The organism is Variovorax sp. LARHSF232 (assembly GCF_052871435.1).
The window spans coordinates 1,006,400-1,061,522 of record NZ_JBIXJS010000001.1 but is presented as its reverse complement, the minus strand read 5'-3'; the positions used below and the strand labels follow the sequence as shown (position 1 = coordinate 1,061,522).

Annotated in this window: 54 protein-coding genes, 1 tRNA gene and 2 pseudogenes (2 of these 57 cut by a window edge); 36 read left to right on the top strand and 21 right to left on the bottom strand. The window is 65.0% G+C overall.

Going from position 1 to position 55,123, the window contains the following annotated elements; translation table 11 throughout:
• On the top strand, positions 1-2,240 hold the 3' portion of the coding sequence (locus ACIPRI_RS05060) for a helicase-related protein (RefSeq protein WP_446620387.1). The gene continues 40 nt to the left of window position 1, outside the view; the window shows 2,240 of its 2,280 coding nt (coding positions 41-2,280); the start codon falls outside the window, past its left edge; the stop codon is at positions 2,238-2,240.
• 6 nt (positions 2,241-2,246) lie between these two features.
• Here the strand turns inward: ACIPRI_RS05060 and ACIPRI_RS05055 are convergent, their stop codons facing one another.
• Positions 2,247-3,011: a hypothetical protein gene (locus ACIPRI_RS05055; protein ID WP_446620282.1), complete on the bottom strand. Its 765-nt coding sequence runs from the start codon at positions 3,009-3,011 to the stop codon at positions 2,247-2,249.
• Between the two features lie 147 nt (positions 3,012-3,158).
• Here ACIPRI_RS05055 and pilL2 point away from each other — a divergent pair, with 147 nt between their 5' ends.
• Genes pilL2 through ACIPRI_RS05020 form a run of 7 tightly spaced genes read left to right on the top strand, consistent with a single transcriptional unit; the run spans position 3,159 to position 9,170 of the window.
• Positions 3,159-3,737 carry a PFGI-1 class ICE element type IV pilus protein PilL2 gene (gene pilL2 / locus ACIPRI_RS05050; RefSeq protein ID WP_446620281.1) on the top strand — a complete coding sequence of 193 codons (579 nt, stop codon included), beginning with the start codon at positions 3,159-3,161 and terminating at the stop codon, positions 3,735-3,737.
• Positions 3,734-4,378, top strand: a complete 645-nt coding sequence (locus tag ACIPRI_RS05045; RefSeq protein ID WP_446620280.1) for a hypothetical protein — start codon at positions 3,734-3,736, stop codon at positions 4,376-4,378. Before pilL2 ends, ACIPRI_RS05045 begins: the two co-directional genes overlap by 4 nt.
• A 10-nt stretch (positions 4,379-4,388) precedes the next feature.
• Positions 4,389-5,117 (top strand): TIGR03759 family integrating conjugative element protein, encoded by a 729-nt coding sequence (locus ACIPRI_RS05040; protein WP_446620279.1) that lies wholly within the window; start codon positions 4,389-4,391, stop codon positions 5,115-5,117.
• Entirely contained in the window at positions 5,102-5,686 is a 585-nt protein-coding gene (locus tag ACIPRI_RS05035; RefSeq protein WP_446620278.1) for a lytic transglycosylase domain-containing protein, read from the top strand. The genes ACIPRI_RS05040 and ACIPRI_RS05035 overlap by 16 nt, the downstream gene beginning before the upstream one ends.
• Entirely contained in the window at positions 5,683-6,216 is a 534-nt protein-coding gene (locus tag ACIPRI_RS05030; RefSeq protein WP_446620277.1) for an integrating conjugative element protein, read from the top strand. Before ACIPRI_RS05035 ends, ACIPRI_RS05030 begins: the two co-directional genes overlap by 4 nt.
• A gap of 27 nt (positions 6,217-6,243) precedes the next feature.
• A complete protein-coding gene (gene traD / locus ACIPRI_RS05025; protein WP_446620276.1) occupies positions 6,244-8,424 on the top strand; it encodes a type IV conjugative transfer system coupling protein TraD in 2,181 nt (726 codons plus the stop codon).
• On the top strand, positions 8,421-9,170 hold the full coding sequence (locus ACIPRI_RS05020; RefSeq protein WP_446620275.1) for a TIGR03747 family integrating conjugative element membrane protein: 750 nt from the start codon (positions 8,421-8,423) through the stop codon (positions 9,168-9,170). Before traD ends, ACIPRI_RS05020 begins: the two co-directional genes overlap by 4 nt.
• 534 nt (positions 9,171-9,704) lie before the next feature.
• Here ACIPRI_RS05020 and ACIPRI_RS05015 read toward each other — a convergent pair.
• From ACIPRI_RS05015 to ACIPRI_RS05005, 3 genes are all read right to left on the bottom strand, one after another.
• The gene (locus tag ACIPRI_RS05015) at positions 9,705-12,626 is read right to left on the bottom strand and encodes a class I SAM-dependent DNA methyltransferase (protein WP_446620274.1); all 2,922 of its coding nucleotides are present in this window, start codon (positions 12,624-12,626) and stop codon (positions 9,705-9,707) included.
• A 513-nt stretch (positions 12,627-13,139) separates the two neighbouring features.
• Positions 13,140-13,409 (bottom strand): hypothetical protein, encoded by a 270-nt coding sequence (locus tag ACIPRI_RS05010; RefSeq protein WP_446620273.1) that lies wholly within the window; start codon positions 13,407-13,409, stop codon positions 13,140-13,142.
• 12 nt (positions 13,410-13,421) lie between these two features.
• Positions 13,422-14,222, bottom strand: coding sequence for a hypothetical protein (locus ACIPRI_RS05005; RefSeq protein WP_446620272.1), 801 nt, complete (start codon positions 14,220-14,222; stop codon positions 13,422-13,424).
• A gap of 34 nt (positions 14,223-14,256) precedes the next feature.
• Here ACIPRI_RS05005 and ACIPRI_RS05000 point away from each other — a divergent pair, with 34 nt between their 5' ends.
• Positions 14,257-15,138 carry a competence protein CoiA family protein gene (locus ACIPRI_RS05000; protein WP_446620271.1) on the top strand — a complete coding sequence of 294 codons (882 nt, stop codon included), beginning with the start codon at positions 14,257-14,259 and terminating at the stop codon, positions 15,136-15,138.
• 345 nt (positions 15,139-15,483) lie between these two features.
• On the opposite strand, the gene ACIPRI_RS04995 is transcribed toward ACIPRI_RS05000, so the two are convergent.
• Genes ACIPRI_RS04995 through ACIPRI_RS04975 form a run of 5 tightly spaced genes read right to left on the bottom strand, consistent with a single transcriptional unit; the run spans position 15,484 to position 21,607 of the window.
• A complete protein-coding gene (locus tag ACIPRI_RS04995) occupies positions 15,484-16,338 on the bottom strand; it encodes an HNH endonuclease (protein ID WP_446620270.1) in 855 nt (284 codons plus the stop codon).
• Positions 16,339-16,349: 11 nt separating this feature from the next.
• The gene (locus tag ACIPRI_RS04990) at positions 16,350-17,939 is read right to left on the bottom strand and encodes an AAA family ATPase (protein ID WP_446620269.1); all 1,590 of its coding nucleotides are present in this window, start codon (positions 17,937-17,939) and stop codon (positions 16,350-16,352) included.
• A gap of 34 nt (positions 17,940-17,973) precedes the next feature.
• Positions 17,974-19,878 (bottom strand): hypothetical protein, encoded by a 1,905-nt coding sequence (locus ACIPRI_RS04985; RefSeq protein ID WP_446620268.1) that lies wholly within the window; start codon positions 19,876-19,878, stop codon positions 17,974-17,976.
• Between the two features lie 5 nt (positions 19,879-19,883).
• Entirely contained in the window at positions 19,884-20,372 is a 489-nt protein-coding gene (locus ACIPRI_RS04980) for an ABC-three component system middle component 2 (protein WP_446620267.1), read from the bottom strand.
• Entirely contained in the window at positions 20,360-21,607 is a 1,248-nt protein-coding gene (locus ACIPRI_RS04975) for an ABC-three component system protein (protein ID WP_446620266.1), read from the bottom strand. The genes ACIPRI_RS04980 and ACIPRI_RS04975 overlap by 13 nt, the downstream gene beginning before the upstream one ends.
• 424 nt (positions 21,608-22,031) lie before the next feature.
• Between ACIPRI_RS04975 and ACIPRI_RS04970 the strand changes: the two genes are divergently transcribed.
• The 10 genes from ACIPRI_RS04970 to ACIPRI_RS04925 are packed head-to-tail and all read left to right on the top strand — an operon-like array spanning position 22,032 to position 30,618.
• Positions 22,032-22,382 carry an integrative conjugative element protein, RAQPRD family gene (locus tag ACIPRI_RS04970; RefSeq protein WP_446620265.1) on the top strand — a complete coding sequence of 117 codons (351 nt, stop codon included), beginning with the start codon at positions 22,032-22,034 and terminating at the stop codon, positions 22,380-22,382.
• On the top strand, positions 22,379-22,618 hold the full coding sequence (locus ACIPRI_RS04965) for a TIGR03758 family integrating conjugative element protein (protein WP_446620264.1): 240 nt from the start codon (positions 22,379-22,381) through the stop codon (positions 22,616-22,618). The genes ACIPRI_RS04970 and ACIPRI_RS04965 overlap by 4 nt, the downstream gene beginning before the upstream one ends.
• A gap of 22 nt (positions 22,619-22,640) precedes the next feature.
• Positions 22,641-23,003, top strand: coding sequence for a TIGR03745 family integrating conjugative element membrane protein (locus ACIPRI_RS04960; RefSeq protein ID WP_446620263.1), 363 nt, complete (start codon positions 22,641-22,643; stop codon positions 23,001-23,003).
• 12 nt (positions 23,004-23,015) lie between these two features.
• Positions 23,016-23,444 carry a TIGR03750 family conjugal transfer protein gene (locus ACIPRI_RS04955; RefSeq protein ID WP_446620262.1) on the top strand — a complete coding sequence of 143 codons (429 nt, stop codon included), beginning with the start codon at positions 23,016-23,018 and terminating at the stop codon, positions 23,442-23,444.
• A complete protein-coding gene (locus tag ACIPRI_RS04950) occupies positions 23,441-24,118 on the top strand; it encodes a PFL_4703 family integrating conjugative element protein (RefSeq protein WP_446620261.1) in 678 nt (225 codons plus the stop codon). Before ACIPRI_RS04955 ends, ACIPRI_RS04950 begins: the two co-directional genes overlap by 4 nt.
• 41 nt (positions 24,119-24,159) lie before the next feature.
• A complete protein-coding gene (locus ACIPRI_RS04945; RefSeq protein ID WP_446620386.1) occupies positions 24,160-25,029 on the top strand; it encodes a TIGR03749 family integrating conjugative element protein in 870 nt (289 codons plus the stop codon).
• 38 nt (positions 25,030-25,067) lie between these two features.
• Complete coding sequence (locus ACIPRI_RS04940; protein ID WP_446620385.1) at positions 25,068-26,495, top strand: TIGR03752 family integrating conjugative element protein; 1,428 nt, start codon at positions 25,068-25,070, stop codon at positions 26,493-26,495.
• Positions 26,476-26,919 (top strand): TIGR03751 family conjugal transfer lipoprotein, encoded by a 444-nt coding sequence (locus tag ACIPRI_RS04935; RefSeq protein ID WP_446620260.1) that lies wholly within the window; start codon positions 26,476-26,478, stop codon positions 26,917-26,919. The genes ACIPRI_RS04940 and ACIPRI_RS04935 overlap by 20 nt, the downstream gene beginning before the upstream one ends.
• Positions 26,919-29,810, top strand: a complete 2,892-nt coding sequence (locus ACIPRI_RS04930; RefSeq protein ID WP_446620259.1) for a conjugative transfer ATPase — start codon at positions 26,919-26,921, stop codon at positions 29,808-29,810. The genes ACIPRI_RS04935 and ACIPRI_RS04930 overlap by 1 nt, the downstream gene beginning before the upstream one ends.
• A gap of 16 nt (positions 29,811-29,826) precedes the next feature.
• Positions 29,827-30,618 (top strand): DsbA family protein, encoded by a 792-nt coding sequence (locus ACIPRI_RS04925; RefSeq protein WP_446620258.1) that lies wholly within the window; start codon positions 29,827-29,829, stop codon positions 30,616-30,618.
• A 156-nt stretch (positions 30,619-30,774) separates the two neighbouring features.
• On the opposite strand, the gene ACIPRI_RS04920 is transcribed toward ACIPRI_RS04925, so the two are convergent.
• Complete coding sequence (locus ACIPRI_RS04920; RefSeq protein ID WP_446620257.1) at positions 30,775-31,125, bottom strand: HU family DNA-binding protein; 351 nt, start codon at positions 31,123-31,125, stop codon at positions 30,775-30,777.
• A gap of 248 nt (positions 31,126-31,373) precedes the next feature.
• Between ACIPRI_RS04920 and ACIPRI_RS04915 the strand changes: the two genes are divergently transcribed.
• From ACIPRI_RS04915 to ACIPRI_RS04895, 5 genes are all read left to right on the top strand, one after another.
• Positions 31,374-31,760 carry a TIGR03757 family integrating conjugative element protein gene (locus ACIPRI_RS04915; RefSeq protein WP_446620256.1) on the top strand — a complete coding sequence of 129 codons (387 nt, stop codon included), beginning with the start codon at positions 31,374-31,376 and terminating at the stop codon, positions 31,758-31,760.
• Positions 31,757-32,707, top strand: coding sequence for a TIGR03756 family integrating conjugative element protein (locus ACIPRI_RS04910; RefSeq protein WP_446620255.1), 951 nt, complete (start codon positions 31,757-31,759; stop codon positions 32,705-32,707). The genes ACIPRI_RS04915 and ACIPRI_RS04910 overlap by 4 nt, the downstream gene beginning before the upstream one ends.
• A gap of 82 nt (positions 32,708-32,789) precedes the next feature.
• Entirely contained in the window at positions 32,790-34,124 is a 1,335-nt protein-coding gene (locus ACIPRI_RS04905) for an integrating conjugative element protein (RefSeq protein WP_446620384.1), read from the top strand.
• Positions 34,121-34,474: a hypothetical protein gene (locus ACIPRI_RS04900; RefSeq protein ID WP_446620254.1), complete on the top strand. Its 354-nt coding sequence runs from the start codon at positions 34,121-34,123 to the stop codon at positions 34,472-34,474. The genes ACIPRI_RS04905 and ACIPRI_RS04900 overlap by 4 nt, the downstream gene beginning before the upstream one ends.
• Positions 34,475-34,488: 14 nt before the next feature.
• The gene (locus ACIPRI_RS04895) at positions 34,489-36,009 is read left to right on the top strand and encodes a conjugal transfer protein TraG N-terminal domain-containing protein (RefSeq protein WP_446620253.1); all 1,521 of its coding nucleotides are present in this window, start codon (positions 34,489-34,491) and stop codon (positions 36,007-36,009) included.
• Positions 36,010-36,023: 14 nt separating this feature from the next.
• Here ACIPRI_RS04895 and ACIPRI_RS04890 read toward each other — a convergent pair whose 3' ends face one another.
• From ACIPRI_RS04890 to ACIPRI_RS04880, 3 genes are all read right to left on the bottom strand, one after another.
• Complete coding sequence (locus ACIPRI_RS04890; protein ID WP_446620252.1) at positions 36,024-36,398, bottom strand: DUF3742 family protein; 375 nt, start codon at positions 36,396-36,398, stop codon at positions 36,024-36,026.
• Between the two features lie 85 nt (positions 36,399-36,483).
• The gene (locus tag ACIPRI_RS04885; protein WP_446620251.1) at positions 36,484-37,107 is read right to left on the bottom strand and encodes an RES family NAD+ phosphorylase; all 624 of its coding nucleotides are present in this window, start codon (positions 37,105-37,107) and stop codon (positions 36,484-36,486) included.
• Between the two features lie 18 nt (positions 37,108-37,125).
• Positions 37,126-37,746 (bottom strand): integrase, encoded by a 621-nt coding sequence (locus ACIPRI_RS04880; RefSeq protein WP_446620250.1) that lies wholly within the window; start codon positions 37,744-37,746, stop codon positions 37,126-37,128.
• Positions 37,747-38,092: 346 nt separating this feature from the next.
• Between ACIPRI_RS04880 and mobH the strand changes: the two genes are divergently transcribed.
• Positions 38,093-39,967, top strand: coding sequence for a MobH family relaxase (mobH, locus tag ACIPRI_RS04875; protein ID WP_446620249.1), 1,875 nt, complete (start codon positions 38,093-38,095; stop codon positions 39,965-39,967).
• Between the two features lie 25 nt (positions 39,968-39,992).
• Here mobH and ACIPRI_RS04870 read toward each other — a convergent pair.
• Positions 39,993-40,305: pseudogene (locus ACIPRI_RS04870) on the bottom strand (helix-turn-helix domain-containing protein).
• 112 nt (positions 40,306-40,417) lie between these two features.
• On the opposite strand from ACIPRI_RS04870, the pseudogene ACIPRI_RS04865 reads away from it, so the two are divergent.
• Positions 40,418-41,043 (top strand): annotated as a pseudogene (locus tag ACIPRI_RS04865) (LysR substrate-binding domain-containing protein).
• Between the two features lie 24 nt (positions 41,044-41,067).
• Here the strand turns inward: ACIPRI_RS04865 and ACIPRI_RS04860 are convergent.
• The 4 genes from ACIPRI_RS04860 to ACIPRI_RS04845 all read right to left on the bottom strand — a co-directional run bounded on the left by ACIPRI_RS04860 (position 41,068) and on the right by ACIPRI_RS04845 (position 44,265).
• The gene (locus ACIPRI_RS04860; protein WP_446620248.1) at positions 41,068-42,921 is read right to left on the bottom strand and encodes a tyrosine-type recombinase/integrase; all 1,854 of its coding nucleotides are present in this window, start codon (positions 42,919-42,921) and stop codon (positions 41,068-41,070) included.
• 234 nt (positions 42,922-43,155) lie between these two features.
• Positions 43,156-43,229, bottom strand: a tRNA-Gly gene (locus tag ACIPRI_RS04855).
• A 25-nt stretch (positions 43,230-43,254) separates the two neighbouring features.
• Entirely contained in the window at positions 43,255-43,854 is a 600-nt protein-coding gene (locus ACIPRI_RS04850; protein ID WP_446620247.1) for a murein L,D-transpeptidase catalytic domain family protein, read from the bottom strand.
• A 117-nt stretch (positions 43,855-43,971) separates the two neighbouring features.
• On the bottom strand, positions 43,972-44,265 hold the full coding sequence (locus ACIPRI_RS04845; RefSeq protein WP_446620246.1) for a hypothetical protein: 294 nt from the start codon (positions 44,263-44,265) through the stop codon (positions 43,972-43,974).
• A gap of 151 nt (positions 44,266-44,416) precedes the next feature.
• Between ACIPRI_RS04845 and ACIPRI_RS04840 the strand changes: the two genes are divergently transcribed.
• The 7 genes from ACIPRI_RS04840 (at position 44,417) to ACIPRI_RS04810 (ending at position 50,408) form a co-directional block, all read left to right on the top strand.
• Positions 44,417-45,019, top strand: a complete 603-nt coding sequence (locus ACIPRI_RS04840) for a response regulator (RefSeq protein WP_446620245.1) — start codon at positions 44,417-44,419, stop codon at positions 45,017-45,019.
• Positions 45,019-46,818, top strand: coding sequence for an ATP-binding response regulator (locus ACIPRI_RS04835; protein WP_446620244.1), 1,800 nt, complete (start codon positions 45,019-45,021; stop codon positions 46,816-46,818). The genes ACIPRI_RS04840 and ACIPRI_RS04835 overlap by 1 nt, the downstream gene beginning before the upstream one ends.
• A 135-nt stretch (positions 46,819-46,953) precedes the next feature.
• Positions 46,954-47,376, top strand: a complete 423-nt coding sequence (locus ACIPRI_RS04830; protein ID WP_446620243.1) for an Hsp20/alpha crystallin family protein — start codon at positions 46,954-46,956, stop codon at positions 47,374-47,376.
• Positions 47,377-47,395: 19 nt separating this feature from the next.
• Positions 47,396-47,536, top strand: a complete 141-nt coding sequence (locus ACIPRI_RS04825) for a hypothetical protein (protein WP_446620242.1) — start codon at positions 47,396-47,398, stop codon at positions 47,534-47,536.
• A gap of 137 nt (positions 47,537-47,673) precedes the next feature.
• On the top strand, positions 47,674-48,339 hold the full coding sequence (locus ACIPRI_RS04820) for a phosphoribosyltransferase (RefSeq protein ID WP_446620241.1): 666 nt from the start codon (positions 47,674-47,676) through the stop codon (positions 48,337-48,339).
• 33 nt (positions 48,340-48,372) lie between these two features.
• Positions 48,373-49,719 carry an erythromycin esterase family protein gene (locus ACIPRI_RS04815; RefSeq protein WP_446620240.1) on the top strand — a complete coding sequence of 449 codons (1,347 nt, stop codon included), beginning with the start codon at positions 48,373-48,375 and terminating at the stop codon, positions 49,717-49,719.
• A gap of 2 nt (positions 49,720-49,721) precedes the next feature.
• The gene (locus tag ACIPRI_RS04810; RefSeq protein ID WP_446620239.1) at positions 49,722-50,408 is read left to right on the top strand and encodes a dienelactone hydrolase family protein; all 687 of its coding nucleotides are present in this window, start codon (positions 49,722-49,724) and stop codon (positions 50,406-50,408) included.
• Here ACIPRI_RS04810 and ACIPRI_RS04805 read toward each other — a convergent pair.
• On the bottom strand, positions 50,405-50,755 hold the full coding sequence (locus ACIPRI_RS04805) for a hypothetical protein (protein ID WP_446620238.1): 351 nt from the start codon (positions 50,753-50,755) through the stop codon (positions 50,405-50,407). The two genes, ACIPRI_RS04810 and ACIPRI_RS04805, sit on opposite strands and share 4 nt — an antisense overlap.
• A gap of 260 nt (positions 50,756-51,015) precedes the next feature.
• Positions 51,016-51,954, bottom strand: coding sequence for a LysR family transcriptional regulator (locus ACIPRI_RS04800; protein WP_446620237.1), 939 nt, complete (start codon positions 51,952-51,954; stop codon positions 51,016-51,018).
• A gap of 122 nt (positions 51,955-52,076) precedes the next feature.
• On the opposite strand from ACIPRI_RS04800, the gene ACIPRI_RS04795 reads away from it, so the two are divergent.
• From ACIPRI_RS04795 to ACIPRI_RS04785, 3 genes are all read left to right on the top strand, one after another.
• Complete coding sequence (locus ACIPRI_RS04795) at positions 52,077-52,691, top strand: NAD(P)-dependent oxidoreductase (protein ID WP_446620236.1); 615 nt, start codon at positions 52,077-52,079, stop codon at positions 52,689-52,691.
• Between the two features lie 70 nt (positions 52,692-52,761).
• Positions 52,762-53,649 (top strand): alpha/beta fold hydrolase, encoded by an 888-nt coding sequence (locus ACIPRI_RS04790; RefSeq protein WP_446620235.1) that lies wholly within the window; start codon positions 52,762-52,764, stop codon positions 53,647-53,649.
• 14 nt (positions 53,650-53,663) lie between these two features.
• The gene (locus ACIPRI_RS04785; protein ID WP_446620234.1) at positions 53,664-54,722 is read left to right on the top strand and encodes an SGNH/GDSL hydrolase family protein; all 1,059 of its coding nucleotides are present in this window, start codon (positions 53,664-53,666) and stop codon (positions 54,720-54,722) included.
• Positions 54,723-54,735: 13 nt separating this feature from the next.
• Here ACIPRI_RS04785 and ACIPRI_RS04780 read toward each other — a convergent pair whose 3' ends face one another.
• A protein-coding gene (locus ACIPRI_RS04780; protein ID WP_446620383.1) for a hypothetical protein crosses the window boundary here: on the bottom strand, positions 54,736-55,123 show its 3' end. 539 nt of this gene lie beyond the right edge of the window; 388 of the gene's 927 nt are visible here — the last part of the coding sequence; its start codon lies off the right edge, out of view; its stop codon occupies positions 54,736-54,738.

The window sequence follows — 55,123 nt, the reverse complement described above, 5'->3', positions numbered from 1 at the left end:
CACCTGTGCAGGGTGATTTGCAGGATCCGGCCGCTTCTCCCCTGACGCTGAGCCTGCAGGCCTTCGTGTCCGAGTTCGGCGACGAACTGCTCGATTCGCTCAACCGTGCCAATCCCCCGGTCTACACCGGGCAGGCGCGTGCACATCGGCAGGTTGTTCTGGCCAGCCTCAAGCGCAAGCTGTTCCTTGCCCAGGCTGAGGTGGTCCATGCCGTCACCGAACTGCTGGCCGACAGCGGCGAGCGCGCCGCGATCGTCAATGGCGAGATGGGGTGTGGCAAGACGACTGTCGGCATCGCAACGGCTGCCGTGCTCAACGCCGAAGGCTACCGCCGCACCCTGGTGCTTTCGCCTCCCCACCTGGTCTACAAGTGGCGGCGAGAAATCCAGGAGACGGTGGCCGGCGCCAAGGTCTGGGTGCTCAACGGCCCCGACACCTTGCTCAAGCTCATCAAGCTGCGCGAGCAGCTGGGCGTGGCGGCAGCCGGCCAGGAGTTCTTCGTCCTGGGCCGCGTGCGGATGCGCATGGGTTTTCACTGGAAGCCCGTCTTCACCCGCCACCGCACCTGTCACGGCGACGTGGCGGCGTGCCCGGACTGCGGCCATGTCATCACCGACCTCGACGGTGAGCCGGTCAATCCGGTCGAGCTGGAGGCCGAGGAGTTCCGCCGCAAGTGCAGCCATTGCGCCGCACCGCTGTGGACGCTGATCCGCCCAAGGAGCCTGTCCTCTCACGACCAGTCCTCCGCTGTGCTCAGAGCCTTGAAGCGCATCCCGACCATCGGGGAAGTCACCGCGCAGAAGCTGATGCAGAAGTTCGGCGATGCCTTCCTGGCCTCGATGCTGGGCGACAACATCCACGAGTTCATCAACCTGATGGACGACCAGGGTGAACTGGTCTTTTCCGACCGCCAGGCACACCGCATGGAGCGGGCCATGGCGAACATGGAGTTCGGTTTCGGCGAGGGCGGCTACCAGCCGTCCGAGTACATCAAACGCTACCTGCCGCAAGGCACGTTCGACCTGCTCATCGCCGACGAAGCCCACGAGTACAAGAACGGCGGCAGCGCCCAGGGCCAGGCCATGGGCGTGCTGGCGGCGAAGTCGCGCAAGACCTTGCTGCTCACCGGCACGCTGATGGGCGGCTACGGCGACGACCTGTTCCACCTGCTGTTCCGAGCCCTGCCTGGGCGAATGATCGAAGACGGCTACCGTCCGACCAGGAGCGGCAGCATGACCTCGGCCGCGATGGCGTTCATGCGCGATCACGGTGTTCTCAAGGACATCTATTCGGAAAGCATCGGCACGGCGCACAAGACAGCCAAAGGCACCAAGGTATCGGTGCGCACGGTGAAGGCCCCGGGCTTCGGCCCCAAGGGCGTGCTGCGCTGCATCCTGCCGTTCACCATCTTCCTCAAGCTCAAGGACATCGGCGGCAACGTGCTGCCGCCCTACGATGAAGAGTTCCGCGAGGTGGCGATGGATGCGGGTCAAGCCGCGGCCTATCGCGATCTGTCAGGGCGTTTGACCTCGGAGCTGAAGCAAGCCCTGGCCAAGCGCGATACGACGCTGCTCGGGGTCGTTCTCAACGTGCTGCTGGCCTGGCCGGACACGTGCTTCCGGTCGGAGACGGTGGTGCACCCGCGCACGCACCAGACCTTGGCCTTCGTTCCGGCTCAGTTCAATGAGCTGGAGGTGATGCCCAAGGAACGCGAGCTCATCGAGATCTGCAAACAGGAGAAAGCGGACGGTCGCAAGACCCTGGTCTATTCGGTCTACACCGGTACGCGCGACACCACGTCGCGCCTGAAGGTGCTGCTGGAGCAGGAAGGCTTCAAGGTGGCGGTGCTGCGCGCCAGCGTGGATGCCTCCCGCCGTGAGGACTGGATCGCCGAGCAGCTGGACCGCGGCATCGACGTGCTCATCACCAACCCCGAGCTGGTCAAAACCGGCCTCGACCTGTTGGAGTTCCCGACGATTGTGTTCATGCAGTCGGGCTACAACGTGTATTCGCTGCAGCAGGCGGCTCGGCGCTCATGGCGCATCGGCCAGAAGCAGCCGGTGCGCGTGATCTACCTCGGCTACGCCGCTTCTTCGCAGATGACCTGCCTGGGGCTGATGGCCAAGAAGATCATGGTGTCGCAGTCCACCTCCGGCGACGTGCCTGAATCGGGGCTCGATGTCCTGAACCAGGACGGTGATTCGGTCGAGGTTGCACTGGCTCGGCAACTGGTGCACTGAGTTCTGTCATGCTGGATCGGCCCCCTCGGGGGCCGATTCCTTTTGCGGGCTGCCGTCGTTGTGTTCGGCGGCGATCATAAAAATAGGCGCCAGGCTGTCCAGCAGCGCCGTGAGCGCCTCGACCAGACGCGCAATGGTCAGCGCGATCTCTTTGCTTCCCTCGGCGAAGTGGTGCCGTAGCAGCTCATCCACGTCGATGTCACCCGTGTCCACGCCGAATTGCCGGATAGGCTGGAACAGCCCGAGTTCTCGGCTGCTGAAGGCGGCGGCATGGATCAACTCATTGCGCGGCCCCCGATAGCTCTCTACGGCCTGCGTGACGCCCTGCAGGGCCGCATGGATGTCGGGATGATCGGCCTTCACCTGCTTCTGGACGAATCTATTGCCGCCGATGCTCTCGAACTTGGCCTTGTCCTCCAGCAGCGCCGAGCCGACCAGACGGTGCGCCCGATCAACGAAGCCGATGACGCGCAGCACGAAGTTCTCGTAGTGGTAGCGGTAAATGTCCGGATCCGGGCTGGGCTGGTTCCCCTGGTCCAACACGAAGCCCATGGTCAGGCGCAGGGCCGCCAGCGCGTTGTCCAACTCCGATACCCGCTCGGCCACGCCCGTCGCATAGATCTCCGCAGTTGATCCTGGGAACTTCGTTCCACCTGACTGCAGTTCGGCCAACCCCTTGAGAGCGTAGCTCTGCAGATGCGGCAGCTGTACCCGAAGGCCTGGGTGGTCGATCAGTCCGCGTCGGTGTGCTTGGTCGTCATCTGGATTCATCGCAACAGTCTGCCGCAATGACGGCGGGGGCGACAACGAATCGGTGATACGGCGCCAATCCGGTGGTGGCGTGCTTCCCATTTGGTGCTGCCATCTGCGTTGCGGGAAGCGAAGGTAACGGCTCCATGTTTCGGGGAGCCTATTCCAATGAGACTGTCCGCCCGTTCCCTCCGTCCTCTTGTCTGCATCGCCAGTCTGGCGGGGGCAATCCTTGCCACAGGCTGCGCGACGACAGTGCTGCCATTCGAGCAGGCGCAAACACCTGCCACGCCGGAGCAGCAACCTGTACCGACCGTGGGTGCGGTCACGCCCGCAGGCGCCGTGCCTGTCTTCCGCCATGGCCGCTACACCCTGGTGGAACTGATGCCGGAAAGGGCGCAGCGCGACCTGATGCAACAGGTCGTGGAAGTCACCATCACGCCCGAGTTCAATTCCTCGGTCGGCGACGGCATGCGCCATGTCCTGCAGCGCACGGGCTACCGGCTGTGCGATGCGTCGGAGGCCGTGGCGTTGTATGCGTTGCCGCTCCCCGCCGCCCATCTGCGGCTCGGGCCACTGGTCTTGCGCGATGCGTTGCGGATTCTGGCCGGGCCGGCGTGGACGCTGTCGGTCGATGACGTTGGCAGGGAAGTGTGCTTTCGGCGCACGGCGGTATCTGGTTCGGCGGCCGCCACTGCTGATGTGAAGCAACCCCAGATCACGGAACCCGAGGAGGTGCAGCCGTGAATATCCCGCAGATGCCTTCCGGTCATGCCGTTCGTGCGCGCTGGCTCAAGATCGCCGTGGCCGTGTGGCTGCTGCTGGTCAGTGTGCTGGCCATCATCAACAGCGTCGGCTTGTCGCGACTGAGCGAGCAAAGCCAAACCAGCGCCCAAGATGCCCAGGTTCAGGCGTTGGCGAATCGCGTCGCCGAACTGGAGCAGCAGGCTGGGGCTGTCAAGCATCAACCCAAGCCTGTCGCCCAGGCCGATTTCGACACCGCGCGTCAAGCGCTGGACGAACGCCTGGTGCGCGTCGAGCAGGCGAGGAGCACCGATGACCATGTCAGCGAGGTGCAGACCCTGCAGGCGCGCGTTGGCGCGATCGAGGAGCGTTTGAACAAGACGGCTGCAGAGGCCATCGTGCCCCGGCGTACCGCCGAGACTCCCAAGCCCAAGGTGCCGGTTCCGCCGTTCAAGCTGGTCGGCCTGGAGCTGCGCGGTGGGGAGCGCTTCCTGTCCGTTCTGGCGCCCGGAGCGGCGACCGTGCGTGACGTGCGGCTGCTGCGCGAGGGCGACACCGTGGGCGCATGGCAGCTCCAGTCCATCGAGGCGCAGGCCGCCGTGTTCCGTGTCGACGGCCAGGCCGTGCGCGTTGCTGTGCCGTAGGAAAGCGGCCATGAAGCAAGGCTTGCTGCCAGCATCGGCGCTTGCCCTGTACCTCGTTGGCCTGCCCAGCGCGTTTGGGCAGTCGGCGCCGGTGGCAGCTTCTCGTTCGGCACCAAGCCAGGTGCTGAACAGCGCCGATGCCGCGCTCGACGAGCGTCAGGCCAAGGATTGGGGGTTGCGCTCGGAGGAATGGGCGCGCTATCGGCAACTGATGCAGGGGCCGCTGGGCGTCTATTCACCCAACCTGGATCCGCTCACGGCGCTGGGCATCGAAGCCCGGAGCGACGAGGAGCGTAGCCGCTATGCGGAGCTGCAGGTGCAGGCCGAATCGCGGCGCGTCGGTAAGACCTTGGCCTACCAGCGGGCCTATGACGCCGCGTGGCAGCGCCTCTACCCAGGCTTGCAGCGCGTGAACCTTCCGGGGGCGCAGGCGTCCAGTGTCGGCAACCAGGGTTCCGGGCGACTGGCGGTGTTCGTCAAGGCCGATTGCGCGCCATGCGAGCAGCGGGTACGCCAGATGCAGGGCGCGGGCACGGCCTTCGATGTCTACATGGTCGGTAGCCGCCAGGACGATCGGCGCATCCGCCAGTGGGCCACCCAGGCCAGCATCGATCCGGCTCGGGTGCGCGCCCGCACGATCACGCTCAACCACGATGGCGGGCGCTGGCTGTCGCTGGGCCTGCCCGGCGAACTGCCGGCCGTGGTGCGCGAGGTGAATGGGCAATGGCAGCGACAGTGAGTCTGTCCCCTGCGCTGCGGGCCACGCTGATCGTCACTGGCGCCTGGGCATCGGTGATCTATGCGCAGGAACTGCCGCCACCGGCGTACCAACTGGCCGCGCAACAGGCCGGCATACCGTCGCCGGTGTTGTACGCGGTGGCCCTGCAGGAGAGCGGCACCCGGCTGCGCGGTCGTCTAATCCCCTGGCCGTGGACGCTCAACGTCGCGGGCAAAGCCGAACGCTACGCCACGCGAGCCCAGGCCTGCACGGGCTTGGATCGAGCGCTGGCCCGGACTCCGGCCAATCGGATCGACGCCGGCCTTGGCCAAGTCAATCTCGGCTACCAGGCCCATCGCTACCGCCACCCTTGCGATCTGCTCGACCCGTACCGCAATCTCGCCATCGCTGCGGAAATCCTCCAGGAGCAGCACGCCCCCGGCGAGGACTGGCTGATCGCCATCGGGCGCTACCACCGCCCCGCCGGTGGCGAACCCGCCGCCCGCTACCGCCTTGGGGTTCACCGGCACCTGGTTCGCGTGCTGGGGCCAGACCTCCCTCCGATCACCATCCAGGCCACCACGCCATGAAGCGCATGATCCTTGCCGCGACCTTGGGACTGCTCACCGCAGCCAGTGCCGCAGCGCAACGCACCACCGAACCCTTGATCGTCGTCGAGGATCGCGGCGGTACCTCGGCGCTGCCGTACTACCGGGCGCTGAATCCCCAGAACGCGCCAGGCCAGCTGCCCGCACCGGTGCCGGCGCCCCGGATCGGCGGGCCGGCCGATGCCGAGGCGGCCATGCTGCCGGTTCGCTCGGCGCGGCTGTCTCCGGGTGATGAGCCGCGCCGCGTCATCCGAGCGCCAGGCCTCACGGCGCTGTTCCTGGTCGGTGACGACGCGCGCTCGCGCGCCTGGCTCCGGCAACGGCGCGCGGCGCTGCAGGATCTGCGCGCCGTGGGCCTGGTGGTCAATGTGGCGACACCCGAGGCCCTGGCCGCACTGCGCCGGCTCGCCCCCGGCCTGATCCTGTCGCCAGCTTCGGGCGACGACGTCGCCCAGCGGCTGGGCATCCGCTACTACCCGGTGCTGATCACCGCGACGGGCATCGAGCCCTGAGGCGGGGCCCGAGGTGAAGCACCCGTCATGGCCCAGTCCCAGACTGTCGAGGTACTGCTGCGGCCAGCGGTGGAGCTATACACCGTGGCGATCTGCGCCGGCGCAGGGCTGCTGTGTCTGGTGGCGCCATGGTCGCTTGCGTTGAGCCCCTTGCTGGGCCTGGGTAGCGCGCTCGCATTTCTGGCCTTTGGTGCCATCCGATTGCGAGATGCATGGGCCATCCTGCGCTACCGGCGCAATATCCGCCGGCTGCCGCGCTACGTGATGACCAGCCGGGACGTGCCGGTCAGCCAGCAGCGGCTGTTTGTGGGGCGGGGTTTCCGCTGGGACCAGCGCCACACGCACCGGCTGATGCAGACCTACCGGCCGGAATTCCGCCGCTACGTGGAGCCGACGGCAATCTACCGTGTGGCGCGACGACTGGAAGAGCGTCTGGAGTTCGCGCCGTACCCGTTGTCCCGGCTCTCCAAGGTCCTGGTCTGGGACAGCCCGCTGAACCCCGCGCGACCGCTGCCGCCGGTAGGCGGCCTGCCGCGCCTGCATGGCATCGAGCCGCACGAGATAGACGTCAGCCTGCCGCTGGGCGAGCGGGTCGGCCATACCCTGGTGCTGGGCACCACGCGCGTGGGCAAGACCCGCCTGGCGGAGCTGTTCATCACCCAGGACATCCGTCGCAGGAGCGCCGCTGGAGAGCACGAGGTGGTGATCGTCTTCGATCCCAAAGGCGACGCCGATCTGCTCAAGCGCATGTACGTGGAGGCCAGGCGGGCAGGGCGGGAAGGGGAGTTCTACGTCTTCCATCTCGGCTGGCCGGACATCAGCGCCCGCTACAACGCCGTGGGGCGCTTCGGTCGCATCTCGGAAGTCGCCACCCGCATCGCCAGGCAGCTCTCGGGCGAAGGCAACAGCGCCGCTTTCCGCGAGTTCGCCTGGCGCTTCGTCAACATCATCGCGCGCGCCCTGGTGGAACTGGGGCAGCGGCCCGACTACCTGTTGATCCAGCGTCACGTCGTGAACATCGACGCGCTGTTCATCGAGTATGCCCAGCATTTCTTCGCCGGGAACGAGCCCAAGGCCTGGGAGATCATCGTCCAGCTCGAAGGCCGTCTGAACGACAAGAACATCCCGCGCAACATGATCGGCCGCGAAAAGCGCGTTGTCGCGCTGGAGGAGTACCTCTCCCAGGTGCGCATCTACGACCCGGTGCTCGACGGCCTGCGTAGCGCAGTGCGCTATGACCGCACCTACTTCGACAAGATCGTTGCCAGTCTCTTGCCACTATTGGAGAAGCTGACCACCGGCAAGATTGCGCAGTTGCTGGCGCCGAACTATTCTGACCTGAACGACCCTCGGCCGATCTTCGACTGGATGCAGATCATCCGCAAGCGTGCGGTGGTCTATGTCGGGCTGGATGCGCTCTCGGATGCGGAGGTGGCTGCGGCAGTCGGTAACTCGATGTTCAGCGACCTGGTGTCGGTGGCCGGGCATATCTACAAGTTCGGCATCGACGATGGCTTGCCGGGCGCCACCACCCGCCAGAAGGTGCCGATCAACGTCCACGCGGACGAGTTCAACGAGCTGATGGGCGACGAGTTCATCCCGATGATCAACAAGGGCGGCGGTGCCGGAGTCCAGGTCACGGCCTACACGCAGACCCTCTCGGACATCGAGGCGCGCATCGGCAATCGGGCCAAGGCGGGCCAGGTGGTCGGCAATTTCAACAACCTGTTCATGCTGCGTGTGCGCGAGACGGCCACGGCCGAACTGCTGACTCGGCAATTGCCCAAGGTCGAGGTCTACGCGACCACGGTGATGAGTGGTGCGACCGACAGCTCCGACCCAACGGGTAACACGGCGTTCACTTCCAACACGCAGGACCGCATCAGCAGCACCAGCGTGCCGCTGATCGAGCCGGCGCATGTGGTCAGTCTGCCCAAGGGACAGTGCTTCGCGCTGATTGAGGGCGGGCACCTGTGGAAGGTGCGCATGCCCTTGCCGGCACCGGACCCCGACGAGGCCATGCCCAAGGATTTGCAGGAGCTGGCCGGCTACATGCGACAGCATTACGTCGAAGGCGGCGACTGGTGGGAGGGGCAGGGGATCACCGGCCTGCAGGAGCAGGCGCTGCCAGATGATCTGCTCACGAACTTCCAGCAGATGGCCGCCGAAGGATCTGGAGAGCAGGTCGGGGAAGGAGCATCGGCATGAGCGATCCGGCCGCCGCGGCTCAACGCCAGCAGGTTCGGCAGCAAGGGTTGATTGCCAGCGTCGTCACCTTGCCGTTCCGGTTCTTTGGCGTGCTGTGCGGTTCGCTGCTGCTGTGTATCGTGATCGAGTGCGTCGGGATGCACTTCTTCTGGCCGGAGGCGGGCTGGCATCACGCCCAGGTCATGCTGGGTCACGAGTTGGCCTTGGTGTCGGAGAACTTCACGCGCAGCGTGCTGGTGCAGGAGCCGGGACGCACCGCCCACAAGATCATCGAGACGACCTACGAATGGTTGTTCGTGAAGAGCGGGCTGATGGAGTGGATACGCGACGCCGCCGCGCGGTCACGCGCTGGAACCCAGAGCCAAGCTCACGACTTCCGGTACTACCTGGGTATGGTCTATGTGCATGTGGAGAGCTACCTGATCGCCTCGGCCTACATCGTGCTCGTGTTTCTGGTGCGGCTACTGGTGCTGACGCTGACCTTGCCGCTGTTTATGCTGGCCGCTTTCGTTGGCCTGGTGGACGGGCTGGTGCGGCGGGACGTGCGCAGCTTTGGCGCAGGGCGCGAATCGGGGTTTGTCTACCATCGGGCCAGAGCGAGCCTGATGCCGCTGGCGGTGCTGCCGTGGGTGATCTATCTGGCGCTGCCCGTCAGCGTGCATCCGTTGCTGATCCTGCTCCCCAGTGCGGCCGTGCTGGGAGCGGCGGTATGCATTGCGGCCGCGACGTTCAAGAAGTACCTGTGAGCCTCTGTTCGCATGTTGTCCTGATGACTGGTATTGGTCAGGAGCACAGCTCGCCTGGCCACGACCAGTGTCGGATGAAGACCGCAGAAGAAATTCAAGGTAGCGCGCCCAGTCGTCTTCCTAAGGTGGTACAGCGGTCCTCGCAAAGGTGCGCTGACTGCATTCCGCTCTCTATGCGACTTGGCGCCTGAGTGATTCCGGCCAAGTATCGACCATCACTATCACCGGCAAATTTCTCCGTCTCAACAGCATTGACGTAGAGGGGTGGAAGGAAAGCCGTGGGCGTGAGTGGGGTGAACTCAAATCCGACGATTCCGCAGTCGTCATGGAGTCGCTGCTGCGGTGTCTTACAGCGCGATGCCATACCAACGCGCCTCGCGGACGTGCCGGTTGCTCTGACGTTATCCCCTCGAACCTATGAACGCACGCGGAGATGGGCTTTGTCATGCGTGGCTCTGAAAAGCCTCCGAAAAGCCCGCGAAACTACGATGGATTCAGACGCGCCCAACATCCGGCGAAGGTCCCACGTGGCGGCTACTTTCCGCTGCGCTGCTGGTTCAGCGCCAGCAGGCGGCGCAGGATGTCCTCGTCCGTCCATTGCGGCGTGTAGTCGCTCCAGCCGTATGCCGCGGCCACAGCGTTGTCCAAGGTTTCGTGTGCCAAGATCAACCACGCTGGGCGCGCGTTATAGAGGTTGGTGAGCGTGCGCTTTTTCAGATCGGCTTCATGGCCGGGCTTGGCAACAGGACGCTTGGGAAACCCGGCTGCTTGTTCTTCGGGAGTGATGACCCAATCGGTCCACTGCGCTGGGTCGCGCCAGGTGGTGCGAAGCTGTTCGAGCTTCTGTGCCGCTTCAGCGATGGCTTTGGCGACTTCGGTGTCGGGCATGCCGGTCTTCGTTTCCTTTGGCGTTAAGCCTTCGGGGAAGGGGAAGGTCTCGAAGACGCGCGAGCTGTTGTAGCGGCGTGCGGTAGGGTGGTTGCCATATGGCGAACCTAGATTCCGAACCCAAATCGTGTGAAACCTGCTGCTCAAAATTCCAAAGGTGGCATGGTCGTCTCGCGCGATGACAACCAGATTTTTATCTGGTACTACGTTGTGCGGAACGAACGCAAAGACTGTGTGCGTTGGCGTTTCCGGCGTGACGATAAATCGTTGAAGGTTGGAGACCGCCTTGAACATACCCGGTGCCCGGCGTGCCAATTTCCACCAATTCGTTCGCTCGTTCTTGTCGTTTGACTTTTCGCGCTGAGGCTTAACGCGGTTTTCGACGACGGCGAAAGGTTCAACAAAAAGGCTTGCATCAACCTGTGATCTTTCACCGAAATGCACAATCCATTTGTCCGCATCGCGCGCGACAACGTCTTCGCCATTTCGCCACGGAAATACAACATCGTGGTTTGGGTAGCCGTTTGGGTTGCCACCTGCAGCGAGCAAGGCGCGTGCGCTTGAGCCATCAATGTCAAATGAGCCCTTCTTGGTAATCCCAGAAAAAGCTGTTCCCGCGTTTTCTTCCAGTGGCACAGCTTGAGTCAGGTTCACGCCTTCCCCGGCCGTCAAGTCAGCATGGATCGTTGCGACCTCGTTGCCGTTTAATGTTGTTCCTTCGCCCTTGCCAAAACCCGTCATCGAAACTCGTACTGCGGCGCCATCGTTTACCCATGGCTCGTCGCCCCACGCCAGAAAGATGCGCGAAGTATTAACAATGCGCTCCAGCACTTTGCGGTTCGCGCCGCCGGATATGGAGTTCGTTGAAACTAGCCCCGCCGCCTGCAAATGGCCCGCTTCTATCTGAGCTCGGGCCTTCTCGAACCAGTAGCAAACCAAGTCCGCCCCGCCAGGCACGCGGTCGGCGAAGGTCTTCCGCAGCGTTTCCACATAGTCATCGCCCAGCTCGCCGCGCATCCTTTTGTCACCAACGAAAGGCGGATTGCCGACGATCACATCAGCCTGCGGCCACGCGGCTTCGGCTCCGTCCCCGTCCAACAGCGCGTCTCGGTGTTCGATGCCGTCCAGCGGCTTCAGAATCGGATTCAGGCTGTGCTGCCATCCGTTTTGCCGGCACCATTGGATGTCGCCAATCCACACCGTGACCCGCGCCAGTTCCGCCGCGAACTCGTTGATTTCCAGACCCAAGATGTTGTGCGGGCCGGTTTGCAAACTGACCTCGGCTTGAAGGCCCAGTTCCTGCGCCTCAATCTGCGCCAGTTTTTCAACATCGCGCAACGCCTTGAGCGCCAGATAGAGAAAGTTGCCGCTGCCGCACGCGGGGTCGAGCACACGAAAGTCGGCGAGACGCAGTAGAAAGCCTTGATAAAGCGCTTGGCCCTGTTGCAGTGCGTCGTTTGCGCGGAATTTGTTGCCTCGCGCTTTCACCATGCCGAACTTCGGCGAGACCTTGGCAATTTTTTCGCGAACAGCCTCCCACTCAAGCAACAACGGCCCGCGTACCAGTGGCTCAACCAGCTTCGCTATCGTGCCCGTGTCGGTGTAGTGCGCGCCAAGGGCGGCGCGTCTGCTACCTAAGCCGCGCTCGAACAGCGTGCCGAAGATGGTGGGGTCAATCGCACGCCAGTCCATGTCGGCGGAGGCAGCGCGTAGCTTTTCGAGGTCGGCGGCGGTCAGCGTAGGAACGGCAATCTGCTTGAACAGGCCGCCGTTGAACCATTGGATGTCATCGTTGCCATACTCACCATTGCGATCCTGCATGGCCTTGAATAGCTTCCCGATGCGGTCGGCGGCTTTTGCTACGTCGTTCTTGGCGGCGGCGAGGAGGCTGGTAAAAATCTTCTCAGGCAACAGTCCTTCGTCTTCGGCGAACATGCAGAACAAGCACTGAACCAAGAAGTGCGCCACCTGATTGCTGTCTTGCCCTCGTTGGCGCATGGATTCGGCGAGCCCGGCATAGCGCTGGGCGGCTTCTTCGGTGACGGCTGCGGTGGACTTTTCCGGCCGCAGCTTGAGCGGCTCAGTGAAGACCCACCTGAGCATTTGCCGCTTGCCGTCATCCACCAGGTCTTCGATGCGGATTTCGCGCGGTTCGTCCGGGTAGCCGGTGAAGGCGGTGTGGATGATGATTCGCTCGCGGTCGCACACTACCAAGAGCGGTGGGCTTTCGAGTTGCAAGGCGTAGTCGGTCAGTTGCTTGAGAGCCTTGTCGAGGTCGCGGCCTGGCTTCTTGTTCTCCCACGCGAAGTGGCCGCGCTTCCACACATCGGCCCAGCCATCTCCGCCTCCGGACTTCTTGGCGCCACGTTCGAAGCAGTAGTCGTCGGCGTTGCGCGGCTTCTCGACGCCGAGCAGTTCGCACAAATCATCAAAATGGGCTTGAGCTCCGGCGCGTTCGGTGAGCTTGTTGGATTGCCAGAGGGTGATGAATTGGGCAGGGGTCATCGAGTCGTCGGTGCGTGGAACTGCGGCCCCAAGGATTGGGACAGTTGCGGTGCCGTGGATCATGCAACATTTCGTAGCAGGCACCGTCCACCTGCTGCCGCGACACGCTCAGCGTTCTTACTTTTGACCCACGGTGGCGACCACTTCGGGCCGAACGTGGGCGGGGGGTATCAGACGTCGTTCTCTCAAACCTATGACCTGTGACAGGAATGTGCCTTGCCGCACGTTGCTCCTCTCACGGCGACCAGGGGGCCAACCTCCGCCTCGGTCAGGTTTTCGACAGCCTCGCAGATGTCCTCGGCCGTGGCGTAAGCGCGCTCCGGTGGTTTACAACCTAAAGCGAGTGATCAGAGTGTTGGGCATTGACAGAACAATGAAAGCGGTGCGGCTGCTGGGGGCGTGAGCCCTTGTTCGCCTTCGTTCGCGCGCACAACGAGCGGCACAAGACATCGATCGCGCGTTCGGCACGATCGAGACATGGATAAACTCGGCCGGTTGGTTCGACTCAGCAGCCACGCCTGTGTTTCCACACGGCCTCGCTGCAAATCAGACATCGCCCGCCCTGGTGGCAGCGACCTACCGTGCCGCGGCCTTTCCCCGTCTAGTAACCCGGTCAAAGGTGAAAACGTGCTCCTGGGGCGCCTCGACGCAGCAGCCGAAGAGGCGGCGCCGCTCGTGACCCGCGCCGTAGCGTAGCTCCACCGCTGCCGCGCAAACGGGGCAGGTGGCGCTATAGCGCACCAGGCCGATGATGCGCGCGTCGCCCTGCTTGAAGCTCTCGAGCTGGGCTGGTGGCTCGTTCCAGCTCACCAGCACGTCAGCGGCGGGCACGATCCGATCGGCCAACAACCACCAGAGCTAGCGAACGAACTCCCACAGGACCCAACCAATCCCCGCCGCGACGACGAAAAATGCAAGGTCCGCCGTCGTCACGGACCGGTTCACGAACAGCATCAGCCACACGATCGCCGCTAGGAGCGCGATGCAGGCCATGGGCGCCACCACGGTGCCGGCGAACAGCAGGCCGCGCAGCGACTTGGTCTTGAACGAGCCGCTCCCGAACAGCGGGCGCGCAACCCAGGACGGCTTGACGGTGCCGGCGGCCGCATAGACGTATTCGATCTGCAGGCTGGCAGAGGCCGCATCCCCTGTCCCTACCGGTCCCACCGGCTCGAGCCAACCCAAGTGGCCAGCGTCGTCTGCGGGTTGCGGCTCGATCGCTTCCTCTGGGGGCGTCAGCGCGTAGGGCTCCAGTGACCACTGCGCGCGGTGGTGGCCCGTCGTCGAGCGCTTGCGCAGGCCGAGGGCGTGCTCGAAGCCGCGCTGCGCGAAGAACGCGTCCCGGTCCGCGGCCCGGCTGGAGAGGTACTGCTCGAGCCTGGCGTTCTTGACCTTCATCTTGGCGGAGTCGAAGTCGACGAGCTCCGGCCAGCAGACCTGCACCAAGTCCTCCGCATTGAATTCCAACTGCTCCCCATGGCCTGGCAGGCGCGCGACCTTGGCCGACTCGGCAGCCAGGGCGCGAAGCAGCGCCAGGGCGTTGGTCTCATCCCGCTGGCCGGCGAGCCACTCCTGGAAGCAGGGCAGCAGCTCCGGGACCGACGGCAACCGGTTTGCAACCGGTTCTGGACTGGTTGGCGCCGCTTCGTATCTCAACACTTGGGCTCTCCTCAACTCAACTCATGGAGTCCCTATGTTGGCATTGTTTGCAATTCATTCCTCCAACCGCTTCGTCCACGTGACGGAGGTCGAGCGCGGCCTGGCGTGCGACTGCCGCTGCGCCGTGTGCGGCGAGCCGGTGATCGCGCGCCAGGGCGACGTGCGGGAGCACCACTTCGCGCACAGTTCCAACGCCCAGCCCTGCACGTCGAGCTACGAATCCGACTTGCACCGCTTCGCCAAGCGAGTGATCGTCGAGGCGGGCGGCTTGGTGGTGCCAGTCAACGCGGCCGCGGCGCGCGCCCTCGGCCTTGGCGACGACTTGGGGCCGCGCATCCTCCTGACGTGCGCCGGCATCGAGGAGGAGGTGGTGGTTGGGGACCGGCGCCCGGACCTGCTGGCGACTACGACGGCCGGCGTCAGTGTGGCCATCGAGATCGCCTATTCCTCGTTCTGCGACTTCCAGAAGCGCCAGGACTATGAGAACTTGCGCCTGCCCGTCCTGGAAATCGACCTGCGGGTCTTCACGCCGACGGCCTTCGACGTCGCCTTAGTCAAGCATGTGCTGCTCAAGGACCTTGCCTGCAAGAGTTGGCTCTGGCCCGAGCGCCTTGAGGCTGCCGAGCTAAACCCTGAGCCGCCGGCGGACCCGCCATCCGTGCCCGCGCCGCAGCGCCAGTTCCTGCCCGAGGAGATCGTCAAGGTTCGCGGTCGCTGGATCTCGGTCAAGGAGTTGCCCAGCGGCGACATCGCGATCAAGGTGGTGCGCTACGACCCCGACGTGGTCTCGGTGGTGCGCACTGTCGCGCGCCAGCACTCCGGGCAGTACCGCGGCGCCTACTTCAGCTGGGTGATCCCGCGCTTTCGGGCGGAGGCGGCCCGCGCCCAACTGCGCGCGATCGCCGCGGGGGTGTGATCACGGGGCAGGCGTGAAGGATGGCACTGCCATGGGCTGCCGCCAAGCCCTTCGGGCTCCAATCTCTGGAATCTCAAAGGTCGACCACCGAACTCTTGCCCCGACTCGAAACGGCCGGGGCACTTCAGGCCCGTTGTGCTGGCAACAGGCCCGGTCATCGAATGGGGGCCATCGCGTCAAGACGCAGCGGCCAGAGCCAAGGCAGGATGCGGCCATGAGTGGGGTGTTCGGGCGGGCCGCCGCGAACTGGCGGTTTAGACTGGTCAGAGTCATTCGGCGGCAAAGCTCCGAGCGACCGGTACACCCGAAACCCGGCGTTCCCAGTGGCGGCTCGTATGGTTACTGTCAGGGCTTTGCCTCGATAAGCAGGTATCCGAACCGACAGAACCAATCTGAGTCTCTGAGCCCTTCGTAGAGCGCCGTCTTCCAAGAGTTCGCGTCCCGCACGTGGCGGCTCTTGAACTCGTCATGGAGATGCTCTCGAACGGCCTGGGCCCCAGCAGCCTTTCCAGTTTCTGTTAGACCATACGAAATGTCGGCCAGTTCGCTGGCGGCTTGCGCGGCATAGAGGACAGCGAGGCCCACGACGTTGAAGTGATGCTGGACGCGTTGCGCGAGTACGGCAGTCCACGTTGCCGGCGGACGGACCCAGAACACGATGGTCGGAGGCGAAGTCGGCTGGATCTGGACCATGAGCCACCGCTCCGTCCCGAGGTCATCGAAGTACGGATGGAAGGTCTGCTCCTCCGCCTTGGTCGCAACCTTTGCGAGTTTGGCCTTGTTGCAGTCCAGGCACGAAGGGACCAAGTTGGCCGGCGTCAGATTGAATGCTGGATGGAGTGCTTGAGGAAGATAGTGGTCCACACTTCCCACGATGCGTTGACCGCATAGCGGACAGATTTGATGGACAGGTGCCGAACGAATCGCGTCATACAGGGCGCGAGTAGCTGCGCCGCGTACGAAGTGGCTCTTGTAGATGACCCCCATGAGAGTGGTGGTCAGCAGCGGAGTTACTCCATCAGTCGATGGAATCTTGAAGAGCTCGCCGAGCGGCGCCAGGCCGAGATACTGCGACTCAGCGGCATTGATGACAGGCAACGCACCCGTCAGCGCTTGAGCGCGGTCAGGGATGGTGATACCGGCAGCGCAAGTCTGGACGGTGTAGTCGGCGTTGAACGCTGGAAGAGCGAGCTTCTTCAAAGGGCCAAACCTCAGTTTCCTCGCAGAGCGACCAAGCTCCGCGCCAGCGTTCTGGCTTCGGAGCCAAGCTGATGACCGAACTGTTGCGTGACTTGCTCGAAAGTCCGGCCTGGCTGATTGGCCGCCGAAGCGACCATTTGATGAAAGCCTGAGTGGCTCACCTCGAGGCCGAATACCTCTCGTGTCAGGACGCCTGCGCTCTCACCGAACGTTTCTGTCGTCGGCCGCTCGACGGTTGCGTTGGTCCTGGTGCGTTGAAGGACCCACACGCAGCTCATAGGCACCTCCTGAAGCACCACTGGCGAGTGTGTGGAGATGAGCGCGACGCCGTTCCTCGAGATCAATAGGTCGGACACTGCGCGAACGAACGCAGAGAGAAGCGGAGGATGGAGATGTCCTTCGGGCTCGTCTAGGACAACCAGCGTGTTCTGCTCGACCAGCTCGACGAGCCGGGTGATGGTCAAAAGGACAATTGAATGCCCGGAGCTGAGCTTTCCGTACGCATGAGCGACGGCATCTTCCCAGCCGTCCCCAGAGACCTGCAGGAATCGCTCCACATCCACCTCGGCAAACAGCGGGTCAGCCGAAAGTGTCCGGATAGCTCGTGTCCAACGAGTTAGACGCGGCTCCTCGCGACATTTGGAGAAGGACTTGACGAAGTCGTTCGCAAGACCGAGCTTCGTCATCAGGGTTTCCTGGACGTGCCCATCTCGCTCCTCCATCGTACGAAGGCCGATGAAGCCGGCGCGAATCTTCAGCGCTGCCGCTGATGGAGGTGGTTCAAACTCGTCGAACACGCTGAAAGAAACGGAGACCAAACCGGCAAAGTCCCATTGGTCGACGTTGTCCCCGAGCTTCTGCAAGAGACCTGGGGCGGTTTTTGCGTTCGGCTTGTGCAACACGGCATTAACGAGCGACTGGATGCAGCGGGTTTTACCAGCCCCGTTTCGTCCAACCAAGACGTGCACGTTCGTCGGCGGGAACGAGTTGGGCTCGACATGAAACGTTAGAGTTGGCGGCTGGGGCGGGAAGAACTGGCCTGGCTCAATTGGGGCCACGGGCAAGGTGTACTGGAATTGGAAGCGGGTGAGCTCTTCGTTTCCATGCGCGAGCTTATTGAGGCGATTGCGTACGTTCTCTGCTCGCACGTCCCGGAGTAACGAGGTGGTCATGACCGCTTCGTTGATATACCGGTCGAAAATTGAAATGTCGTAGGCGCAGTCGCAGAGCGCTATCAACATGCGTTCGCACAGCGCAGCCGGCAGAGTTCTAAGCGACGAGTAAAAGTCCTCGCTCTGACCCAGTGAGAAGAAGTTGTTTGGGTCTAGGTCGTTGAACAGCGGCGGCAGCTGCGGGACTCGATGTCCAGGAGCGACTGGCGTCGCCGCGTTCGCGGTTGCTGACGCTTTCTGCAAGCCAACCTGGCCCATCTTGAGCGAGCCGAAGGACCGCCTGTTGCCTCGATCATCGAAAAAGTGGAGGCTGTATTTGGTCTGAAAGCTGAACCAATCGTCCCAGTCGTCATGTGTTAGATATGCCTGTAGGCGGCCTTCCCGCGGCAGCTTGAGCCAAGAATCGACCACAAAGAATGTAATGTCCACGTGTGTCTCTCAAACTACATCAGAACGCGCTGCTTCAGGGTGGCGGCAGCAGGTCGCTGTCGTCGTCCTTCTGGTCGGACGAGTCTCCTGCCGGCTCGTTGAGCTTCATCTCTGGTTGTGCGTCGGTAGCAGGCTCTGGCAAGTCTCGATAAGGATAGAACCCAGCCCGACCGAGAGCTGGATTCTTGGTGAACACGATTGGCTTGACTGCATCCGTGAGCGAGTCAGGAACCTCTTCGTTCTCAAGCACGACGATTTGCCCGTACCCTGCCCAGTCGGACAACCAGCGGTAAAACTTCTCCCGAACGGTGCTGGGCTCCACGTCCGGGGATTCGGTGCGCTTGGGGTCCGCGTACGGTTTCAGCGGTGAGTCCAAGACAACGACGCCGAGGTGCGGGTGCTCATGCTCGACGGCGTACTCCATCAGAGCGATGACCAGCGACGCCAGATACAGAGACCGTAGCCCAGCGCCATAGCTGAGGCGTGCGCGGTCATTGATGAGGAGGTCGCATTCGCCAGCATCGAGCGAGATGTTTTTGATGTCGGTGAGGCCCCAGTCCTCTAAGAGAACCTTTGCACGGTCCGCCACTGCACGGCCGTGCGTCCCTCCATCGCGCGTGACGTTCACGCGCTTGCGCACCTTGGATTTTCCGAGGCGAGCAACTTCTGCCTCCAAGCGTTCAATCTCGTCGAAGATGCCGAGCTGTGCAGCGAGGTCGCTGCGCCTTAGCGCCAGAGTCTTTGGGTCCCCGGTGAACTCGATGCGCGCGCCGTTGACGACGGCCGCTTCGCGGTTCTGGAGCGCGTTCAGGTTGCCGCCAAGTCTTTCGGCTTCTGCTCGGAATTCAGAAAACCGGCCGCGTTCGCGCTCGAGCGCCACAAGCAGGCCGCGGCGAAGAGACTGAACCTTCTCTGCTTCAGCCTTGATGGCTAGCTGGTAGTCCTTCGGCTTGGGCTGCGGGTGGTCGTGGTGCCCGTGCTGGTCAGCGGTGCTGGTGCCACACAGGGGGCAGGCCACCTCCGGCAGGGCTTCGAAGAACGCGGCACCTTCGTTGCTGGCTCCTAGCCGCGACAGGTCATTCGTGTACTTCTCGTCGAGCAGTTGGAACCTGCTAATCATTGAATGAGCGTGGTTTCGCCGGTTTGCCGCAATCGCGTGCTCCTCGGCGGTATCAGCAAACTCCCTTCGAAGCTCCTTCAGCTTCGTTGCCCGCGCTTCGTACTGACTAGTCATGGCCGCCAGCGTCGCGTCAACGCGCTCGATTGCTTCGGCCACATCGTCGCGCTTCACATCGCTTGGAAGACCCGCCTTGACTCGTTCAAGTGCCGCTTCGGCCGACGTGAGCTGCCCCTTGATGCGCTCGACCTCCGCCTTGGACTTGGTGATCTGGATGGCCGCATCGTCGTTCCCTGTTAGGAACAGATTGAACGATGAAGTGCGCTTGGGCGTTGCGTACCCGACGCCACTGGTTGCGAAGTCGGCTGGGACCTCGGTCTGGGACCAAAGTGCCCAATGCCGGATGTCATCACCGGTGACCGGACCTCGTTCGCTCTGATTCCGAAGAAGCTGCTTCCCTGCGGCGCCGGAGAGTTCGACGATTAGCTCGCCCAGGTCTCGTTCCACGGCCTCGAACGCGAGGGGCTCTTCGTTCCCATCGGCCCGGGACCAGATTGCGGCCGAGCCGCCATTGATGCCTCGCCGGACTTCGTACTCGACGTCGCCAGCGAGTAGTCGAAGCCTGAGTTCCTGATAGCCCTGGGCCTGCGGGAAGGTGCTGTCAGGAGCATCCCCTCCAAGCAAGTACCAGAGGCATGCATGGATGTACGACTTACCCGTGTCGCTGGGGCCAACGACAACACGCCGCTTAGGATGGAAGTCGATTTCCACATCGGGCCTATCAGGCCCGTGGGAGGAAAGTTTGAGAAGAACGATGCCCATTGTGCTTAGCCGTGGTGTAAAACAGCTTCAATCTCGGCGCCCCAAAGATGACCACTGGCGGCGAACTCATCGGTCAACTCGCTGGAGTCCGAAGAACCAAAGTGTTCGGCCGCCCAATGGCAGCGAAGGTCTAGATCACGCAAATACTGCGAAGTGAGAGACGTGGTCAACATCCGAGCGGTCTCGCCAGCGTAGTAGGTGATACCGTCTGCAGCCCAGGCGGCAGTCACCAGTCCACGAGTGCTCATCAAATGCAGACCTCGCTCGATGAGTTCCCGTCGACTCAGCAGTTCCGCACCGCGGAATGGGATGGGAGTGTGAAGGCTCGAAGGACCATCGAGGTCCGCTGAATAGACAACGGCATAGTCCAGCAGCACGAGCTTCTGTAGGTCAGCCCCTTGCGGCGAAAGTGCCTGCAGCAGATATACCATCCTCAAGCCGAGCTCGAGCGGCGAGTTGAAGACGGGAAGAGGCGTGCGTTTCACTTGACCCATTTCAGCTTCTTCTGATTGGCAAGGTGGTGGCACGAACCTGGCAGGTCTCCCGGCCGGAGGCGAGGCGAGAGAACGCTGTCATTGACCTTCAATCCCTGCGCGCTGGCCAGGCCTGCTTCCAACCTATCCAGACCACTGGTGTGCCTGGGACTGTTGACGGATGAGCGAATGCCTATGTGGATCATTTCGAGCAGGTTGAAGAACTCATGTTCACCGTATAGGTCACGGCTGAATGTCTTCAAACCCTCGGCGCAGTAAAAGGTCGTGCGCTGGTCAAGGAAGTGTTCGCGGAACTCTGAAGAGGCCATCAACGAGTCGACCGTGAGCGTGTTCCCGCTCAGCTCCGAATAGACCTGCAGCAGAGCCAGGATATAGTTGGCCTCATCTGCGGTTGGCGTCGACGGCGTAGGTGGGTCGTCCATTCGTTCAGCGACGATGCCAAAGAGCTTGTGGTGGTTTGACCGGTCTAGCGCGTGCCAATCCAGGATGTCGCGAAGTTCGCATTCGCGGATGTCCTTAAAGTCAAAGTTCGAAACGACCGCTTGAACTGCCGGCGTCAGGTCGCCCTTCAGCTTCTGCAGACCCGTCTCGCCCGCCTTCCAGTCAGCGAGAAGGCGCTTCTTGAAGACGTCAGGCTGCGCGAGAAGATCGAACAGATCGCTACCCACACTGCGGGGGGCGCAGATGAGGTAGTGCCTGGGATGAACGTAGGTCCCCGCCGCCAGGTGCTTGAAGAACTTCGCCAACTCCGGAAATATGTTGCTCGGCGTCAGCGGGTTCTCATAGTGCTTCGCCTGGTACAGGTCCCACTTTCGGTGCTCTCGCTCGGGCACGAGCCGCGCCTCGACGTCGCGACCTTTGTCGTTCGCTGCACCGAGGCGCTTCACAAGAGCGTAGGTCTTACCTTGTCCCAACGGGCGCAAACGAACCGCGGCTTCGATGAGCCGCTCCCAGTGCGATGGTTCGAGATGCAGGACTTGCGCCGAGGCCGGCATGACGCCGCCCATTCCGACGAAGCGATTGGTCTTTTTTCGTGCAGCTACCATGCGTCCCCCGCCATCGCAGCCGTTGCCGCTGCTGTTAGCGCCTTTCTTTGCGCTGATCTGTGTGCTGTTGCCCGAGGAATTGTATCGGGGTTGTAACTCATCGAAGCCGTGTGATTGTTCAAGGCCGGAGACTGAGTGACGTCGCCGTAAGGTCGCATTGCGTGCGGCGACGTCGACCCCGTCAATCACCAATACTCACATTGGGTCGGGACTTCAAATTCACGCACGGAGGAAGGAGTCGCTCACGCGATGAGGGCCAGAACCTAGGCGTGCTACGGCCACATTACCTTGGGGAGCAGCCGTCAGAACAAGCGCCGAACGTCCGAACCCAATGACCGCTTGGTGCCAGCCAGCGGGAGTACGGTCGGCCGAGCTGAGCGACAGCAATCGCTGCAATGCAGCCGCTCGTTGGACTCGGTTGGATGACTCCTGGGTCGCGAGCGAGCAATGGTCATGGTCGACGACCCATGTGTATGGCCGGCATACCGTCATGATCGCTACCTTTTGGGCCGCACCATCATCAATCCGGTCATCCAACAGTTCCCATTCCCTGCGGCGCAAAATCTGAGGGCGGTACAGCATCTGCCCATTCGCATCACCGGGGAGTGGCACGATGGGATTGACCGAACACCGCGCATCAACATGGCTTTCGCTGGCCGCGTTCTTGGCCGTGCCGTGCTCGGCGCTTTCGCCTGCCGTTGCTGCCGATCTGGAGCGCGAGCATCTCGCGGTGCTGGCACGCCAGATCGATCTGGCCGACCGCCTGGCTGAACAGGCCACCCGCACGGCGCCACAGGAACGCGCCCGCTACCACTTCGACTACGCTCAGCTGCGTGCGGATCTCCAGCGCGTGCGCACCGGCCTGCAGGACTACCTCGTCCCTCAGCGCGCCCAGCCACGTGATCCCGTCCCGCTGACCGGCGACTATGTGCGCCGCGATGAACGGCGGGAGGCGTCGCCATGACGCCTTCAGCCGATCAGGTCGCAGCCTTCCAGGCCAACGGTGGCTTCTCGCCCGCGACCGTCTCCACTGTCGTCCTCGGCTTCGTCTTTGCCGTCCTGTTGCTGTGGGGCGTGTGGGCGATGCGCACTGCCTATGTCGGCTGGGCCGAGGAGCGCCTGACCCAGCGCCAGTTCCTCGGCGTGGTCGCGCGCTTTGCCGCGCTGTATCTGGTGCTGAGCTTCTTCCTCCTGTCCTGACCTCACCAAAGGCCGATCCGTCATGAACACTTCCTTCACTTTCCATCGCGCGCACATCACCGCTTTATTCCCGCTGCTGATCCTCGCGGCCACACCGATGGCTTCTCTCGCGGCTGGCCTGCCGACCATGGAAGACCCGTCGCGCGGCGCGGGCAGCGGCATCATGCAGACGCTGCAGAACTACGGCTACGACATCGTCCTGCTGATCGCGCTGCTCGTGGTCGCCTCGATGTTCATCGGGGTCTGCTACCACGCCTACAGCCGCTACGCGGAGATCCACAACGGCCGTGCCACCTGGGGCCAGTTCGGGCTCACCGTGGCGGTGGGCGCCATCTTGCTGGTCGTCGGCATCTGGCTGCTGACCAAGGCGACCGGCGTGCTGTAGGGCTTGGCAGCGATGGCCGGCTATCCGGAGAGCCCACGTGGACCGCACGATGGACTCGTCACTTTCCTGCCGCACCGCCTGAACCGCCATCCGGTGGTCGTGCGCGGACTCACCGCCGATGAACTGTGGTTCTGCGCCGGCCTCTCGGCTGTGGCGGGTTTCCTGGCCGGGATGCCGCTCGCCTGGCTGACCCGCAGCATCGCCATGGTGCCGACGCTGGTAGTCGTTGGCATCGGGATCGGTGTCTTCGTGGCGGGTGGCTTTTTGCGCCGCCAGAAGCGCGGCCGGCCCGACACCTGGCTGTACCGCCAGCTCCAGTGGCGGATCGCCGTCCGCTATCCCGTGCTGGCAGCCCATGTCGGCGGGCGGCAGCTCATTGCCCGCTCGGGCTGGTGGAGCACGCGGCGTCTGCGGCCATGTTCTCGGCGAGGTACGCCATGAGCCGATTCCGCAACGAAGTCGCCCGCCTCCAGGCGCACGTCAAGACCTTGCGCCTCGGTGGCGCCGCGCTCTTCGTCGTGGCGCTGCTGCTTGGCTTCGGCTGGTGGAGCGCACCCAAGAGCCTGACCATCCACGTGCCCCCGGACCTGCGCTCGGGCAGCACGCGCAAGTGGTGGGACGTGCCGCCGGAGAGCGTCTACGCCTTCACCTTCTACATCTGGCAGCAGGCCCAGCGCTGGCCGACCAACGGCGAGGACGACTATCCGCGCAACCTCAAGGCACTGTCCGCCTACTTCACGCCAAGCTGCCGGGCCTTTCTGCAACAGGACTACGAGGTTCGCCGCAACAACGGCGAGCTGAGGCAGCGCGTACGCGGCATCTACGAAATTCCGGGTCGCGGCTATGGCGATGACCCCACCGCGCGGGTCCACACCGTCTCATCGAGCCATTGGACCGTCACGCTGGACGTGAGCGCCGACGAGTACCTGGGCTCGGAACAGGTCAAGCGCGCCTTGGTGCGCTATGCCCTGAAGGTCGTTCGCATGGACATCGACCCGGAGCACAACCCCTTCGGCCTGGCCCTGGACTGCTACGCCAGCGCGCCGCAGCGCATCGAGCCCGCTCCGGCATCGGACACCAAGCCCGCGGCCAACCTGCAAGGAGGAACCCCATGAAGCGCCTCGTCCCGCCGGTCCTGACCGGCCTTCTGCTCAGCATGGGCCTCATTGCCACCGTCCATGCCGTGGAAATCCTGCGCTGGGAGCGCTTGCCCTTGGCCGTGCCGCTCGTGGTCGACGAGGAGCGCGTGGTCTTCATCGACCGCAACGTGCGTATCGGCGTGCCCGACAGCGTGGGACCACACCTGCGGGTGCAGAGCGCGGGCGGCGCGATCTACCTGCGCGCGAGCGAGCCCATTCCCCCGTCGCGGCTGCAACTGCAGGACGTGGAGTCTGGTGCGTTGATCCTGCTCGACATCGCTGCCGAACCGGCCAAGCCTGGTCAGCCAGCGCTGGAGCCTGTGCGTATCGTCGACGGGGATGGTGGGGCACTGCCCCGCGCCGCTGCTGCGGCAAACACCAGCGAGAACGAGAGCGAGCCTCGTGATGCCGCGCGTGCGTCCAGTCGGCGCGCCACTCCGGTGTCGGTGGTGTTAACGCGCTACGCGGCTCAGAACCTCTACGCGCCGCTGCGCACCGTGGAGCCTTTGGCCGGCATCGGCCGCGCGAACCTGCGCCGCCCTCTGGCCCTGGACACCTTGCTGCCCACGCTGCCGGTGCACGCGCAGGCCATGGCCGCGTGGCGTCTTGAAGACCACTGGGTGACGGCCGTGAAGCTCACCAACACCTCGGCGCGGCCCGTGGTGCTCGATCCGCGCGCCCTGCAGGGTGACTTCATCGCCGCGACCTTCCAGCACCCGACCCTGGGACCGGTCGGCCAGTCCGCTGACACCACCGTGGTCTATCTCGTGACCCGCGGCCACGGCCTGGCCCCGTCGCTTCTGCCTAAGGTGGCGCCGATCGATGCGGCCGTGAACCTGCCGCCAGCGGCTGCAGCCGGTCAGACCGAAGCAGGGGGGCCTCCGTGAATAGGACCAACCCCCTGCTGAAGTGGCTGCTGATCCCGATGGCGCTGCTGGTGGTCTTCTCCAGCATCAAGCTCTTCTCGGGCGATCGTGGCACCAGGCCCGCGCTGCCCGGTGCCGGCCAGCTGACTCCCGCGGAGATGAAGGCCCTCGGCATCGAGGGCGACACGCCGCGCGACACCGTCGCCACGCTGGTCGCCCAGGTCAAGCAGCTGCGCAATGAGCTGCAGACCGCGCTCAACGACAACAAGAACCAGAAGAGCGAGAACGAGCGCATGCGCTCCCGCGAGAGCGCGATCGACCAGCGCATCCAGTCGGCCCTGGACGGTGAGCGCGCCCGTCTGCAGCAGGATCGCGAGCAGGTCGTCAGCGACCGCCAGCAGACTCACGGCCTGCTGCAGGATCTGCAGAAGCGCCTCGACGGCCTTTCCGGTAAGGGCGCTGATCTGCCCGTCGGACTGGGCCTGGAGGAGGGCGACGGCAAGAACTTCGGCGGCAAGGGCAGCGGAGGCCTGCGCTGGATGGAGCCGGACGATGCCAAGCCGGCCAAGAACGGTACGGCCAGCGGTGGCCCGAACTTCCCCTCCAGTTTCGGCCCTGCACAGAAAACCCTTTCCACCACGGCCGATGACTCGACAGAGGTGGCTACCGACGCCGGCAGCCGTGCATCGAGTACAGCGGGCAGCTCCGCCGAGCCCGTCTACACGGTGCCATCCAACTCGACGCTGATCGGCTCGGTCGCGATGACCGCGCTGATCGGGCGTGTGCCGATCGACGGCACGGTCAACGACCCGTACCCCTTCAAGGTACTGATCGGCCCCGACAATCTCACGGCCAACGGCATCGACATCCCCGAGGTGGCCGGCGCCGTGGTCAGCGGCACGGCCTCGGGCGATTGGACGCTGTCGTGCGTGCGCGGCCAGATCCGCAGCGTCACCTTTGTGTTCCAGGACGGAACCATCCGCACGGTGCCGGAGAACAACGCGCGCAACCAGGGCGGCAATGGTGGCTCGGCCAACGGCTCGGGCGCCAACTCGACCAGCACCAACCAGGGCGGCCTGGGCTGGATCAGCGATCCCTATGGCATCCCCTGTGTCTCCGGCGAGCGCCGCAGCAACGCCCAGCAGTACCTCGGCTCGCAGGCGTTGATCACGGCGGCGGGGGCGGGGGTGGCCTCGCTCATCAAGTCCGACAACGGCAGCGTGGCCATGGTTGCCAACAGCAACGGTTCGATCGGCACGGTTGGTATCTCGGGAAACGAAGCCATGGGCCGCATCCTGGCCGGTGGCGTGCGCGACATGGCCGACTGGGTCAACAAGCTCTACGGGCAGGCGTTCGCCGCTATCTACGTGCAGCCCGGTGCCAAGGTCGCCGTGCATCTGGAGCAGCCCCTCAACATCGACTACGACGCCAAGGGGCGCCGGGTCAATCACCATCTTGGAGCCAGCCATGCGCCGGATCTCGACTGATATCACCGCCACCCTGTGCGCGCTCGCGCTGCTGAGCGGCTGTTCCACCAGCAAGGACCAGTTGCTGTCGCATGGCGATCACACCATGCTCGACGTCTGGAGCAAGGAGACCGGCGGCAGCGTCAGTGCCGGTTCGGGAGGGCAGGCGGCCCGGCAACTGATGGATGCCCGCCAGGAGCTGCGCCGGCCGTTGACTGCGGCCGACGTGCAGACCGCACCCCCAACCCAGGCCGCCTACACCCGCACCGCAGCCAACGAAATCCATCGCCAGTTCCACCGTCTGCCCAATCCGGACCTGGTGATGTACGTCTTCCCGCACCTGGCCGGCACCGATCCCGTGCCAGTGCCTGGCTACACCACGGTGTTCCCGCTGTACCGGCGCTTGCAGTACGCCATGCCAGGCGAGCGCCTGGAGGACTACTGATGGCATGGTCTGTTCCCTTCCTGCGGAGGCGCCGGACCGAAGCGGACACCGACGCAGGTGTCGACACACCGCCCGACGATGCCTGGACCCGGCATGTCGCCGGGCTGGCCGCGCAGGGCATCGCCGAGCCCGGCAGCGTGCTCGGCCGCAGCCGCAAGCCGGCTACCGAGGCGGATGCCCAAGCACTCTACGGCGTGGTGCCGTCCTTTGCCGATCTGCTGCCCTGGGTGGAATACCTGCCTGGCTCGAAAAGCGTGCTGCTGGAGGACGGCCAATCGGTCGCGGCCTTCTTCGAGTTGCTGCCGATCGGCACCGAGGGACGTGAGATGACTTGGCTGTGGCGGGCGCGCGATGCGCTCGAGAACGCCCTGCAGGATTCCTTCGACGAACTCGACGAGAACCCCTGGGTGGTCCAGCTCTACGCCCAGGACGAGCCGACCTGGGACAACTACCTGCGCAGCCTGGCCGAATACGTGCGGCCGCGCGCCCAGGGCAGCGCCTTCACCGAGTTCTATCTGCGCTTCTTCGCCCACCACCTGCGCGCGATCGCCAAACCCGGTGGCCTGTTCGAGGACAGCACGGTGACGCGCCTGCCGTGGCGCGGGCAGGTACGGCGCGTGCGCATGGTGGTCTACCGTCGTGCTCTCTCCACTGCGGCTTCGCGGCGCGGGCAGTCGCCCGAGCAGGCCCTGAACACGATCTGCGATCGGCTCGCGGGCGGGCTCGCCAATGCGGGCGTCAAAGCCCGTCGCATGGTGGCGGCCGACATCCACGACTGGCTGCTGCGCTGGTTCAACCCCCATCCCGCTTGCCTCGGTCCGAGCGTCGAAGACCGAGGGCGCTTTTACGCGCTGACCCGCTATCCCGACGAGACGGAGGAGGGCGAGATCGAGCTGGCCAGCGGCGACTTCGCCCAGCGCCTGTTCTTCGGGCTGCCGCGCTCCGACGTGGACAACGGCACTTGGGTGTTCGACGGTCTGCCGCACCGGGTCATCGTGATGGACCGTCTGCGCATGCCTCCGGCGACGGGGCACATCACCGGCGAGACGCGCAAGGGCGGTGATGCGGTCAACGCGCTGTTCGACCAGATGCCCGAGGACACGGTGATGTGCCTGACGCTGGTGGCCACACCCCAGGATGTGCTGGAGGCGCACCTGAATCACCTGAGCAAGAAGTCGGTGGGCGAGACACTGGCCTCGGAGCAAACGCGCCGCGACGTGCAGGAAGCACGTGGCCTGATCGGCAGCGCGCACAAGCTCTACCGTGGTGCGCTGGCTTTCTACCTGCGCGGGCGTGACTTGGCGCAACTCGACGCCCGCGGCCTGCAACTGGTCAACGTCATGCTCAACGCCGGCCTGCAGCCGGTGCGGGAGGAAGACGAGGTGGCGCCGCTGAACAGCTATCTGCGCTGGCTCCCTTGCGTGTTTGACCCGGCTCTGGACAAGCGTCAGTGGTACACCCAGCTCATGTTCGCGCAGCATGTGGCGAACCTGGCCCCGGTGTGGGGCCGCAGCCAGGGCACCGGGCATCCGGGCATCACCTTCTTCAACCGTGGCGGCGGGCTGATCACCTTCGATCTGCTCAACCGGCTGGACCGGCAGATGAATGCTCACCTGTTCCTGTTCGGCCCCACCGGTTCGGGCAAGAGCGCGACCCTGAACAACATCCTGAACCAGGTGACGGCGATCTACCGGCCACGCCTGTTCATCGTCGAGGCGGGCAACTCGTTCGGCCTGTTCGGCGACTTCGCCACGCGCCTGGACCTCGCGGTGCACCGGGTCAAGCTCGCACCGGGCGCCGGAGTGAGCCTGGCGCCGTTCGCCGATGCCTGGCGGCTGGTGGATACCCCCAGTCAGGTCCAAACACTCGACGCGGACGACCTGGATGAAGATAGGGATGAGGCGGTGCAGGCCGCCGATGTGGACGAGCAGCGCGACGTGCTGGGCGAACTGGAAATCACCGCGCGGCTGATGATCACCGGTGGCGAGGACAAGGAGGAGGCGCGCATGACGCGCGCCGACCGCAGCCTGATCCGCCAGTGCATCCTCGATGCGGCCCAGCGCTGTGTGGCTGCCAGGCGTACCGTGCTCACACGCGACGTGCGCGATGCGCTGCGCGAGCGCGCCCGAGACGCAACGCTGCCCGAGGTGCGCCGCGCCCGGCTGCTCGAGATGGCCGATGCGATGGACATGTTCTGCCAGGGCGTGGACGGCGAGATGTTCGACCGGCCGGGCACGCCCTGGCCCGAGGCTGACATCACCGTCGTCGATCTGGCGACCTTCGCCCGCGAAGGCTACAACGCCCAGCTCTCGATCGCCTACATCAGCCTGATCAACACGGTGAACAACATCGCCGAGCGCGACCAGTTCCTCGGCCGGCCGATCATCAACGTGACGGACGAAGGCCACATCATCACCAAGAACCCGCTGCTCGCGCCCTATGTGGTCAAGATCACGAAGATGTGGCGCAAGCTGGGTGCCTGGTACTGGCTGGCGACGCAGAACATCGACGATCTGCCGAGGGCTGCGGAGCCCATGCTCAACATGATCGAGTGGTGGATCTGCCTGTCGATGCCGCCCGACGAGGTGGAGAAGATCGCGCGCTTTCGCGAACTGAACCCGGCGCAGAAGGCGCTGATGCTGTCGGCGCGCAAGGAGGCGGGAAAGTTCAGCGAAGGCGTGATCCTGTCGAAATCGATGGAGGTGCTGTTCCGCGCGGTGCCGCCCAGCCTGTACCTGGCGTTGGCCCAGACCGAACCGGAGGAAAAGGCGGAGCGCTTCCAGTTGATGCAGCAGTACGGCATCGGCGAGCTGGATGCGGCCTTCAAGGTGGCGGAGATGATCGACCGCGCTCGTGGCATCGAGCCGCTGTCGCTGGTTCTGCCGTCATGAGAATCGGATTTTCTCAATGATCAGACGTCCACATCTTCCCTTTGAGATCGAGGCCCACCACAGGCGCCCTCGCAAATGGCGTCTGCGTCGCTCGTTGATCTGGTCGCTGGCGGCGTTGCTGTTGTTCGGCTTCGCCGTCTGGCTGGTGCTGCGCACGCAGGCGGGGCAGTCCCTCAGGCCGGTGGCGAGTACGGCGAAGGAACAGCCTGCAGGGCGTCCCTGGATCTACGGACGGCCCGATGCCCGGGTCACGGTGATCGAGTACGCCGATCTGGAGTGCCCGTTCTGCCGGGATTATTTCCCCGTGCTCAAGCGCTGGATCGACGAACACCCCGAGGTGAACTGGCAGTGGCACCATCTGCCGCTTGCGATGCACGAGCCGGCTGCTTCGGCGGGGGCGCGTCTGGTCGAATGCGTGGGGGAGGGCGGTGGGCAAGCCGCGTTCTGGCAGGCCGTGGAATGGGTGTACGCCCACACACGCGGCGATGGGCAGGGACTGCCCGAGGGACTGGCCTACCCCGGCCTCACGCCCGCCGTCCAGCAGTGCCTTGCTTCGGACCGGGCCGATGCGCCGATCCGTGCCCAGGCGGCGGAGGCCGCCAAGAATGGCATCTTGGCCACGCCGACCCTGCGGCTGCGCGAACGCGAGACGGGCAAGACGTTGATGCTGCCAGGTCCTGTGGAAGGCGATGCCTTGCTTTCTGCCGTGGATCTGCTGGTGTCGAGTGGCCAGGAGGCCGCTCGGCCATCGCCATCTTCCCCATCCCTCGACATGCCCTCGACAAGCACCGGCAACACGTCCAGGTAGCCCTCGACCTTCAAAGCAACCAACCGCGTAGTGGAACTGATCGGCGCCCGCTTGCCGATGCTGATGTGCTGTAGTCCTGCGGTGCGATCGCCGGAACCTAAAAACAGCAATGGCCCCGAGCGGGGCCATCCACGAATGCGCAGCAGGGCGCCGCGGCTACTTCTTCGCGCGCTTACTGGCCGCCTTCTTTGCCGGCTTGGCCGCGGCCTTCTCGGCCTTGCGCTTGGCGGCCTTGGGATCGACGGCCGCCTTGAAGGCTGCACCCGGCACGAACTTCGGCACCTTTTGCGCTGCGATCTTGATCTTCTCGCCTGCCTGCGGGTTGAAGCCGGTGCGTGCGGCGCGAGCCACTTGCTTGAAGGTGCCGAAGCCGACCAGCGACACGCTGTCACCCTTCTTCACGGCGCCGACGATGGTGCTGGTCACCGTCTCCAGGATGCGGCCGGCCTCGGCCTTGGACACGCCATGCGCGGCCACGATCTTTTCAATGAACTCGATGCGATTCAACTTGGGACTCCTTGATTGCCATTGCTTGTTCCGGTCGAGCGCCTGAAAGACTTCGCGGCTCAACCGGGCCTCAAGTGTAGGGGCGTGTGTTGCCATCGCTGCCCGAAGAATGAAGCAGGGCAAGCGCCGTTTCGTATTTTCGGTAGCCCCTCATGGCCGCATGCGCTGAACTCTCAGACTCATGAACTCCGGGGTGGCATGCCATGCGCCGTCTTCCTTCGATCATTTGCACCAGGCGGCTGTGGCGAATGGCTGCCGTCGCCATGGCGGTTCTCGCCGCGAGTGCGTCACACGCTGAAACCTGGGTAATCACAGATCAAGCTCACCCTATCTCCGGCAAGACGGATCGGCACGTCTTGCTGGACGACCCGGCCCGTTTGAATGCCGAGCTGGCCTCTGGCGTGCCGGCCAATCCGATGCAGGCAGCGGTCCTCGTCCAGCAGCGCCTGAACCAGGGCAGCGCCGACCTGCAGCGGCGGATCGGAGCCGCGTACCAGGGCGTGGCCGATGCCTGGGGCCTGGGCATCACCAAGATTCCCGCCGTGGTGGTGGATCGTCGGTACGTGGTGTACGGCGAGCCGGACGTGGCCCGCGCCGTTTCCCGGATCAACGCCTATCGGGGCGCCCGCCCATGATCCGTCTTGTGACCGCGCCCGGCCCGCGCCTGCGGGCAGCAGCGGCATCCGTGTTGCTGAGTGGCGCCGTGTCGGCGTCCGCCTTGGACACCGCCACCATCGTGGCTTCAGTGGCATCGCCCGACTGCCTGGAATACCGCGTCGTCGGGATCTGCTACTGGCTCTACTGCACCTGGATGAGCTGCTCGGTGCGAACCTCGGTGAAGGTGCGCCACTACGTGCCAGACGCGGTGGTCTCCAGTTACGCCAACACTGGTGAGAACCCGTGGACTGAGGTGCGCGCCATGAGCACGCCGAACGCCAAGGCAAAGGCCGGTGGCGACGGCACCACCAACCACGACAACGAGAACAACTTGGCGAAGTTCAAGAACGCAGATGTGATTGGCCATCCGGGCGGCTACGTCTTCAGCCAATTCGCCAGTCGCACGGGGTATGTCTGCGAAGGCGCGGGCACGGCCTTCATGCCGTACCTGCTGAGTACGCTCGACCTGCCGGCCTGGCGCTACAACGTGCCCGAGATGGTCTACCCGGAGGCACTGACCCCCGGCCTGCGCGAGATCGGTAGCCGCACGACGTCAAATCTGTGGGGCAACGTCTATCCGCGTGGCGGCTTCTTGCATCAGACCGACGACTACAAGAGCGGTGCCGTGGTCGCGCAGCGGTCGGGCGATGTGGTGACGCGGCGCTATCAGCCCCACGTCTACCAGCCGCTGCTCGCCGATGCGCGCGATGGCTACTGGCCGGCCGGTGCGCTCAACGAGGGCGATGCCTCCACCGGCAAGTGGCAGGAGCTCACGCCGACCCTCTCGAACGCCTGTGCGGTCTTTCCTCATGGCAATACGCGCGTGCAGGCCAAGCAGGGCGATTACGCCTGGGCACTGTGGCGGCCCTATGCCTGCTGCGAGCGCGCGGGGCAGATCTTCCTCGGCAGCGTTGACTTCCTATGAGGTGCCCTCGATGAAAGCATCCATTTCCCTTCTGACGAGCCGTGCCAGGCAGCATGTCCTGGGCCTGGCTCTTCTATGCACCATGGCGGCCGTGGCCGGCGCCGCCTGGGCCCAGACCCGTCTCGACCGCAATGGCGCGAGCATGAGTGGCAGCATCATCAGCGACGACGTGCTTTACAGCATCGGCGGCGGACGTGCCGTCTCGATGGGCGGGGCCGGCAACATGCAGAGCATCGGCGTTGGGGCCGGTTGGAACAGCAACCTGATCTGCGGGAACATGAGCCTCACGACCACGCTGAAGAACCAGCTCAACGGCATCACCAATGGCTTTCAGCAGATCATGGGCAACGTGATCCAGAGCGCCACGAGTGCCGTGGCCTCGTTGCCGGCGCTGATCATCCAGCGGGCCGATCCGGGCCTGTACAACCTGCTGACCAACGGCGTGCTGCAAGCTCGGCTGGACTTTGATCGGTCCAAGATGACTTGCCGGGCCATCGCCAACCGCGTGGCGGACATGGCCGGAGGCCAGGCCGGCTGGGACCAACTGGCCGAGGGGATGACGCTGCGGGATTCGGTCAGCGCGAATGGCGATGCCGTCTCGGCTATCGAGCAGGCTGAGTCGAGCAAGGGCAACAACGGCGTGCCCTGGGTCGGCGGCAGCAGCGCGGGTGGCTCGGGGCAAGGGGCCATCAAGGTGGTGGGCGACGTCGCCCGCGCCGGCTATAACCTGCTTAACGGGCGCGGCGTCACCGACACCGCATCGATCCCACGCACGTCCTGCGGCAACCGGCTGACCTGCCAGACTTGGGCCTCGCCCGATGCGGTCGCAACCTTTGCCGTGCGCGTGCTGGGCGAACGCGAACAGCGCACCTGCGAAAGCTGCACCAAGACCCAGACCACGCCGGGCGTCGGCCTCACGCCGGTGATCCAGGAGGAATACGAAACCAAGCTGCAGGCGCTGCAGGAACTGGTGACGGGGGCGAAGCCGACGACCACGGTGAATCTCGAGGCGGCCGGCAGCAACTCGCTGCCCATCACACGCGGCGTGATCGAGGCCCTGCGCGACGAGCCCGACCAGGATCTGCTGGGCAAGCGCCTGGCCTCCGAGGCGGCATTGTCGAGCGTGCTGGAGAAGGCCCTACTGTTGCAGCGCACGCTGCTGACCGGCAAGAAGGAGCCGAACGTCGCGGCCAACGAATTGGCCGTGAAGGCGGTCGACCAGGAGAACAGCACGCTGGAGCAGGAGATCAACAACCTCAAGACCGAGCTGGAACTGCGGCGCACGCTGGCCAGCAACTCCCCGATGGCGATCGTGCAGCGCCATGGCACCCGCGCCGGCGGATCGCGCGGCATCTTCGAGGGGGATGCCACGCGCGACCGGCTCAAGGAAGTGCAGAAGCCCAGGAGCACCCCGTGAGCTGGCTGGCAAGGCTGCGGTCGTCGCGGCTGCTGGATCGCCGGGCGGGCATGGCACTGTTGTGGGCGGCACTCCTGGCCGTCATGGCGGCAACCGTGAACATCGCCGGCACCCAGATCGTCGGCAGCATCGTCGGCTGGGAGCGCTGGTTGCACGCGCACGCGTCGCACTTCCTCGCTTGGCGGCTGCTGCTCTATGTAGGTACGGCCTATGGCTGGTGGTGGATGCGCCGGCGCCTGCGGCAGCGCGAGCCGTCGACAAAAGCGCATCAACGCCTGCTGCGCATCGAGGTCGCGGCCGTGGCCACCGTCGTGCTGCTCGAAGGCAGCCAACTGCTGCGCCATGGCTGAGGAAGGGGAGCACCATGACCCTCTACACGACCGACTACCTGGAGTACTACCTGACCCTGGTGGGCTGGGTGGTCCACAACGGCATCTGGAACATCCTGGTGGCCAGCGGCGTGTTCGCGCTGCCGTTCGTTGCCATCGTGATCCACGAGTGGCTGCGCGCACGGGCCGAAGGCGCGGACGAGGGCAACAAGGGCCTGCTGTCCTCGATGCGTATCGAAAACCGCGTCTGGGTAGCCATCGTAGTCATCCTGTTCGCCGGCATCCCGTTCATTCCGCTGGACCTGAGCACGCTCAGGTTCGACACCACGCGCTCCGCACAGTGCCAGGTGAATGTTTCTCAGCAGAGCGACACGGGCTGGAACAACGCCTACACCACGCTCAACAACCAGAGTGCGCTGGTACCCGTATGGTGGTTCTTCATGCACGCCATCTCCAAGGCTGTCACGGGCGCCGCGGTGGCGGCCATTCCATGTGGTGCAGATCTGCGGCAGATGCGCATCGATGTGGACGCCACGCGCATTGACGACCCGGTGCTTGCCCAAGAGGTTGGCGACTTCGTGCACGACTGCTATGGCCCCTCGCGTGCCAAGCTGTTCATGAGCCGGCCGACGCTCTCCGATGCGCAGATGAACGACGTCACCTGGATCGGTTCGAGTTACTTCCAGGGTACGGCGGGTTTCTACGACACCTACCATTCGAGCACGCCGCGCACGGCCTGGCCCTACGACGCGACCCGTGATGCGGGTCTGGCGCAGGTGGACGGCGGCGGCGGGTATCCGACCTGCCGGCAATGGTGGTCGGACGGTGGCAGCGGGCTGCGCGCCCGGCTGCTGGCCAAGGTCGATCCCGATCTGCTGACGCGCATGGGCCGCTGGGCGGGATTTCTGTCGCAGAACGAGGTCAACGATTCGGTGATCCGCGCCGTGGCCTCGCCGCGGCAGCAGAAGATGAACCAGGGAGCGGTCTACACCGACTACGGCGGGCAGATCGAGAAGACGCTGCCCAACATCGTGACGCGCGGGGCAGGGGACGTGGGGATGACCGCCGGGGCTCCAGGCTTTTTCCCGGCCATGGACGTGGTGCGCCAGGCGCTGCCGATGGTGTTGTCGCTGCTCAAGATGGCGCTGGTCATCTGCATTCCACTGGTGCTGCTGTTCGGCACCTACGAGCTTAAGGCCGTGATCGCGGTGAGCTGCGTGGAGTTCGCGCTGTTCTTCGTGGACTTCTGGTTCCAGCTCGCACGCTGGCTGGACAGCACGATCCTCGATGCGCTCTACGGCTCGGGCTTTGGGGCGAGCCGGCCGCACGCCAACTTCGATCCGCTGATCGGGCTGAACAATGCCTTCGGGGACATGCTGTTGAACTTTGTCATGGCGACGATGTTCATTGTGTTGCCGAGCCTTTGGGTGACTGCATTGGGGTGGGTTGGTGTCCGTGCTGGAGGCATGCTCCAGGGGCTGGCCACCGGCACCAGGGACGCGGGTCAGGCGAGTAGCAAGGGGTCGAATCTGGTGATTGGTGCGACCAAGAAGTAGGTCTTGTGTTCGCGTCAGTCGTCTTCAAATCGCGGATCTGGGTCGTCGCTATAAGACGCGGGGTGATAGAAGATGCCTTCGCGGTGATCTCGCTCTTCAGCCCTGCGACCAAGAAAATCGGATTCGATTTCGGTATCGTCTCGTGCTGTCATCCGCGCTGCAGCCATCACGAACACCAGCAACAGTGTTAGCCAGAACGCGGTGTAGAGCAGCACGCCGAGCACTGCGAGCTTGACGGCCAGCAGCAGGATCTTTGTGACACCGGGCGTCAATCCTCGCGTGAGAAGCCAATCCGTGGCCTTCCGATCCAGACGTGCGCCGCCACGCCACATCCCGCCCAGCCAGCGGCAGAGGCGCTCTGCAGTGCTGAGACGGGTTGTCGTGCTCATGGTCGTCACCTGCTACATGCGCGTTGACTTTTCCGGGATGCTCCGATCGCTTTTATTCTGAGCCTCGATTCGTCCAGCCTCTGTTTCAGAACGCTTCATCATCCAGCTCAATCGGACCAGGGTCAGGCTCCACGCCGATGCGGTAGTCCGCCACGAAACGCGGCCACTCCACATGGTCCACCAGGTCGATGTCCGCGAACACCTTGACCTTCTTCTTGGCGCGCTCGAACAGCGCGACGCTCGCAGCGGGGTAGTTGTTACGCGATGGATAGAGCACGCCATCGAACAGCGGCTCATCGTCTTCGCGCATCGCATGCACCTGGGCGGATACCTGCTGCGTGTGCGTGTAGTCACGGCTGGCCAACTGCTCCAGATTCAGGCCGAAGAAGCCGGCCATCACGCCTTCGGCCGTGAGGTCGGCCAGGCACAGGTCGTCCAGCACGCCGACTGCGCGCACCAGCCTGCTCTGGATTTCTTTTAGCGCGATCGAGCGCTTGGTATCCGCGAGCCACTGGTGCTTGTGGAACACCGACTCCATCAAGGCCGTGGGCAGGTCGCGGCCCAGGTAGAGCACGCTGTAGTCCCGCTTCGGCGCGTCGTAGCGGTTGGTGCCGTTGCGGCCGTAGTACAGCGGCGCATCCCGGTAGGCGACGCGGCTCACATGCTGGAGCAGTTCACCCGCATCGATCCGGAACGACGGCAACGCCATACCCACGCCCATCCTGCCTCAGTGAACGCCCAGGACGTTGAACACCGATCGGGCCACGTCGTCGATCGACCCGGCCGTCACGGCCTCCACCGGCGAGCGTCCGCCCAGGCCTTCAAGCGGCTCGGACAGCGCGCGGTACAGCGTCCAGTGGTCGATACCCTCGACCTCCTGCAGCACGGCCTGCGTCAACTGCTGCTTGACCGGATCGAGTTGCCAGTCGGGCAGCTTCTGACCGCGCGGCCCCACGTTCAGCGCCAGCAGCCGGCGGGCGTCGATGTCCTTGTAGATCTGCTGGCGCGACTTGTTTGCTAGCCGGGCGAATTCGGCCAGCGGCAGGTTCTGGGGCTGCTCGAAGGATTCCAGCAGCGTCGCGCGGCCCCGCTGGATATCGGTGGCTCCCGGCTCCCAGCGGCTACCGGCGCGCAGCGCGGCCGCCTTGTGGGCCAGGGACTGCTCCACCGTCGGCACTTCCAGGGCGGCGGGAAGCTCGATGGCTTCCACGCGCTCATGCACGAATGCCTGCAATTCGGCCACAAAGGCCCGGACATCCCGGATGTCGGCTGCGGCGGAGAAGCGCCGAATGTCATGCACCGTAACGCGCGGTAGGTGGTCGGCGATGAATTCAAGGGTCTTGGTCATGGACACCTCCAGCAGGCAGGATTGAGACAGAAGATACATTAGTCCCCTTTGTCTCGCTTGTCAATTATGTAAACCTGCTGGCGTTGTTGCCTCCATGCAAGATCGCCATATCCCGGGATGGGGCCATGGCATCCGTACAGCGTAGGCCAAGTTCCGGGGCCTGGCTGCCGGTCAATCCGATCCGGCCAGCTCCCCATTGACGCTGGAGCCACCCACCGGGTTGCCCTATACCCAAAAGCTTGAAGGCCAAAAGGGCTGGGGAAGGGGCAAGGGAAGGGGGCCAAGGGGAAAGGCCCTACCTGAAAAGGCAAAAGGCTCTCCCGCCCGCCCGTCACTGGGATTCACCATGCTCTCGCTGTTCCAACGCAAACGGGTGCCACCTGCAGTCGCCGCACCGTCGGTATCCACGCCCTCCACCGAACTACCCAAAGGGTTGATGCGGCCGGAGCCGGCCGCATCGCTGCTGGCGACGCCGCGCCGGCAGAGACTGCTGGAACACATCTGGCAGCGCACCTCGCTGTCGCGCCAGCAGTTCGCCACCCTGTACCTCGCGCCGCTGGAGCGCTACGCCGAACTGGTCCAACAGTTCCCCGCATCGGAATTCCACCACCACGCCTATCCGGGCGGCATGCTGGACCATGGCTTGGAGATCGTCGCCTATGCGCTCAAGCTGCGGCAGTCGCACCTGCTGCCCGCCGGCGCCACGCCGGAGGCGCAGGCCGCCCAAGCCGAAGCCTGGACCGCGGGCACCGCCTACGCGGCGCTGCTGCACGACGTCGGCAAGATCGCCGTCGATCTGCATGTCGAGTACGCCGACGGCACCACCTGGCACCCCTGGCATGGCCCGCTGCGACGGCCGTACCGCTTCCGCTACCGCAAGGAGCGCGAGTACCGGCTGCACAGCGCCGCGACCGGGTTGCTCTACGCTCGGCTGCTCGATCCGGGGATCTTTGACTGGCTCTCCGGCTATCCCGACCTCTGGGCCGCGCTGCTGTATGTGCTGGCCGGCCAGTACGAACACGCCGGTATGCTGGGCGAGCTGGTGATCCACGCCGACCAGGCATCGGTGGCCCAGGAACTTGGCGGCGATCCGGGCAAAGCCCTCGCCGCACCCAAGCATGCTCTGCAGCGCAAGCTGCTCGACGGCTTGCGCCATCTGCTGAAGGAAGAGCTCAAGCTGAACCAACCCCAGGCCTCGGATGGCTGGCTGACCCAGGATGCGCTCTGGCTCGTGAGCAAGACCGTCTCGGACAAGTTGCGCGCGCATCTGCTGCAGCAAGGCATCGACGGAATCCCGGCTAGCAACACCGCGGTGTTCAACGTGCTGCAGGACCACGGCATCGCCTTGCCCACGCCGGACGGCAAGGCGATCTGGAAGGCAACGGTCGCGAGCGATGCTGGCTGGTCGCACAGCTTCACGTTCCTGAAGCTGTCGCCCGCACTCATCTGGGAGGCGGCCGATCGGCCCGCACCGTTCGCCGGCCAAGTGCAGGTCGAACAAGAGCAAGAGGACTCTGTGCAGCACGCTACGGCTGCGCCTGGTGGGGCTCGGCCTGCGCCGAGCGCCGCGCCACCGATCGCGGCCGCGGCTACGGACAACGGCGTCGGCGCGCTGCTCGATCTGCTCGATATGGCACCCGCAGCTTCGGTGCCGCGCCCGCTCCCGCCCGAGCTCGTCGCCGATGCGGAGGCCGACGCCGAAGACGATCCCCTTACCGGCATGGCTGCTCCGACGCCACCGGCACCGCCAGTCGCAACGCCTGAGCCCGAGCCCGAGCCCGAGCCCTCCGGTGAGGATTTCATGATCTGGCTGACCCAGGGCGTGCGAACACGCAAGCTCATCATCAACGACGCCAAGGCGCTGGTGCATACCGTCGCTGGCACCGGCTACCTGGTCAGTCCCGGAGTCTTCCAGCGCTACTCGCAAGAGCATCCCCAGGTCGCGACCATCGCCCGGCAGGAGAAACTGGAGGCGTGGCAGTGGGTGCAGAAGCGCTTCGAGAAGCTGGGCGCGCACCGTAAGCAGGCCAGCGGCCTAAACATCTGGACCTGCGACGTCACCGGGCCGCGCAAATCGCGGCGGCTGCACGGCTACCTGCTGGTGCGGCCCGAGGCGCTATTCGGGGAAGTGCCGCCCGATAACCCCTACCTGCGTCTCGCTAACGAGGCCCCAAAGCGCGAAAATCCCACAGTTCAAAACGATAACGACGAGCAGGGATAGGTAGGCGGCCACGCCCGGGCCGGCTTCAGTCCTCTGACTTGGAGGGAGCCGGTTCGGCCAGCTTGGCTTCGGTCAGGGCCATCAGGTGGGCAGAACTGCATTTCAGCGCACGGGCAATCTTGAGGATCAAGGGGAGCGTGGGTGTGTGCTCGCCGCGCTCAACGCTCAATCTTGCCTACGTGTGAGCGCTCAATGCCGGCCAGGTGAGCCAGCGTTTCCTGGGCGATGCCCTGGCTGGTTCTCTCATCGCGAACGGCGGCCCCAAACGCGATGGCTGGTTCTGCTTCGTAGGTGGTCGTGCCGGTCGGTCGGCCTCTCCGAATCGGGCGCTTCTGCATCAGCAAAAGCGTCGAGCATTGCCCGTAGAACCACGTTAAACGTAACTCAACGACGCGATTGCACGTTTGATGCTTTCGCCGCCATGAGACCTGCCCTGGGAGGAAGCTGGACGTGACATCGAACGACGCCTCCACCGCCATCCGGGTGGCCGTGCTCGGCGAGTGGGTGCCTCCGCAGCTTGCCGACGTGCTGGCGCTTCAGCGCGCCGAGGAGCCCGAGACTGCGGCCACCTTGGTCGGATGCGAGGCAACTGCACCAGCACGTGAAGCGCCGGAAGCCGACTTCAATTTCGCGCTGTCCCCTGCGGATTTGAACTGGCCAGGCTGGGTGTGCGAGCCGCTATGGCATGACACGCTTGCGGTCGCCGTCGCCACGCGCTCGCACCTACTGATCTACCGTGAAGTGCCATGTCACGAAGTGCGCAAACAGCCGACCATCTACGCGCAGTCCACTGCCGAAGACCGTGGCTTCCCGTGGTGCATCGACTCTTCGAGGATGTGCCGCATGCCCACGAGCAGACCGTGGCCACCTTCGACATGGCGATAACACTTGTGGCTGCGGGCTACGGCATCACGATCGCGCCCGCCGCACGCTTGGCGGGCTACCAGTGCCGAGGCATCGCGGTGCGGCCGCTGGCCGGTGCGCCACCCATCGTGATGGCCTACTTGCTGCACCCCTGTACGGCGCTGACCGAACCGCAGGAACGATTCGCGCGCCGCGCCCGCTCTATATCCTGACACAGGTGGAACCGCCGCGTGCCACTACGCCACGTACTGCGGCGACCACTCGCTTTCCTTGACTGTCGTGCTCACAGCCATGATCAGCTTGTCGAGGTTGGTCGCGGTGACGCTTTTCAGAGCTGAGCGACCCCGCAGCGTTGCGCGCGGCTGCAGGAGTGCGTGGTAGATCTGCCAGGGGTCGGCGCCCCGGCTCAGCTTGAGCACCGCCTGAATCAGCGCGTGCTTGACCGGATTGAGATGCCAGTCGGGGACGCGCTGGCCGCGATTACCCAAGTTCAGAGCCAATAGGTTGCCAGCCTTGATTTCGTAGCTGATCCACCGGCGCGACTTGCCCGCCATCTTGGCGTACTCTGCGACCGGCAGGTTGTGCGGAGCCTCGAAGACGTCGACCAGTGCCATCCGCTCGCGCTGGATGTCGGACAGCGGTTCCTCCATGACGGAACGCGGCAACGGCACTGCAGGCAACCGATGCGTCTCGGCCGAAACCAATGGCATCGCGTCTCCCGGTTTCGTCACGATCAGGATTGGCGCTGGCACGGCCGCAGGCTTGTGGGACTCATTGGCGGCGGCTTCGTCCGCAGAGACGACGGGCAGGCCTTCCAGATGGATCGTGAGCGGCATGCTTGCAGCTTCGACCAGGTTTTGCTCGAACAGGTCGAGCCGATCAGCCCAGTCCTGCATCATGCGCCGCCGCTGCTCCACGTATTCGGCATGGTTGTAGGTCGCGCTGACCTTGTTGGGATCGACGTGCGAGAGTTGCGCGTCCACCCACACCTTCGGGTAGCCGATCTCGTTGAGTGCCGTGGACATAGTGCCGCGGATGCCGTGCCCGGTCAGCATGTCGCGATAGCCCAGGCGCTTGAGCGCGCTGTTGAGCGTGTTCTCGCTCATGCGCTTCTTCATCTCGCTGTCGTGCCGGAACAGGTAGTGCTGCGCCGGCTTGAACTGCTCCAGCATGTGACGAACGATCTCGATAGCCTGCACCGACAACGGCACGATGTAGGGCGGCACGTCCTTGGGCAGTTGGCGCTTCTTGCGCATGTCCACCTGAAGCTGCTTCACGACGTCGGCTGGGATGATCCAGAGGCCTCGATCGAGGTCGAACTGGTCGGGTGTTGTCAGGCGCAGCTCACCCGTGCGCACGCCGGTCAGCAGCAACAGCCGCAGGCCGAGCTGGGTCTGCAGGCGACCCCGGTACTTGCGCAGCCGCTGCAGCAGCTTCGGCAGGTCGGCCATGCGCAGGAACGGGTTGTGGTTCACCGGAGGCAGCGGCAGCGCCACCACGTCGAGGTCGAATGCCGGGTTTTGCTCCAGGCCCGGCACGATCACAAGCGCGTAGCGGAACAACTGGTTGAACCAGGTGCGGACTTTCTCGGCGACGGACAGCGCCTTGCGCTTCTCGATCTTAGCGATGACCTCCAGCAGGTCAGGCCGCTTGATGTCGTAGATCGAGCGTTTGCCCAGCGCCGGCAGCACGTCTTTGGCAAACACGCGCGGCAGGATCGAGAGCGTGGTCTGCCGGCCCTTCTTCAGGCTGAGTTCGCGGTGGGCCAGCCACTTCTTGTAGATGGCCTCGAAGGTGTGCTCGCCGGCGAGCTTGACTGCGGCGCGCTTTTGCTTGCGGTGCTGGTGCGGATTGATGTCCTTTGCCACCACCGCGCGCGCTTCGTCGCGCAGGGTACGCGCGTCGCGCAGCGACACCTCCGGGTAGTTGCCCAGCGACATCCGCTTCTGCTTTCCAAGCCAGTAGTAGCGGAAATGCCAGCTCTTGTTGCCCGCAGGGCTGACAGCCAGGGAGAGGCCGTCGATGTCGGGGAGGGTGTATGCCTTTCCGGTGGCCTTGGCTTGCTTGACCACCAAGTCTGAGAGTGCCATGCGCTTGCTCCTGAACAAGTCAGGTAGCAGATGCTGTTCATCTCAGCCACGCCCCTCCATCAACAATCCGGCAGCCGCACAATCCTCAAAAAGGACTTAAAAATGGACTTAAAAGTCCTGGCTGTCGGCGGATCGCTGCGGACGACACTGGAACATCGGAGGCGGAAAAATCGTTGCGGGGCAACGATTTACAACGCTCCTTGGATTTCCCTGGAAGTCCTCAGAATGATGCAGTGGAGCGGGTGAAGGGAATCGAACCCTCGTATGAAGCTTGGGAAGCTGCCGTTCTGCCATTGAACTACACCCGCAGCAGGCGCGGATTCTACTGCGCCGCTAGAGGAACATGCCGGCCAGCAGCAGGCGATCGGCCCCCAGCCGCTCCAGGATCACTTCGTGGTCGTCGTCGGAAAAGACGAAGCAGCCTTCGCTGCGACCCAGCTTGCCACGCGTCTGCAGCACCGTGGGGCTGACGTACCAGGCGCTGTGAACCACGATGGCGCGCACCTCGGCATTGCTGTTGCTGTCGTCCAGCCCGTCCAGCCGGATCGAGCGGCCATGCTTGCCGACATAGCGCTCCCCGGTGCGGTAGGCGCCGTCGGAACTGGCCAACGAATTGATCTCGTTCGAAAAGCGCTGCACGCGTCCGCTGTGCCGCGGATCGGAGCCGCGTCCGTGGGCCACCAGGAAGCTCTGCATGACGCGGCCGGATTGCACGTCGATCAGGTGAAAGCGCGGCACGTGGGAAGGCAGCGCGTAGTCCGCGATGCCGACCACGTCGTGGTGGGGGATGGACGCGCCGAGGCGCTCGAGTTCGGCACGGGCCCGCAGCATCAGTGCTTCGCCGCCCGGATAGGCAGCATCCTCCTCTTGGGCGGAGCGCGCCAGGCGAGGCGTCGCGATCCACGCCGCGCCGGCGAGGGCGGTGGTGGCCATGAAGCGCCGCCGATTGGGTAGCAGGAAACGGGGGGCGTTGCTCACCCCCAAAGAGAGCGTGCCGCAGCGCGAAGAGTTCCGCGCGAATCGGACGGGCTTTGTCGCGAACGCGCCAGCTCAGTCGGCGCGCTGCACCGCGCCGCGTAGGGGTTGAAAGTGCTGGCGGATGCGTTGGGCCACGACGCTCGGATGGCGGCGCAGGGCGAGGGTGGCGTACTGGCCGATGAACAGGCCGTCCAGCTTGAGCTCCACGCTGGCGAAGTACTGGTCGAGCGAGGCGCCGGCGTCGAACAGGCAGCGTTCCAGCGTATCGAAGGTGACGCTGTCGCCGCTCGCCTGCGCGCCGGCGGCGCTGATGCGGTAGGTGTAGGCGTTCGACGCGACGCGTTGGACGTGGACCAGGGGCTTCATTTCGCGCACTCATATTCGGCCGGCGGGCCGCTTGTTCGGAAGTAGTAAGAAGAAGTACTGATGCGGCAATCCTCTCCGCAAGGGCGGAGGGCGTAAATAGTCCATTTGGACCGGTCGCGCCGCGGGCGCTTTGGGCAGAATCGATCGGTCCATGCTGCTGCCACCCCGAATTCTTCTTGTCGACGACCATTCGCTGTTCCGCTGCGGGCTGCGCATGGTCCTGAGTGCCGCCATCCCGGACCTGGAGGTGAGCGAAGTCGCCTCGCTGGAAGAAGCCATGCGCATACCGGCCATCGAGCCCGCGCTGGTGCTGCTCGACATTCAGTTGCATGGCCTCAACGGCCTGGAGGGCATCGCCCTCATCAAGCGGCGTTGGCCGCAGGCGGCGGTGATCATCCTGTCGTCCGAGCTTGCGCCGCAGAAGATCACGATGGCCATCGAGCGCGGCGCCGCCGCATTTGTCTCCAAGGCCGACCCGGCGGACAAGATCCTGGCGGTGATCGCGCAGGTTCGGCGCGGCTTGCCGGTGAATGCGGACCATCAGCCGGCGCAGCACAGCGCGCTGTTGACGCCGCGCCAGAGCGAGGTGCTCGACCTGATGTGCCAGGGGCTGTCCAACAAGGTGATCGGGCGCCGGCTCAACCTTTCCGAGAACACGGTGCGCGGCCATGTGCAGGCGGTGCTGGCGGCATTGCAGGTATCCAGCCGCTCCGAGGCCGGCTTCGCGGCGCGCCAGCGCGGCATCGTGGCCTGATGACGGCCGACCGGCAGCGTCTTCCCGAAGACCGCATGCTGGTCGAGCAGCTGCGGCTGCAGCTGGGCAATATCGGCAGCTCGGTGATCCCGACGCTGGTGGTGGCGCCGATCCTGGTCTGGGTGCTGGCCAACGAGCAGAACGCGCTGGCGCTGTGTGCCTGGTGCGCGCTCATCGTCATCTTCAAGCTCTTCCTGGCCTGGGATGCACGGCGCCTGCTGGCCTCGATCATCACGCCGGAAGCCGTGCGCGGCCTGCTCAAGCGCAAGATGGTGCTCAACCTGATCGATGGCGCGGCCTGGGGTGCCCTGGGCTGGGCGGCGCTCGGCACCACCACCGTGGCGGGCAGCGTGCTGGTAGTGGCGGTGCTGGCGGGTGTGGCGGGCAGTTCCATGTCTTCGCTGGCGCCGATCTATCCGGTGTTCGTGGTGTTCGGCGCCGCCGAGGCACTGGTGCTGTCCACCAAGCTGTGGACCATGGGCGATCCGGCCTACAGGACGCTCGCGGTGGCAGTGCTGCTTTATGTGGCCGCCCTGATCGGCCAGGCGCGCAACGGCACCCGCGCGGCGCGCCGCGCCATTGCGCTGCGCTTCGAGAACCTCGATCTGATCGAACGCCTGCGCGTCGAGACCGACCATGCGCAGGAGGCGCACCGTGCGGCCGAAGAAGCCAACCTGGCCAAGTCCAAGTTCTTGGCCGCCGCCAGCCATGACCTGCGCCAGCCCATTCACGCCCAGGGCCTGTTCCTGGAAGTGCTGGCGCGCACCCGGCTCACGGTCGAGCAGGAGGCCGCGCTGGCCAATGCACGCGCCACCTGGCAAGCCTCGGCCGAGATGCTCGACACCCTGCTCGACTTCTCGCGGCTGGAAGCCGGCGTGGTGCAGCCGCAATGGCAGGTGTTTGCGCTGCAGCCGCTGCTCAACCGCATCGAGAACGAACTGGCCCCGCTGGCCGATGCCAAGGGCATCGTCTACCGCTCGCGCGAGACGCATGCGGTGGTGCATGGCGATCCGGCGCTGGTGGGGCTGATCCTGCGCAACCTGGTGTCCAACGCCATTCGCTACACCGAGCGTGGCGGCGTGCTGGTGGCCTGCCGCAAGCGCGGCGACAGCACGGTGCTGGAGGTGTGGGATACCGGGGTGGGCATCGAGGCGGCGCAGCACCAGGCCATCTTTCGCGAGTTCCACCAGCTGGGCAATGCCGAGCGCGACCGGCGCAAGGGCCTTGGCCTGGGCCTGGCCATCGCGCAGGGCCTGGCGCGCGCGCTGGGACAAGAGCTGCGCCTGGCCTCGACCCCGGGGCGCGGCAGTGTCTTCAGGTTCGGCCTGGCCACTGCGCGCGTCGGCGTGGTGGCGGCGCGGGAAGGCGGCAGCAGCCAGTCCGCGTTGAACGCCTTTTCCGATGTGCGCGTGCTGGTGATCGACGATGACGAAACCGTGCGTGCCGGCATGCGCCAGCTGCTGCAGGCCTGGGGCTGCGAATGCGACGTGGCCGACTCGATCGAGGAGGCCCGCGCCCTGGCTCGCGTGAACCGGCCCGACCTGGCCATCATCGACTACCGGTTGCGCGAGCAGCGCACCGGCGCCGGCGCCGTGGCCGATCTGCGCGGCGAGTTCGGTGCGCAGCTGCCGGTGCTGCTGATTACCGGCGACACGGCACCGCAGCGCCTGCGCGAAGCCCTGGCCACCGGCGTGCCATTGCTGCACAAGCCGGTGCTGCCGCGCGAACTGCACCGCGCCATGGGCTATGTCCTGGCCGGACGCGCGCTCGATTCTTCCTTTGCCGGACTGGCGGCTTAGCGGGCCAAAACCCGAATTCCTCGTGCATGGCAGGGGCTTGGCAACTGCCGAACATGTTGATTGAGGGCGTCGCCGTTTCTCTTTGCGTACAGCAGGCGACGTGTTTCGCAACCATCTTTACGGGAGCCAATCATCATGAATGCCCTGACCCATCTGGAACGAATGGACAACCTGTTCCCCGAGATGATGCGCCGCTGGTCGCGGCCGCTGCAGATGCTTGGCGAGGTCGAGATGCCGTCCGACATTCGCGTCGATATCAGCGAGAACGACAAGGAATACTTGGTTAGCGCGGAAATTCCTGGCGCGAAGAAGGAAGACATCCGCGTCTCGATCGACGGCAACTACGTTTCGATCTCCGCCGAGATCAAGAAGGAACTCGAAGAAAAGCATGGGCGCACGCTGACGAAGGAAACCTGCCACGGCAGCGTCTCGCGCGGCTTCACGCTCGGCAGCGACGTCGATGAAAAGACCGCTGCCGCCAAGCTGGAAGATGGCGTGCTGCGCCTCACGCTGCCCAAGCGCCAGGGAAGCTCCAGCCGCGTGCTGAAGATCGAATAGTTCGCGACATGACCATTCAATGGGAGTCGGCGCGCTCGCGCTGATCCCCTCGGGCGCGCACTTGGCTGCGCTCCCGAACAAGATCGGCCTCGGGGAGCCGATCGTGTTCGTCGCGCTCTGCCTGGTTGCTGTGTCGGTGCTGTCTTGGCGCCAGGCGTGACGAAGCGCGATCTGGCGGGAGCACGCTGTCGCCGCGCCTACGCCGATTTGAGCATCGCCCTACATCGCTGCGATGGCAAAGAAAAATAAGATGGCTTCCATGCGCGGGCCCAGGCAGGCTTGCGCGAGAGAAGCGAAATGGCATCGGAAGTATTCCGTGATCGCAGAGCGGCCGGGCAGGAGCTTGGTAAGCGGCTGTCTGCCTACCGCGGACGCGATTCGATCGTGCTCGCGCTACCGCGCGGCGGCGTGCCGGTGGCGTTCGAAGTGGCGCTTGCCCTGCATGCACCGCTCGATGTGATCGTCGTGCGAAAGCTCGGCGTTCCGGGCCACGAGGAGTACGCGATGGGCGCCATGGCCAGTGGCGGCCTGAGGGTGCTGAACGATGGCGTGGTGCATGAACTCGGCATCTCTACCGCCGCGATCGAGGATGTGGTGCACGCCGAACAGATTGAACTGGAGAGGCGCGAGCGCCTGTACCGAGGCAACCGGCCGCCGCCGGAGGTGCGCGGACGCACGGCAATCCTCATCGACGACGGACTGGCCACCGGCTCGACCATGCTGGTTGCGGCGAGGGCGCTGCGCACGCAACACCCCGCCCGCATCGTCGTTGCGGTGCCCATCGCCGCAGCCGACACCTGCGAGTCCCTTCGCACCGAGGCCGATGACGTGATTTGCGCCAGGACGCCCTGGCCCTTCCGCGCGGTTGGCCTGTGGTACCAGGACTTCTCGCAAACCAGCGACGACGAGGTTTGCACGCTGCTGAGGCTTGCGCAAAAGCGTCTGGCTGAGCTCTCGGCCTGATTGCGGCTGCAGGCGACTGTTTGGGGGAAGACGATGAAACCGAACGGCACTGCGAAACAGCTCGATGCGCTGCGCGGCGCTGCGCATTCCCTGCGCGGCGCCGGCACCGACCATGACGCGCTGCTCGACCTGATCGGCGATGCCCACTTCGTGCTGCTGGGTGAGGCCACCCACGGTACGCACGAGTTCTACCGCGAGCGCGCAGCCATCACCCGGCGCTTGATGGAAGAAAAAGGCTTCGACGCCGTGGCCATCGAAGGCGACTGGCCGGATGCCTACCGGGTGAATCGTTTCGTGCGCGGCACCGGCGACGACGCCACTGCGCGCGACGCGCTGGCCGGCTTCAAGCGCTTTCCGACCTGGATGTGGCGCAACACCGATGTCGTCGATTTCGTCGAGTGGCAGCGCGCTTTCAATGCCCCCAGGCCGGCGCAGGAAGGAACGGGGTTCTACGGGCTCGACCTCTACAGCCTGGCGAGTTCGATGGAGGCCGTGCTGCGCTACTTCGAAAAGACGGACGCCCAGACGGCGCGCCGCGCGCGCGAACGCTACGCCTGCTTCGACCAGTTCGGCGACGACAGCCAGGTCTATGGATTGATGGTCGGCCTCGGCTCCGCCGCCTCGTGCGAGCAGGCGGTGATCGACATGCTGGTCGAGATGCGCCGCCGCGCCGCGACGGCGGTGGGCGGCGGCAACGCCATCGACCAGGAGGAAACGTTCAACGCCGAGCAGAACGCCCGCCTGGTGAAGAACGCGGAGTCGTACTACCGCTCGATGTACCTGAGCGACGTGTCGTCATGGAATCTGCGCGACCAGCACATGGTCGAGACCCTGGCCGAGCTCGAGCGCCACCTGGGGCGGCGCGTCAGGCGTCCCAGGATCGTGGTGTGGGCGCATAACTCGCACCTCGGCGATGCGCGCGCCACGGAGATGGGCGGGCGCCGCGGCGAACTCAACGTTGGCCAGCTGGTGCGAGAACGCCATGGCGACGACGCGGTGCTGGTGGGCTTCACCACCCATGCCGGGACGGTCACCGCCGCATCGGACTGGGGCGCCCCGGCCGAGCGCAAGCAGGTCGTTCCGTCGCGCACCGACAGCTATGAAGGCCTTCTGCATGCGACCGGGATGGATCGATTCATGCTGCCGTTGCGTGGCGGCGGAAGCCACGCGCAGGCACTGCAGGAAACTCGGCTCGAACGTGCAATCGGCGTCATCTACCGCCCGGAGACGGAGCGGCAGAGCCACTACTTTTTCGCTCAGCTGCCGGCGCAGTTCGATGCGCTGATTCATTTCGACCAGTCACATGCGGTCGAACCGCTGGAGCGCGAGGCCGGATGGACGGACGCCGAGGCGCCCGAAACCTATCCCAGCGGGATGTGATCATGAAAGCAGTGCCGCCCTCCAGCGAGCAGCGTGCGCTTCGGATTCCGGTGGGCGCCACCACGCTCGACGCCGACCTCAACCTGCCCGAGGCACCTCGTGGACTCGTGCTTTTCGCCCATGGAAGCGGGAGCAGCCGCTTCAGCCCGCGCAACCGCCAGGTCGCCCGGGCGCTCAACGCGGCCGGGTTGGCGACCCTGCTTGCCGACCTGCTGACGCCCGACGAAGAAAGGGTCGACGAGCGCACGCGCCAATTGCGCTTCGACATCGGCTTGCTCGCGCAGCGGCTCGCCGGCCTGACCGACTGGCTGCGCACTTCAGGGCCGACGCATGTCGAGATCGGCTATTTCGGCGCGAGCACGGGCGCCGGTGCCGCGCTGGTGGCCGCCGCGCAGCGGCCCGACGTGGTGCGCGCCGTGGTCTCCCGCGGAGGCCGGCCGGACCTGGCCGGGCCGGCCCTGGAACGCGTGGCGGCGCCGACGCTGCTCATCGTGGGCGGCAACGACGACGTGGTGATCGATCTGAACCGGCAAGCACTTGCATTGCTGCGCAGCAAGAAGCACATGGAGATCGTGCCCGGCGCCACGCACCTGTTCGAAGAGCCCGGCACGCTCGAGGCCGTCTCCGCGCTGGCGCGCGACTGGTTCCTGCGCCATCTCGATCCTCGGTCTGCCGTTCAGGCTTCCTAGCTGGCTTTGCCCATGACCCGCAGCCATGCGGGAAATTCGCGGTCGAATTCCTGTGGCGTGATCTCGCCCAGATGCGTGCAGGCGGCTTCCGGCAGCGCTACGCTTTCTTCCCGGTGCCATAGAACGCAGCCAAAAAGCCGGCCCACCAGAATTCGCTCTTCCCGCGGAACGGGAAATTGGGACACATGCCGGGGCAACTGCTCCATGGCGACGCGGCGACGCAGTTCAATGCGAACAGCGCCTTTGCGCCGGCTTCGAATTAGCGTGCTGCCCCGCAGCCAGAAATGCAGGCGCAACTCGCGCACCACGAGCACGAAAAAAATAAGAACTAAGATTGCACCCAACATGAATTTTCCGCCCTAACTCGTTCAGACGAAAGCGTTGCTGGCCACCTGGACAGCTTTTGCGCAAGATTAGATTCGGGCGGACAGAAGCGCAATACGACAAACGCCCTAGCATCGCCAATTGCTCACGATCCGGCCTGCATTTGTTGCCGGAAAGCAAATAGATGGCGGAAGGCGGTTTCCCTTTCGGCTATTTCGTCAATTCGCGGTGGGGCCGAGTCGGTCAATTGACCTGGTCGCGGCGGGCTCGGTCAATTCCGGAACTAGTCCAGCGGCAAAAGCGGTTCGGCGCCGGCGCGCTCCACGTGCTGCTTGAGCGCGTCCAGAAAGACGCGCACCTTTTTCGGCCGATGCCGGGCGGCCGGAAACACCGCATGGATGCCGCTTTCGGGCAGGGTCCATTGGGGCAGCAGGTGCAACAGCCGGCCCGCCGCCACATCCGCCTTGACCGCGTAGTCCGGCAGCACGGCCAGGCCTCCGCCGGCCAGCACCGCCGAGCGCACCGCATGCGAGGTGTTGGCCAACAGCGAGAGCTCGAAGCGCACCGCGCGCCGGGTTTTGCCGCTGGCGCTGGTGAAGGTCCAGCTGGCCGGCTGCCGCAGCACCGACAGGGCCACGAAGGGCAAGCCGGCAAGCGCTTCCGGCTTGGCGGGCGCCGGCTGGTCGTCAAACAGGCGGGGGCTGGCCACCAGCCATTCGCTGAAGCTGCCGATGCGGGTGGCTTGCAGGCCGGAATCGGCCAGCCGCCCGACGCGCACGGCGACGTCGATGCCTTCTTTCATCATGTCGACCACGCGGTCGCCGGCGAGCAGCTCGATCTTCAGCGCCGGATGGCGCCGACGCAGCGCCACCGCGACCGGCGCCACCACGCTGGCGGCATAGTCGATGGGCGCCGTCACGCGCAGCAGGCCGCGCGGTTGCGCCGTGTCCTGCCCGGCGGCGCTGATGGCTTCTTCGGCGTCGCGCACGATGCGCCGGCTTGCTTCGTAGAAGGCTTCGCCGGCATCGGTCAGGCTCTGGCGCCGGGTGGTGCGCAAGAGCAGGCTGGCACCGATCTCGGCCTCCAGCCGCTGCAGGTGCGCGCTGACCATGGTCTTGGCCAGGCCGAGCCGGCGCGCCGCGGCCGACAGCGAGCCCGCTTCCACCACGGCGACGAACACCACCAGCCGATTCAGGTTGACGCTGCCCAGGGCCTGCTGCATTTTTCGATTGTCCAGTTTGGATGAACTAAGAAAGCACGATTGTCCATCTTATCGAAACACCCCCGCGGCCCTAATCTTCAGCCCATCCCCTTCATCAACATTCACTCTCAAAGGACACGCAAATGAAGATCGCATTGATTGGCGCCACCGGCCAAGTCGGTTCCCGCATCCTGGGCGAGGCGCTCGAGCGCAGCCACCAGGTGACTGCCATCGCCCGCAACCCCGCGTCGCTGGCGCCGCGCGCCGGGCTGAAGGTGCTGGCTCTGGACGTGAGCAAAGAAAGCGACAAGCTCGCGGCCGAGTTGGCCGGCCACGACGTGGCCATCATCTCCGTCAAGTACAGCCAGGTCGACGCAGCGCCGATCCTCGAGGCCGTCAAGCGCGCCGGCGTGCCGCGCGTGCTGGTGGTGGGCGGCGCCGGCAGCCTGCAAGTGGCGTCGGGCGTCGATCTGGTCGACACCCCCAACTTCCCGGCGGCCTACAAGGGCGAAGCCCTGGCCGCGCGCGACTTCCTGCGCCTGCTGCGCCAGGAGACCGCGATCGACTGGACCCTGGTCTCGCCCTCGGCGCTGCTGCAGCCCGGCCAGCGCACCGGCCAGTTCCGCATCGGCGGTGATCAGTTACTGGTCGACGCCAAGGGCGCCAGCCACATCTCGATCGAAGACCTGGCGCTGGCCCTGGTCGACGAACTGGAGTCGCCCAGGCATTCGCGCCAGCGCTTCACGGTAGGCTATTGAGCCCCCAGGCCGGGCTAGCCCGGCCCGCCCCCGCGGGGGATCAAGCAAAGAAAAAGAGAAAGGCCAGTCCATGTCGAACGCTTCCGTCTCCCATCGCTTTGCCGACGTCGGCGGCCTGCGCATCTTCTATCGCGAGGCCGGGCCCCTGGACGCGCCGGTGCTGTTGCTGCTGCACGGCTTTCCTTCCTCGTCGCACCAGTACCAGCGGCTGATGGAATCGCTGGGAACGCGCTTTCGGCTGATTGCGCCGGACATGCCGGGCTTTGGCTACAGCGACGCACCCGCGCCGCTGTCGGCGCGCGGCACGCAGCGCTACACCTTCGACGAGCTGGCCCGGCTCATGGACGCCTTTTGTGAAGTGCTGGGCCTGAAGCGCTTCGTCCTCTATATGTTCGACTACGGCGGCCCGGTGGGCCTGCGCCTGATCGAGGCACATCCCGAGCGCGTCGCCGGCCTGGTGCTGCAGAACGCCAATGCCTACGACGAAGGCCTGAGCGACATGGCGCGCGCCCTTGCGGCCCAGACGCCTGCGTCGCCCAACGCTGCCGAGCAGGTGCGCGGACTGCTCGCGCCGGAAGTGACGCGCAGCCAGTACCTCACCGGTGCGCGTCAACCCGAGCGCATCTCGCCCGACAACTGGACGCTGGATCAGCACTTCCTGGAGTTGCCAGGCCGAGCGCAGATCCAGGTCGAGCTGGCGCTGGACTACCACAGCAACTTGCAGCGCTACCCGGCGTGGCAGGCCTGGCTGCGCAAGCACCAGCCGCCGACACTGGTCTTGTGGGGCCGGAGCGACCCCTTCTTTCTGGAAGCCGGCGCACGCGCCTATCTGCGCGATCTGCCAAGTGCCCAACTGCATCTGTTCGACACCGGGCACTTTGCACTGGAGGAGTGCCTGGCGGAAATCGCCCCTGTGGTGGCGGACTTTGCCGAGCGCTTCCTCCGCAAGCGCTCTTGACATACGCAATCGTCATGCAACTTCTACATGCCCATGCAAGCCGGATCTTCAGAACCATCTCAATTTCCCTGTCGCTGGCCGCCGTCATGAGTGCGGCCCAACCCTCTGGCGCCAAGGTCTCGCTGGCCGTGATGGGCGACTCCAACAGCCTGTCCTACCAGGACCGAATCTCGCTCCCCAACCCCGAGCAGCGCGGCGGCACCTACCGGGCGCGCACCTTGAACTGGGGCGAGGTCATTGCCCGCCTGCGCGGCAACGAAGTCGATCCCGGCCCCTGGGAGATCTCGGGTGTTTCGAATCCGAGCCTGCGCTGGCTCGACGTGCTGGGCATCCCGGTGGCACGCGCGCCACGCAAGGAAGACTACCGCTACAACTTCGCCAACGACGGCGCCGATTGCAGCCAGCTGATGGGCACGCGGCGGCGCCAGGCGCCGCGCCTGGTCCGGTTGATGGACCAGGAGCCGCAACGCTGGAAGCACGGCGTGGTGGTGATCCGAATCGGGCTGTCGGACCTGGCCCGTGTCATCGACATCCAGGCGCAGACGCCGGGCGTGCCCGCGGTGCAGGCCGCGCTGCAAGGCTGCCAGGCGTACTTTCGGGAAGCGGTGGCGTTGATTCGCAGCCGCCATCCGGACACCCACATCGTGCTGGTCAACGCCTTCGAGGATTCGCAGGACGCCGCCTACCTGCAGCGCTGGCAGTCGGCGCGCGAGATCGACAACATCGCGCGCATGTTCGACGCCCACGACCAGGGCCTGCGCGCCATCGTCGCCCAGGTGCCCAACACCAGCTTCTTCGACGACCGCGCCTGGTTTCGCCGTCACTGGGGCGCGCGCGATGCCGTCGGCAAGCCGGCCTTCAAGACGGTGGCCATCGGCCCGAAGCTGCGGGTGACGCATTCGGTCGGCGACGCGCCCATCCACTCCATGCTGGCCGACGACCACAACGGCCTGGTGTGGAACGTCCTGTGGGCGCAGGCGATGGTGGCGCATCTGCGCGACGTGGCCAGGCTGCCTGTCACGCCCATCAGCGACGAAGAGGTGGAGCGCCTGGTGCGCTTGCTGACGGAATGAAGTGGGAGCGAGCCTAGAAGCTCGCCGCCAGCCCCAGCGAGACGCCCGACACGTTGTTGCCGAACATGTAACGCAGCACAGCGCGCAGGCGGGTGACGTAAAGCGGGTTGTACTTGCTGGTATCGAGCTCCAGCCCGGCGCCCAGGGTGCTCAGGTAGTCGAAGCCGAGGATGTCCGACTGGTCGCCCAGATAGCGTGAGTGCGAGAACTCCAGCACGTAGCGCACCGGGCGGTCCAGCGCGCGCATGCCGGTGGGCGCGCGGTAGCGGGCGTAGATGTTGGCGGTGCGCGCGGAGGCTTCACCCTTCACCGCGGCCGAGGTGTTGCCGTAGGTCTTGAGGCGGATGTCGGTGTAGCGCAGCTCCACGTCCACGGTGGTGTCTTCGCGCACCCGTTCGTAG

Bases quoted from the DNA above. Each gene is read 5' to 3' on its own strand.
- ACIPRI_RS05055 (WP_446620282.1), bottom strand. From the start codon at position 3,011: ATGAATCCAGATGACGACCAAGCACACCGACGCGGACTGATCGACCAC.
- pilL2 (WP_446620281.1), top strand. From the start codon at position 3,159: ATGAGACTGTCCGCCCGTTCCCTCCGTCCTCTTGTCTGCATCGCCAGT.
- ACIPRI_RS05040 (WP_446620279.1), top strand. From the start codon at position 4,389: ATGAAGCAAGGCTTGCTGCCAGCATCGGCGCTTGCCCTGTACCTCGTT.
- ACIPRI_RS05035 (WP_446620278.1), top strand. From the start codon at position 5,102: ATGGCAGCGACAGTGAGTCTGTCCCCTGCGCTGCGGGCCACGCTGATC.
- ACIPRI_RS05030 (WP_446620277.1), top strand. From the start codon at position 5,683: ATGAAGCGCATGATCCTTGCCGCGACCTTGGGACTGCTCACCGCAGCC.
- traD (WP_446620276.1), top strand. From the start codon at position 6,244: ATGGCCCAGTCCCAGACTGTCGAGGTACTGCTGCGGCCAGCGGTGGAG.
- ACIPRI_RS05020 (WP_446620275.1), top strand. From the start codon at position 8,421: ATGAGCGATCCGGCCGCCGCGGCTCAACGCCAGCAGGTTCGGCAGCAA.
- ACIPRI_RS05015 (WP_446620274.1), bottom strand. From the start codon at position 12,626: ATGATCCACGGCACCGCAACTGTCCCAATCCTTGGGGCCGCAGTTCCA.
- ACIPRI_RS05000 (WP_446620271.1), top strand. From the start codon at position 14,257: ATGTTGGCATTGTTTGCAATTCATTCCTCCAACCGCTTCGTCCACGTG.
- ACIPRI_RS04985 (WP_446620268.1), bottom strand. From the start codon at position 19,878: ATGGGCATCGTTCTTCTCAAACTTTCCTCCCACGGGCCTGATAGGCCC.
- ACIPRI_RS04980 (WP_446620267.1), bottom strand. From the start codon at position 20,372: ATGGGTCAAGTGAAACGCACGCCTCTTCCCGTCTTCAACTCGCCGCTC.
- ACIPRI_RS04970 (WP_446620265.1), top strand. From the start codon at position 22,032: ATGGGATTGACCGAACACCGCGCATCAACATGGCTTTCGCTGGCCGCG.
- ACIPRI_RS04965 (WP_446620264.1), top strand. From the start codon at position 22,379: ATGACGCCTTCAGCCGATCAGGTCGCAGCCTTCCAGGCCAACGGTGGC.
- ACIPRI_RS04960 (WP_446620263.1), top strand. From the start codon at position 22,641: ATGAACACTTCCTTCACTTTCCATCGCGCGCACATCACCGCTTTATTC.
- ACIPRI_RS04955 (WP_446620262.1), top strand. From the start codon at position 23,016: ATGGCCGGCTATCCGGAGAGCCCACGTGGACCGCACGATGGACTCGTC.
- ACIPRI_RS04950 (WP_446620261.1), top strand. From the start codon at position 23,441: ATGAGCCGATTCCGCAACGAAGTCGCCCGCCTCCAGGCGCACGTCAAG.
- ACIPRI_RS04945 (WP_446620386.1), top strand. From the start codon at position 24,160: ATGGGCCTCATTGCCACCGTCCATGCCGTGGAAATCCTGCGCTGGGAG.
- ACIPRI_RS04940 (WP_446620385.1), top strand. From the start codon at position 25,068: ATGGCGCTGCTGGTGGTCTTCTCCAGCATCAAGCTCTTCTCGGGCGAT.
- ACIPRI_RS04935 (WP_446620260.1), top strand. From the start codon at position 26,476: ATGCGCCGGATCTCGACTGATATCACCGCCACCCTGTGCGCGCTCGCG.
- ACIPRI_RS04930 (WP_446620259.1), top strand. From the start codon at position 26,919: ATGGCATGGTCTGTTCCCTTCCTGCGGAGGCGCCGGACCGAAGCGGAC.
- ACIPRI_RS04925 (WP_446620258.1), top strand. From the start codon at position 29,827: ATGATCAGACGTCCACATCTTCCCTTTGAGATCGAGGCCCACCACAGG.
- ACIPRI_RS04915 (WP_446620256.1), top strand. From the start codon at position 31,374: ATGGCTGCCGTCGCCATGGCGGTTCTCGCCGCGAGTGCGTCACACGCT.
- ACIPRI_RS04910 (WP_446620255.1), top strand. From the start codon at position 31,757: ATGATCCGTCTTGTGACCGCGCCCGGCCCGCGCCTGCGGGCAGCAGCG.
- ACIPRI_RS04905 (WP_446620384.1), top strand. From the start codon at position 32,790: ATGGCGGCCGTGGCCGGCGCCGCCTGGGCCCAGACCCGTCTCGACCGC.
- ACIPRI_RS04895 (WP_446620253.1), top strand. From the start codon at position 34,489: ATGACCCTCTACACGACCGACTACCTGGAGTACTACCTGACCCTGGTG.
- ACIPRI_RS04890 (WP_446620252.1), bottom strand. From the start codon at position 36,398: ATGAGCACGACAACCCGTCTCAGCACTGCAGAGCGCCTCTGCCGCTGG.
- ACIPRI_RS04885 (WP_446620251.1), bottom strand. From the start codon at position 37,107: ATGGCGTTGCCGTCGTTCCGGATCGATGCGGGTGAACTGCTCCAGCAT.
- ACIPRI_RS04880 (WP_446620250.1), bottom strand. From the start codon at position 37,746: ATGACCAAGACCCTTGAATTCATCGCCGACCACCTACCGCGCGTTACG.
- mobH (WP_446620249.1), top strand. From the start codon at position 38,093: ATGCTCTCGCTGTTCCAACGCAAACGGGTGCCACCTGCAGTCGCCGCA.
- ACIPRI_RS04860 (WP_446620248.1), bottom strand. From the start codon at position 42,921: ATGGCACTCTCAGACTTGGTGGTCAAGCAAGCCAAGGCCACCGGAAAG.
- ACIPRI_RS04850 (WP_446620247.1), bottom strand. From the start codon at position 43,854: ATGGCCACCACCGCCCTCGCCGGCGCGGCGTGGATCGCGACGCCTCGC.
- ACIPRI_RS04845 (WP_446620246.1), bottom strand. From the start codon at position 44,265: ATGAAGCCCCTGGTCCACGTCCAACGCGTCGCGTCGAACGCCTACACC.
- ACIPRI_RS04840 (WP_446620245.1), top strand. From the start codon at position 44,417: ATGCTGCTGCCACCCCGAATTCTTCTTGTCGACGACCATTCGCTGTTC.
- ACIPRI_RS04835 (WP_446620244.1), top strand. From the start codon at position 45,019: ATGACGGCCGACCGGCAGCGTCTTCCCGAAGACCGCATGCTGGTCGAG.
- ACIPRI_RS04830 (WP_446620243.1), top strand. From the start codon at position 46,954: ATGAATGCCCTGACCCATCTGGAACGAATGGACAACCTGTTCCCCGAG.
- ACIPRI_RS04825 (WP_446620242.1), top strand. From the start codon at position 47,396: ATGGGAGTCGGCGCGCTCGCGCTGATCCCCTCGGGCGCGCACTTGGCT.
- ACIPRI_RS04820 (WP_446620241.1), top strand. From the start codon at position 47,674: ATGGCATCGGAAGTATTCCGTGATCGCAGAGCGGCCGGGCAGGAGCTT.
- ACIPRI_RS04815 (WP_446620240.1), top strand. From the start codon at position 48,373: ATGAAACCGAACGGCACTGCGAAACAGCTCGATGCGCTGCGCGGCGCT.
- ACIPRI_RS04810 (WP_446620239.1), top strand. From the start codon at position 49,722: ATGAAAGCAGTGCCGCCCTCCAGCGAGCAGCGTGCGCTTCGGATTCCG.
- ACIPRI_RS04805 (WP_446620238.1), bottom strand. From the start codon at position 50,755: ATGTTGGGTGCAATCTTAGTTCTTATTTTTTTCGTGCTCGTGGTGCGC.
- ACIPRI_RS04800 (WP_446620237.1), bottom strand. From the start codon at position 51,954: ATGCAGCAGGCCCTGGGCAGCGTCAACCTGAATCGGCTGGTGGTGTTC.
- ACIPRI_RS04795 (WP_446620236.1), top strand. From the start codon at position 52,077: ATGAAGATCGCATTGATTGGCGCCACCGGCCAAGTCGGTTCCCGCATC.
- ACIPRI_RS04790 (WP_446620235.1), top strand. From the start codon at position 52,762: ATGTCGAACGCTTCCGTCTCCCATCGCTTTGCCGACGTCGGCGGCCTG.
- ACIPRI_RS04785 (WP_446620234.1), top strand. From the start codon at position 53,664: ATGCAACTTCTACATGCCCATGCAAGCCGGATCTTCAGAACCATCTCA.